The 57,135-nt window shown below is 69.3% G+C and carries 52 protein-coding genes (1 of these 52 cut by a window edge); 36 read left to right on the plus strand and 16 right to left on the minus strand.

The window, feature by feature from the left end:
- The 8 genes from B840_RS04435 to B840_RS04470 form a co-directional block, all read left to right on the plus strand.
- On the plus strand, window positions 1-825 hold the 3' portion of the coding sequence (locus B840_RS04435) for an MFS transporter (RefSeq protein ID WP_042621134.1). It extends 366 nt beyond the left edge of the window; the window shows 825 of its 1,191 coding nt (coding positions 367-1,191); the start codon falls outside the window, past its left edge; it ends in the stop codon at window positions 823-825.
- 7 nt (window positions 826-832) lie between these two features.
- On the plus strand, window positions 833-2,437 hold the full coding sequence (locus B840_RS04440) for an ABC transporter family substrate-binding protein (RefSeq protein WP_042621135.1): 1,605 nt from the start codon (window positions 833-835) through the stop codon (window positions 2,435-2,437).
- On the plus strand, window positions 2,434-3,351 hold the full coding sequence (mshB, locus tag B840_RS04445; RefSeq protein WP_042621136.1) for an N-acetyl-1-D-myo-inositol-2-amino-2-deoxy-alpha-D-glucopyranoside deacetylase: 918 nt from the start codon (window positions 2,434-2,436) through the stop codon (window positions 3,349-3,351). Before B840_RS04440 ends, mshB begins: the two co-directional genes overlap by 4 nt.
- Window positions 3,348-3,743 carry a hypothetical protein gene (locus tag B840_RS04450; RefSeq protein WP_042621137.1) on the plus strand — a complete coding sequence of 132 codons (396 nt, stop codon included), beginning with the start codon at window positions 3,348-3,350 and terminating at the stop codon, window positions 3,741-3,743. Before mshB ends, B840_RS04450 begins: the two co-directional genes overlap by 4 nt.
- A 45-nt stretch (window positions 3,744-3,788) precedes the next feature.
- Window positions 3,789-4,112: a ferredoxin gene (fdxA, locus tag B840_RS04455; RefSeq protein WP_042621138.1), complete on the plus strand. Its 324-nt coding sequence runs from the start codon at window positions 3,789-3,791 to the stop codon at window positions 4,110-4,112.
- A 3-nt stretch (window positions 4,113-4,115) separates the two neighbouring features.
- Complete coding sequence (gene dapC, locus B840_RS04460; RefSeq protein WP_042621139.1) at window positions 4,116-5,228, plus strand: succinyldiaminopimelate transaminase; 1,113 nt, start codon at window positions 4,116-4,118, stop codon at window positions 5,226-5,228.
- Window positions 5,221-6,060, plus strand: a complete 840-nt coding sequence (locus B840_RS04465) for a pseudouridine synthase (RefSeq protein ID WP_156971839.1) — start codon at window positions 5,221-5,223, stop codon at window positions 6,058-6,060. Before dapC ends, B840_RS04465 begins: the two co-directional genes overlap by 8 nt.
- Before the next feature lie 111 nt (window positions 6,061-6,171).
- A complete protein-coding gene (locus B840_RS04470) occupies window positions 6,172-6,678 on the plus strand; it encodes a GtrA family protein (protein WP_042622520.1) in 507 nt (168 codons plus the stop codon).
- Window positions 6,679-6,838: 160 nt separating this feature from the next.
- Here B840_RS04470 and dapD read toward each other — a convergent pair whose 3' ends face one another.
- The 3 genes from dapD to B840_RS04485 are packed head-to-tail and all read right to left on the minus strand — an operon-like array spanning window position 6,839 to window position 10,169.
- Window positions 6,839-7,810, minus strand: coding sequence for a 2,3,4,5-tetrahydropyridine-2,6-dicarboxylate N-succinyltransferase (gene dapD / locus B840_RS04475; protein WP_042621140.1), 972 nt, complete (start codon window positions 7,808-7,810; stop codon window positions 6,839-6,841).
- Window positions 7,807-9,195 (minus strand): amino acid permease, encoded by a 1,389-nt coding sequence (locus tag B840_RS04480; RefSeq protein ID WP_042621141.1) that lies wholly within the window; start codon window positions 9,193-9,195, stop codon window positions 7,807-7,809. Before B840_RS04480 ends, dapD begins: the two co-directional genes overlap by 4 nt.
- A gap of 11 nt (window positions 9,196-9,206) precedes the next feature.
- Window positions 9,207-10,169, minus strand: coding sequence for a DapH/DapD/GlmU-related protein (locus B840_RS04485; RefSeq protein ID WP_042621142.1), 963 nt, complete (start codon window positions 10,167-10,169; stop codon window positions 9,207-9,209).
- A 66-nt stretch (window positions 10,170-10,235) separates the two neighbouring features.
- Between B840_RS04485 and dapE the strand changes: the two genes are divergently transcribed.
- Genes dapE through B840_RS04515 form a run of 7 tightly spaced genes read left to right on the plus strand, consistent with a single transcriptional unit; the run spans window position 10,236 to window position 15,196 of the window.
- Window positions 10,236-11,330, plus strand: a complete 1,095-nt coding sequence (gene dapE / locus B840_RS04490) for a succinyl-diaminopimelate desuccinylase (protein WP_042621143.1) — start codon at window positions 10,236-10,238, stop codon at window positions 11,328-11,330.
- 39 nt (window positions 11,331-11,369) lie between these two features.
- Complete coding sequence (locus B840_RS04495; protein WP_084602786.1) at window positions 11,370-12,212, plus strand: LOG family protein; 843 nt, start codon at window positions 11,370-11,372, stop codon at window positions 12,210-12,212.
- A gap of 31 nt (window positions 12,213-12,243) precedes the next feature.
- Window positions 12,244-13,056 carry a dihydropteroate synthase gene (gene folP / locus B840_RS13780; protein WP_042621144.1) on the plus strand — a complete coding sequence of 271 codons (813 nt, stop codon included), beginning with the start codon at window positions 12,244-12,246 and terminating at the stop codon, window positions 13,054-13,056.
- Window positions 13,053-13,790 (plus strand): glucosyl-3-phosphoglycerate synthase, encoded by a 738-nt coding sequence (locus tag B840_RS04505; protein WP_042621145.1) that lies wholly within the window; start codon window positions 13,053-13,055, stop codon window positions 13,788-13,790. Before folP ends, B840_RS04505 begins: the two co-directional genes overlap by 4 nt.
- A gap of 2 nt (window positions 13,791-13,792) precedes the next feature.
- On the plus strand, window positions 13,793-14,086 hold the full coding sequence (locus tag B840_RS04510) for a DivIVA domain-containing protein (RefSeq protein WP_042621146.1): 294 nt from the start codon (window positions 13,793-13,795) through the stop codon (window positions 14,084-14,086).
- 43 nt (window positions 14,087-14,129) lie between these two features.
- A complete protein-coding gene (locus B840_RS13045; RefSeq protein ID WP_084602788.1) occupies window positions 14,130-14,297 on the plus strand; it encodes a DUF3117 domain-containing protein in 168 nt (55 codons plus the stop codon).
- A 32-nt stretch (window positions 14,298-14,329) separates the two neighbouring features.
- Window positions 14,330-15,196 carry a methyltransferase domain-containing protein gene (locus B840_RS04515; RefSeq protein ID WP_042622522.1) on the plus strand — a complete coding sequence of 289 codons (867 nt, stop codon included), beginning with the start codon at window positions 14,330-14,332 and terminating at the stop codon, window positions 15,194-15,196.
- 3 nt (window positions 15,197-15,199) lie between these two features.
- On the opposite strand, the gene B840_RS04520 is transcribed toward B840_RS04515, so the two are convergent.
- Together B840_RS04520 and glgA are read right to left on the minus strand one after the other, a co-directional pair.
- Window positions 15,200-16,645 (minus strand): GH32 C-terminal domain-containing protein, encoded by a 1,446-nt coding sequence (locus tag B840_RS04520; RefSeq protein WP_042622523.1) that lies wholly within the window; start codon window positions 16,643-16,645, stop codon window positions 15,200-15,202.
- An 11-nt stretch (window positions 16,646-16,656) separates the two neighbouring features.
- Window positions 16,657-17,829 (minus strand): glycogen synthase, encoded by a 1,173-nt coding sequence (glgA, locus tag B840_RS04525; RefSeq protein WP_042621147.1) that lies wholly within the window; start codon window positions 17,827-17,829, stop codon window positions 16,657-16,659.
- A gap of 136 nt (window positions 17,830-17,965) precedes the next feature.
- On the opposite strand from glgA, the gene glgC reads away from it, so the two are divergent.
- Complete coding sequence (gene glgC, locus B840_RS04530) at window positions 17,966-19,183, plus strand: glucose-1-phosphate adenylyltransferase (protein ID WP_042621148.1); 1,218 nt, start codon at window positions 17,966-17,968, stop codon at window positions 19,181-19,183.
- 86 nt (window positions 19,184-19,269) lie between these two features.
- Here glgC and B840_RS04535 read toward each other — a convergent pair whose 3' ends face one another.
- Window positions 19,270-19,914: an O-methyltransferase gene (locus B840_RS04535; protein ID WP_042621149.1), complete on the minus strand. Its 645-nt coding sequence runs from the start codon at window positions 19,912-19,914 to the stop codon at window positions 19,270-19,272.
- Window positions 19,915-20,056: 142 nt separating this feature from the next.
- On the opposite strand from B840_RS04535, the gene sigE reads away from it, so the two are divergent.
- From sigE to tatB, 3 genes are read left to right on the plus strand one after another with little or no spacing between them, the layout of a single operon-like run.
- Window positions 20,057-20,683 carry an RNA polymerase sigma factor SigE gene (gene sigE, locus B840_RS04540; protein ID WP_042621150.1) on the plus strand — a complete coding sequence of 209 codons (627 nt, stop codon included), beginning with the start codon at window positions 20,057-20,059 and terminating at the stop codon, window positions 20,681-20,683.
- Window positions 20,684-20,735: 52 nt separating this feature from the next.
- Complete coding sequence (locus B840_RS04545) at window positions 20,736-21,128, plus strand: anti-sigma factor family protein (protein ID WP_052491094.1); 393 nt, start codon at window positions 20,736-20,738, stop codon at window positions 21,126-21,128.
- 36 nt (window positions 21,129-21,164) lie between these two features.
- Entirely contained in the window at window positions 21,165-21,608 is a 444-nt protein-coding gene (gene tatB, locus B840_RS04550) for a Sec-independent protein translocase protein TatB (protein WP_042621151.1), read from the plus strand.
- Window positions 21,609-21,617: 9 nt separating this feature from the next.
- Here tatB and B840_RS04555 read toward each other — a convergent pair whose 3' ends face one another.
- From B840_RS04555 to B840_RS04565, 3 genes are read right to left on the minus strand one after another with little or no spacing between them, the layout of a single operon-like run.
- Window positions 21,618-22,748, minus strand: a complete 1,131-nt coding sequence (locus B840_RS04555) for an Mrp/NBP35 family ATP-binding protein (protein WP_042621152.1) — start codon at window positions 22,746-22,748, stop codon at window positions 21,618-21,620.
- 25 nt (window positions 22,749-22,773) lie between these two features.
- Window positions 22,774-23,343, minus strand: a complete 570-nt coding sequence (locus B840_RS04560) for a DUF1003 domain-containing protein (RefSeq protein WP_042621153.1) — start codon at window positions 23,341-23,343, stop codon at window positions 22,774-22,776.
- Window positions 23,336-24,643 (minus strand): magnesium transporter MgtE N-terminal domain-containing protein, encoded by a 1,308-nt coding sequence (locus B840_RS04565; RefSeq protein ID WP_042621154.1) that lies wholly within the window; start codon window positions 24,641-24,643, stop codon window positions 23,336-23,338. The genes B840_RS04560 and B840_RS04565 overlap by 8 nt, the downstream gene beginning before the upstream one ends.
- 51 nt (window positions 24,644-24,694) lie before the next feature.
- Between B840_RS04565 and B840_RS04570 the strand changes: the two genes are divergently transcribed.
- On the plus strand, window positions 24,695-25,177 hold the full coding sequence (locus tag B840_RS04570) for a YflT domain-containing protein (RefSeq protein WP_042621155.1): 483 nt from the start codon (window positions 24,695-24,697) through the stop codon (window positions 25,175-25,177).
- Window positions 25,178-25,187: 10 nt separating this feature from the next.
- On the plus strand, window positions 25,188-25,832 hold the full coding sequence (locus tag B840_RS04575; protein WP_042621156.1) for a type 2 periplasmic-binding domain-containing protein: 645 nt from the start codon (window positions 25,188-25,190) through the stop codon (window positions 25,830-25,832).
- 87 nt (window positions 25,833-25,919) lie between these two features.
- On the opposite strand, the gene B840_RS04580 is transcribed toward B840_RS04575, so the two are convergent.
- The 4 genes from B840_RS04580 to B840_RS04595 form a co-directional block, all read right to left on the minus strand.
- On the minus strand, window positions 25,920-29,642 hold the full coding sequence (locus tag B840_RS04580) for a multifunctional oxoglutarate decarboxylase/oxoglutarate dehydrogenase thiamine pyrophosphate-binding subunit/dihydrolipoyllysine-residue succinyltransferase subunit (protein WP_042621157.1): 3,723 nt from the start codon (window positions 29,640-29,642) through the stop codon (window positions 25,920-25,922).
- 123 nt (window positions 29,643-29,765) lie between these two features.
- Entirely contained in the window at window positions 29,766-33,512 is a 3,747-nt protein-coding gene (locus tag B840_RS04585; RefSeq protein WP_042621158.1) for an ABC transporter ATP-binding protein, read from the minus strand.
- Window positions 33,513-34,271 carry a hypothetical protein gene (locus B840_RS04590; protein WP_042622525.1) on the minus strand — a complete coding sequence of 253 codons (759 nt, stop codon included), beginning with the start codon at window positions 34,269-34,271 and terminating at the stop codon, window positions 33,513-33,515.
- Window positions 34,272-34,371: 100 nt separating this feature from the next.
- Window positions 34,372-35,184 carry a shikimate 5-dehydrogenase gene (locus B840_RS04595; RefSeq protein ID WP_042621159.1) on the minus strand — a complete coding sequence of 271 codons (813 nt, stop codon included), beginning with the start codon at window positions 35,182-35,184 and terminating at the stop codon, window positions 34,372-34,374.
- A 19-nt stretch (window positions 35,185-35,203) separates the two neighbouring features.
- Between B840_RS04595 and B840_RS04600 the strand changes: the two genes are divergently transcribed.
- The 3 genes from B840_RS04600 (at window position 35,204) to B840_RS04610 (ending at window position 38,878) form a co-directional block, all read left to right on the plus strand.
- Window positions 35,204-36,781: a carboxylesterase/lipase family protein gene (locus B840_RS04600; RefSeq protein ID WP_042621160.1), complete on the plus strand. Its 1,578-nt coding sequence runs from the start codon at window positions 35,204-35,206 to the stop codon at window positions 36,779-36,781.
- A 120-nt stretch (window positions 36,782-36,901) separates the two neighbouring features.
- Complete coding sequence (locus tag B840_RS04605) at window positions 36,902-37,780, plus strand: hypothetical protein (protein ID WP_042621161.1); 879 nt, start codon at window positions 36,902-36,904, stop codon at window positions 37,778-37,780.
- 57 nt (window positions 37,781-37,837) lie between these two features.
- Window positions 37,838-38,878 carry a serine hydrolase domain-containing protein gene (locus tag B840_RS04610; RefSeq protein WP_169745260.1) on the plus strand — a complete coding sequence of 347 codons (1,041 nt, stop codon included), beginning with the start codon at window positions 37,838-37,840 and terminating at the stop codon, window positions 38,876-38,878.
- Between the two features lie 28 nt (window positions 38,879-38,906).
- Here the strand turns inward: B840_RS04610 and B840_RS04615 are convergent, their stop codons facing one another.
- Entirely contained in the window at window positions 38,907-39,371 is a 465-nt protein-coding gene (locus tag B840_RS04615) for a hypothetical protein (protein WP_042621163.1), read from the minus strand.
- A 102-nt stretch (window positions 39,372-39,473) separates the two neighbouring features.
- Between B840_RS04615 and B840_RS04620 the strand changes: the two genes are divergently transcribed.
- From B840_RS04620 to B840_RS04650, 7 genes are all read left to right on the plus strand, one after another.
- Window positions 39,474-40,694 (plus strand): MFS transporter, encoded by a 1,221-nt coding sequence (locus B840_RS04620; protein WP_042621164.1) that lies wholly within the window; start codon window positions 39,474-39,476, stop codon window positions 40,692-40,694.
- Between the two features lie 88 nt (window positions 40,695-40,782).
- Window positions 40,783-42,324, plus strand: coding sequence for a hypothetical protein (locus tag B840_RS04625; RefSeq protein ID WP_042621165.1), 1,542 nt, complete (start codon window positions 40,783-40,785; stop codon window positions 42,322-42,324).
- 141 nt (window positions 42,325-42,465) lie between these two features.
- Window positions 42,466-44,841 carry a phosphoenolpyruvate synthase gene (ppsA, locus tag B840_RS04630; RefSeq protein ID WP_042621166.1) on the plus strand — a complete coding sequence of 792 codons (2,376 nt, stop codon included), beginning with the start codon at window positions 42,466-42,468 and terminating at the stop codon, window positions 44,839-44,841.
- A gap of 149 nt (window positions 44,842-44,990) precedes the next feature.
- Window positions 44,991-45,749 (plus strand): LamB/YcsF family protein, encoded by a 759-nt coding sequence (locus B840_RS04635; RefSeq protein WP_042621167.1) that lies wholly within the window; start codon window positions 44,991-44,993, stop codon window positions 45,747-45,749.
- A complete protein-coding gene (locus B840_RS04640; RefSeq protein WP_042621168.1) occupies window positions 45,746-47,314 on the plus strand; it encodes a 5-oxoprolinase subunit B/C family protein in 1,569 nt (522 codons plus the stop codon). Before B840_RS04635 ends, B840_RS04640 begins: the two co-directional genes overlap by 4 nt.
- A gap of 12 nt (window positions 47,315-47,326) precedes the next feature.
- On the plus strand, window positions 47,327-49,072 hold the full coding sequence (locus B840_RS04645; RefSeq protein WP_229676579.1) for an acetyl/propionyl/methylcrotonyl-CoA carboxylase subunit alpha: 1,746 nt from the start codon (window positions 47,327-47,329) through the stop codon (window positions 49,070-49,072).
- A 10-nt stretch (window positions 49,073-49,082) separates the two neighbouring features.
- A complete protein-coding gene (locus B840_RS04650; RefSeq protein ID WP_042621169.1) occupies window positions 49,083-49,703 on the plus strand; it encodes a GntR family transcriptional regulator in 621 nt (206 codons plus the stop codon).
- Window positions 49,704-49,810: 107 nt separating this feature from the next.
- On the opposite strand, the gene B840_RS04655 is transcribed toward B840_RS04650, so the two are convergent.
- Complete coding sequence (locus tag B840_RS04655; RefSeq protein ID WP_042621170.1) at window positions 49,811-50,602, minus strand: putative hydro-lyase; 792 nt, start codon at window positions 50,600-50,602, stop codon at window positions 49,811-49,813.
- Entirely contained in the window at window positions 50,590-51,846 is a 1,257-nt protein-coding gene (locus B840_RS04660; protein ID WP_042621171.1) for an NRAMP family divalent metal transporter, read from the minus strand. The genes B840_RS04655 and B840_RS04660 overlap by 13 nt, the downstream gene beginning before the upstream one ends.
- A gap of 113 nt (window positions 51,847-51,959) precedes the next feature.
- Here B840_RS04660 and B840_RS04665 point away from each other — a divergent pair, with 113 nt between their 5' ends.
- The 5 genes from B840_RS04665 to B840_RS04685 all read left to right on the plus strand — a co-directional run bounded on the left by B840_RS04665 (window position 51,960) and on the right by B840_RS04685 (window position 56,815).
- The gene (locus B840_RS04665; protein WP_042621172.1) at window positions 51,960-52,922 is read left to right on the plus strand and encodes a nucleoside hydrolase; all 963 of its coding nucleotides are present in this window, start codon (window positions 51,960-51,962) and stop codon (window positions 52,920-52,922) included.
- An 80-nt stretch (window positions 52,923-53,002) separates the two neighbouring features.
- Complete coding sequence (locus B840_RS04670) at window positions 53,003-53,803, plus strand: glycosyl transferase family 9 (protein WP_042621173.1); 801 nt, start codon at window positions 53,003-53,005, stop codon at window positions 53,801-53,803.
- Window positions 53,803-54,498: an energy-coupling factor transporter transmembrane component T family protein gene (locus tag B840_RS13670; RefSeq protein WP_042621174.1), complete on the plus strand. Its 696-nt coding sequence runs from the start codon at window positions 53,803-53,805 to the stop codon at window positions 54,496-54,498. The genes B840_RS04670 and B840_RS13670 overlap by 1 nt, the downstream gene beginning before the upstream one ends.
- 2 nt (window positions 54,499-54,500) lie before the next feature.
- The gene (locus B840_RS13675; protein WP_042622527.1) at window positions 54,501-55,619 is read left to right on the plus strand and encodes an ATP-binding cassette domain-containing protein; all 1,119 of its coding nucleotides are present in this window, start codon (window positions 54,501-54,503) and stop codon (window positions 55,617-55,619) included.
- Window positions 55,616-56,815, plus strand: a complete 1,200-nt coding sequence (locus B840_RS04685; RefSeq protein ID WP_042621175.1) for an acyltransferase family protein — start codon at window positions 55,616-55,618, stop codon at window positions 56,813-56,815. The genes B840_RS13675 and B840_RS04685 overlap by 4 nt, the downstream gene beginning before the upstream one ends.
- The last annotated feature ends 320 nt before the right edge of the window (window positions 56,816-57,135 follow it).

A 57,135-nucleotide genomic window follows, 5' to 3' on the forward strand; every position in this document is an offset into this window, starting at 1 on the left:
CGGGTGGAGAGCCGGGGCAGACGGTCGATCCTGTCCTCCATGCACGCCTTCTGGTCCCTGGGGGCGGTGGCCGGAGGTGCCGTCGGCACCGCGGCGGCCAGCGCGGGGTGGGACATCCGTGCCCACCTGGCGGCTGTGGCGGTCTCGGTGATCGGCCTGGTCGCCCTCGCCGTGCTGCTGACAGGGCCGGTGCCTGCGGTTCCGGCCGCGGCGGACGGGCCCGGCGGCGTCGAGAAGCGGCCGTGCCCCGGATTCGGGCGGATCATGCTGGTCACGCTGCCGGTCGCGCTCCTGGCGACCTCGGGCACCATGGTGGAGGACATCGCCAACAACTGGGCCGGGTTGTCCTCGGTGGAGTTGGCCGGCGTCGCGGTCGGCGACGCGGGCGTGGCCTTCACCGTGGTGCTGGCGGCGCAGATGGTGGGGCGTTTCACCGGCGACCGGTTCATCGACCGCTTCGGCCGCGTCGCCGTCGCCCGGGCGGGCGGCGTGCTCATCGCCCTCGGTGGACTCGCTGTGGTGGCGGCATCAGATCCCGGGCTGTTGTATGCGGGATATGCTCTGGCCGGCTTCGGGTGCGCCACGCTCGTGCCCAGCGCCTTCGCCGCGGCGGCCCGGTTGCCCGGCGTCAGCGAAGGGGCGGGTGTCACTGCGGTGAGTTGGCTGATGCGCATCGGTTTCCTGGCCACCAGCCCGGTGCTGGGCGCATTGTCCGCCGCGACCAGCCTGCGCCGCGCGCTGCTGCTGCTCGTGGCGGCCGGAGTGGTGGTGGCGGTGCTCGCCCCGGCGCTGCGGAGCGGGCCCGCGCGTGCGCCTGGTACATAATGATCCTGTGAAAGCCCGCTTCCTTCCCGCTGTCCTCCTCGCGGCGGCATTGTCCTCCTGCGCCGCCAACCCTGGCCCGCCGCCGGTGGAGGAAGCCGCCCCCAGCCCGGAGCCCACCTCCTCCAGCGCCGTCCCCACGACCACGTCCTCGCGGGCCGACGAGGTGATCAACGTGGGGGTCGATCCGCTGCCGGCCGGGTTCAACCCGCACCTGCAGTCCGACGATTCCACCCTCACCCGTTCCCTGGCCGCGTTGACTCTGCCCAGCGCCTTCCGCGACGGTGCGGTGGACGGGGACCTGCTGGTCTCCGCCGAACTGGTCGAACCGGAGCCCATGGCGGGGGAGACGGTCGCCCAGACCGTCCGGTACGTCATCGCCCCGGAGGCGCAGTGGTCGGACGGCACGCCCATCACCGGAGCCGACTTCCGCTATCTGTGGCAGGGCATGATCAACACTCCCGGCACCATCGGTTCGGCCCCCTACCGGGAGATCACCGCGATCCGCACCAGCCCCGACGGCCGCACGGTGGACGTGGACTTCGTCACCGTCGTCGCGAACTGGCAGCAGCTGTTCCGCCACTTGCTGCCCGGCCACCTCCTGCAGGTGGACGCCGGCGATTTCGACACGGCGTTCGTCGATGATCTGCCCGCCTCCGGGGGCCGCTACATGATCAGCGCGGTCGACCGTTCCCGCGGCGTCGTCACCGTCAACCGCAACGACCGTTTCTGGGGTCAGGACCCCGCAGCGACGGACCGCGTCACCTTCCGGGAGATCCGCTCCGTCACGCAGGGGGTGGAACAGCTGCGCACGGGACAGGTCAGCTTCCTCGACGTCGTCCCGGCGGAGACCTCCTTCGACGCCTATTCACTCATGCTCGACACCCAGGTGCGCACCCTGGACCAGCCCCGCGAGCTCACGTTGTCGATGTCCACCACCTCGCCGCTGCTCCAGGACCAGGCGGTGCGCGCGGAACTGCATTCGCTTCTCGACGTCCCCCTCATCGCCCGGCTCGCCGCCGGCCGCTCCGCCGACCTTCGGGTCCCCCCGCACACGCAGGCGCGTAATCCGGAGGAGGGCCCGCCCGCGTTGCTGCCCGGCCTGACCGGGGAGGAGGGGCGTCCCCTGCGGCTGGGAGTGAACCCCGCCGACGACTCCGCAGTCGCCGCCGGGCGGAGCATCGTCGACCTGCTCTCCCGGTTCGGCGTCGCAGCGGAGGTGACCACCACCGACCTCGGCGACCTCGCCGGCAACCTCCTCCCCGCGGGGAGGGTGGACGCAGTCATCGCCTGGGAAGGCAGCTCCGGCGGTCCGCTGGAGATGGCCGACCAGTGGCTTTGCCCGCCGGACCCGGACACCCCGCGGGCGGGCAACCTGTCCGGCTACTGCACCCCGGAGACCGACGCCATGGCGCGTTCCCTGCTCAGCGGGGAAACGCCGGCACCGGAGGGGCAGGCGTTCTTCGCCGGGCAGAACGCCCGGGAGCACGTGCGCGTCCCCTTGCTGGGGGAGCGGCGGGTGCTGGTGCTGGGCGAAGGTATCGTGGGTCCGGACCCGGATCTTGACAACTGGACCGCCGGCATATCGACGGTCGCGAGCTGGAGGAAGCAATGACCCCCCGTGATCTCGTCGGCTACCGCGTGGTCGCCGTCCACGCACATCCCGACGATGAGGCCATCACCACCGGTGGCTCCCTGTTCGACCTGGCCCGGCGCGGCGCCGACGTGCTGGTCGTGACCTGCACCCTGGGGGAGGAGGGCGAGGTCATCGGCGCACCCTTCGCCCACCTCACCAACGACTACGCCGACCAGCTCGGCGGATTCCGCGTCGCGGAACTCACCCGCGCCCTGTCGATCCTCGGGGTCCGCGGCCGCTTCCTCGGCGGCGCGGGCCGCTTCCGGGATTCCGGCATGGCGGGCAGCCCGGCGCACGAGAACCCGCGGGCCTTCGTCAACTCCGGCGCGGAGGCCGTCGACCTGCTCGCCGGCATTCTCAAGGTCGAGCGACCCCACCTGGTGATCACGTACGGGCCCGACGGCGGTTACGGGCACCCCGACCACATCCGCGCGCACGAGATCACCCACGCCGCGGCGCGGCGGGTCGACGTCCCCCGCATCCTGTGGACCGTCAATGACCTCGCCGAGACCGCCGCCGGCGTCCGGGACATCACGCTGGTGCCGGGGGGCTGGAGTCTGCCGGACGAGGACTACCTGGCGAATCAGGGCGTCGGGAAGCATGATCTGGCGATCGACCTGGACGATGCCGCCCTGGCCGCCAAGCGTGAGGCCATGCGCGCGCACGCCACCCAGATCTGGTTCGCGGACGGCTCGGTGTCGGCCACGAACCCGCAGGCGGCCTGGGGGCAGGGACGCCATCCGGTGTGGGCTCTGTCGAACCTCCTGGCCCAGCCGCTGCTCTCCTGCGAGCACTACCAGCTGGCGGCCGGCGAGCTGCCGGAGGCGGATCTGCTCGGCGGGCCGGGACTTCTCGACGGGATCCCCCGCGACCCGGCCGAGGGGAAGGCATGAGCGGGGAGCGGATCGTGCGCACCGACTTCAGCCGCGGCGAAGCCGTCGGCGGCCTGGTGTGGCTGTCCGTCGCGGCGCTGATCTCGGTGCTGCTGGAGGTGGTCTACCTGGGCACCTGGGTGACCCTGCCCGGCGGGGCGCAACTGGCGGTGCCCTACACCATCGTCATCGCGTTCCTGTTCAACATGGTGCTCACGCGGACCGCCCAGTTGTGGAGTCCGAACCCGACCGTCGCTGGGGTGCCGCTGTATGTGTGGATCGTCGGTTACCTGGCGCTCATGTTCGGCGTTGAAGTGACGGGGGATCAGCTGGTGGGGAGTAATATTCGTAGTGTGCTGCTTCTTTTCGCAGGTCTGGCCGGGGGCGTCTGGCCCCTCGTGCGGGGAAAGTGACATACTGGACTGCGACATTCGATCACCCCAGGAGTACCCGACACCATGACATACATCATTGCCCAGCCCTGCGTCGATGTCCTCGACCGCTCGTGCGTGGAGGAATGCCCGGTCGACTGCATCTACGAGGGCAAGCGGATGCTCTACATCCACCCCGACGAGTGCGTCGACTGTGGAGCCTGCGAGCCGGCCTGCCCGGTGGAGGCGATCTTCTACGAGGACGACGTCCCCGAGGAGTGGGACAAATACTACGACGCCAACGTCGGTTTCTTCGACGACCTGGGCTCCCCGGGCGGCGCCGCCAAGACCGGCGTCCAGACCTTCGACCACCCCTTCGTGGCCGCGCTGCCGCCGCAGAACCAGGAATAGCCGATGGCACGTACGCCGTTGGGGAACCGCCTGCCCGATTTCCCGTGGGACACCCTGGCCACGGCGAAGGAACGCGCCCAGGCTCATCCCGGCGGGATCGTCGACCTGTCGGTGGGTACCCCTGTCGACCCCGTTGCCCCGGGAATCCAGCTGGCGCTGGCCGAGGCTGCCGCGGAATCCGGGTACCCGCAGACAGCAGGCACCCCGGAACTCCGGGTGGTGATCGCCGCGGCGCTGGGGCGCCGCTACGGCATGGCCGGCCTGACCCCCGACGCCGTGCTGCCGGTGATCGGCACCAAAGAGGCCATCGCGCTGCTGCCGACTCTGCTCGGCATCCGCGGCGGGTTCGTGGTCATCCCCGAGGTCGCCTACCCCACCTACGAGGTGGCGTCGCTGCTCGGCGGGAACCGTGTCCTGCGGGCTGACTCGCTGCTGCAGATTGGCCCGGAGAAGCCGGACCTGCTCTTCCTCAACTCGCCCGGCAACCCGACCGGGAAGGTGCTGGGCGTCGACCACCTGCGCAAGGTTGTCGCATGGGCCCGCGAACGCGGCGTCATCGTCGCCTCCGACGAGTGCTACCTCGGACTGGGCTGGGACGACGACCACGAGCCGGTGTCGATCCTCGACCCCCGCGTCTGCGACGGCGACCACACCGGCCTCATCGCCATCCACTCCCTGTCGAAGTCCTCGAACCTCGCCAGCTACCGCGGCGGGTACCTCGCCGGCGACCCCCCCCTCATCGCCGAGCTGCTCGGGGTGCGCAAGCACGCCGGCCTCATGGTTCCCGGTCCCATCCAGGCGGCCATGGTGGCGGCGCTGACGGACGACGACCAGGAGCAGGCCCAGAAGCTGCGTTACGCACACCGTCGCGCCGCGTTGCTGCGGGCCCTGATCGGCGCCGGCTTCACCGTGGACGACTCGGAGGCCGGCCTCTACCTCTGGGCCACCCGCGGCGAGAACTGCCGCGCGACAGTGGACGCCCTGGCCGAACTGGGAATTCTCGTCGCTCCCGGCGACTTCTACGGCCCCCGTGGCGAGAAGCACATCCGCATGGCGCTCACCGGCACCGACGAGCGTATCGACGCCGCCGTCGAACGCCTCGCCAGCCTTGCCTGACGCCCCGATACCCGCCCGGGAAGGCATCTCCCCGCAGCGGGTCGTCCTCCGCGGCACCGTCCCCGCCGACCGTCCCTACTGGGCGGGCGCGGCGGGGGACTCACCCTTCCCGTTCGGTCAGCCGCTGATACCGGGCACGGTGCTGGACCGGCCGGTGCCCGCCTGGTTCCACCCCCCGGTCCCCGAGGAATCCGCGATTCCGTTCAGGCATTCCGTGGTGTTCGAGGACCGGGACCTGATCGTGGTGGACAAGCCGGGGTTTGTGCCGTCGACAAGCAACGGCCGCATCGTGCGGGAGACGATCCAGACCCGGCTGCGTCTTTCCTACGGCGAGGATGAGATCGTCCCCCTGCACCGCCTGGACCGGCTGACCTCCGGGATCCTCGTATGCTCCCGGCGGCGCGAAACCCGCGGCGCTTACCAGCGGCTCTTCCAGGACCGTCTGGTGGACAAGTGGTACGTGGCCCGGGTCAGTGGCCGGGTGACGGTGGGGGAGGACTGGGAGCTCGTCGAGCTGCCGCTGCTCAAGGAGCGGGGGCATCGGCAGGTCCGGGTGGCGGACGGCGGGGTTGAGACGCGGACCTGGCTGCGCCGCACCGGCGACGACGAGGTGGAGGTGCGGCCCGTCACGGGGTACACCCATCAGATCCGGGTGGTCCTCAGCTATCTGGGGATGCCGATCCTCGGCGATGACACCTACCCCGTGGACCGCGGGCTGGACCTCCGTGACTTCTCCTCTCCGCTGCAGCTCCGCGCGGTGTCGATCAGTTTCCCCGACCCTTTCAGCGGAGTACGACGCGCCTTCCACGTTCCCGCCGGGGGCGGACGCTAAAGTAAAAGGTCAACCATCAGCCGAAGTGAAAGAGGTTCCGTGAGTTCCGAAGGCACACGGGGCAGAAGCCGGGCCTACGCCAGACTCCGGGGCACCGCCCGCCAGTTCCTCATGTTCGGCATCGTCGGCGGGTCCGGCACCCTGGTCAACCTGGCGGTCAGTGTCCTGGCGAAGAAGTTCGCCGGCTGGAGCGCCGGTATCTCCGAATACGACGTCTTCCTGAACCTGCTCGGCACGGAATACAACATCCGCTGGTTCAACGTCTTCATGGCCGTGGCCTTTCTGGTGGCCAACACCTGGAACTACCAGCTCAACCGCAGCTGGACCTTCCGCGGCTACTCCCAGCGCAGCTGGTGGCGCGGTTTCTTCCCGTTTTTGTTCACCGGTATCGGTGCCTTCCTGGTCAGCCAGGTCGTGGCGACGCTGCTGATGAACCCGAGCTCGCCGATCGCCCTGTCTCCCGAGCTTTTCGACGACTCCACCGGCCTGCGCACCAAGTTCTACTGGGCGACCGCCATTTCGATCATCGTGGCCATGCCCGTCAACTTCCTGGTGAACAAGTTCTGGGCGTTCCGGAAACCCAAGGTCCGGATCGTGGCGGCGGAGGGACCCGAGTAGAAAAAATGTTCTCAATCGGGGAGCTTCATCCCGGGGGGGGGATAGGTGGAACTGGTCCCAGCGGACCGTCGACCTGTCCGCCGCCACCTGCTACGGGGCGGGCCTGCGGCAGTAAGAATGAGGAACAGACCGGACCAGGAGCCAGCACCGGCATGACCGCCTAGTTGTCGTGCAGCTGGGAGTTCAATTCCACGAGCCGCGACTCGATCGGGGTGGCCTCCACGGCGCCGTTGAGGGAGTTGCGGCGGTAGAGGATGCCGTCCGCGCCGGAGAGCTCGGCCGCCTTGATTCGGGTTCCGTTGGCGACATCCGCGTGGCGCGCGACGTCACCGAACACGGACACCTTGGTGCCGGCCGTGACGTAGAGGCCGGCCTCGACGATGCAGTTGTCGCCGAGGGAGATACCGATACCTGAGTTTGCGCCCAGGAGGCAGCGCTCGCCGATGGAGATGACCTCCTTGCCGCCGCCGGAGAGGGTGCCCATGATGGAGGCGCCGCCGCCGATGTCGGTCCCGTCGCCGATGACGACACCCGAGGAGATGCGCCCCTCCACCATGGAGACGCCGAGGGTGCCGGCGTTGTAGTTGACGAAGCCTTCGTGCATGACGGTGGTTCCCTCCGCCAGGTAGGCGCCCAGGCGGACACGGTCAGCGTCGGCGATACGCACCCCGGATGGGACCACGTAGTCCACCATGCGGGGGAACTTGTCCACCGAGTAGACGGTGACCGGCCCGCGTGCGGTGAGCCGGCCGCGGACCATCTGGAAGTCGGCGACCGCGCACGGACCGTAGTTGGTCCACACCACGTTGGCCAGCAGGTCGAACACCCCGTCGAGGTTCACGGCGTGGGGGAGGACCAGCCGGTGGGAGAGGAGGTGGAGCCGCAGATACGCGTCGTAGGTGTCGACGGGCGCATCCGAGAGGGAGGCGATGGAGGTGGTCACCGCGATGCGGGCGACGCCGCGGTCATTGTCGGGGCCGACGAGCGCGGCGAACTGCTGCGGGGACTGCGCCAGGCGTTCCGTGCCGGAGGACAAGGGGTCGTCCGACAGTTTCGGCGCGGGGAACCAGACGTCGAGAACGGTTCCCTCGTGCGTGATGGTGGCCAGTCCGCGTGCGCTAGCTGAAGTCATGGACGAGAGGATACCCGACGTCCTGCCCTACGGCTGACATTGGCAAGCAGCACCAGCACACCGGTCACCACGGCGACGGAGATGACCTGGGACCGGGCGGCGTCGTCGAAAAGCATGAGGAGCACCAGGCCCCACAGGGAGGCCATGGTCGCCCAACCGAGCCAGGGCCAGCCCCACATCCGGACCGTCGAGACCTCGCCGAGCCGTTCCAGCTCGGGGTGGAGGCGCAGGTAGGAGGCGGTGATCATGATCCAGATGACGATGAGGCAGCCGCCGACGGCGTTGAGCAGGAACGTCAGCAGACCCTCTGGATTCCAGAACTGCAGACCCACGGACGCGAAGGCGAAGAACATGGAGAGCACGACGGAGTTGATCGGCACGGACTCCCGGTTCGTCACCGAGAAGATGCGGGGGGCGTCGTCGTCGAGCGCGAGGGAGTGGACGAGCCGGGACGTGCCGTAGATCTGGGCGTTGAAGGCGGAGAGGAGCGCCAGGACGATGACGGCCTCCATGAAGCCGACCACGCCGGGCAGGTTGGCCATGGACAGGACAGCGGTGAACGGGGACTCCGCGGCGGTGTCCGCGCCGCCGAGCTGCTCGTAGGGCAGCAGGAGGGTGATCACCAGGACCGAGCCGAGGTAGAAGACCGAGATTCGCCAAATGACGGACCGCACCGCGACGGCGATCGCCGACTGCGGGTTCTCCGACTCCGCCGCGGCGATGGTGACCAGCTCGATGCCGCCGAAGGCGAAGGCCACCGCCAGCATGCCCGCGGCGAGACCGGGCCAGCCGTTGGGCATGAAGCCCTGGTCGCCGACGAAATTGTCCAGCCCGATGTAGGTGGAACCAGGCAGCAGGCCGAAGACCAGCCCCACGCCGACGATGAGGAAGCCGATGATCACCGCCACCTTGATGAAGGCGAACCAGAACTCGAACTCGCCGAATCCGCGGACCTTGGCGAAGTTGACCACCGCGAAGAACACCACCGCCACCAGCGCGGGAATCCAGGGGTCGATCCCGAACCAGGAGCCCATGATGGCGGCGGCGCCGGTCATCTCGGCGCCCATCACCATGACGAGCATGAACCAGTACAGCCAGCCGAGGGTGAAGCCCGCCCATTGGCCGAAAGCCTGCCGGCTGTAGGTGGAGAAGGAACCCGACGAGGGCCTGGCGGCGGCCATCTCGCCGAGCATCTGCATGACCATGACGACGATCGCGCCGGCCGCCATGTAGGCCAGCAGGATGGCGGGGCCCGCTGTGCGGATGCCCACGCCCGTGCCGAGGAAGAGCCCGGCGCCGATCGCGGAGCCGAGGCCCATCATGGTCAGGTGCCGGGTTTTCAGTCCCGATCCGAGTTGAGTCTGTTGCGCTGATCCAGTGGTCATACCTGTAGACGTTAACCCCGGCTGCGGGGGTCCCCGAAACCGGGTGACTGCCAGGTGCGGCGCAGCACGGGCTCCGAGTGTCCGACCTCGCGGCGCACTGACCAGTTGGACTGGCCGTTGAGGGAGGCCGCCGGGATGTGATGGCCGACGTCGGCGTCCCAGATCTGGGAGTCGATCTCGAGGACGATGTTCGCGCCGATGGAGCAGTTGTCGCCGATGCTCAGCCCCAGGACGCCCGAGGACACGCCGAAGCGGCAGTTCATTCCGACGGTCATGGGGTCGCGCAGTCCGTCGGAGCGGCGGCGGGACATGATGGCGGAGGAGAGGCCGACGTCGGTGTCCTCGCCGATGACAGTGGAGGAGGACAGGCGGCCCTCGATGCGGGCGGCGCCGAGGGAGCCGGAGTTGAAGGAGACGTAACCCTCCCGCAGCACGCGTGTGCCCGGGGCGAGGTAGGCGCCCAGGCGGACCCGCTCCGCCTCGGCGATGTTGACGCCGGAGGGCACGACGTAGTCGACCATGCGGGGCAGCTTCTCTATCCCGTAGACGTGGATCAGCCCGCGGGAACGCAGGGCGGTGCGGACGAACTCGAAATTGTCCGGGGTGCACGGACCCTTGTTGGTCCACACGACCGTGGACAAGCGGCGCAGGGAACCGTCCATGTTGAGCTCGAGGGGGCGGACGAGCCGGTGGGAGAGGAGGTGCAGCCGCAGGTAGACGTCGTGCGCGTCGATGGGGGAGGCCTGCAGGTCGGCGATGGTGGTCCGCACGGCGACCTGCTCCACCATCCGGTCCTCGTCGAGGAGGACGAGTTTGAGCATGCTGGCGGGGAGGTCGCGGGCGCCGAGGCGCTCCGTGCCGGGCACGAGACCGGTGCCGTCGATCAACTCCGGCTCCGGGTACCAGGTGTCCAGGATCGTGCCGTCCATGGAGATGTTGGCGATTCCGACCGCGGTGGCTCCCTGAGTTGTCATATCTACAGAGTCTACGGTGCTCAGATGTGCCCCACACATCGAGGTGAGGACGCTATCCTCGGAAAGATGACTCCGCTTGACCTGACCTCCGACCCGGTGTCGCTGACTGCCGCTCTGGTCGACGTCCCCAGCCCCTCGCACGAGGAGAAGAACCTGGCAGATCTCATCGAGGCGGCCCTACGGACCGTCCCCGGGATCCCCGACTCGCAGATCATCCGCCGGGGCAACACCGTCGCGGCCGCCACCCGCCGGGGCCTGGGGAGAAGGGTGATTCTGGCGGGCCACCTGGACACGGTGCCGGTCGCCGGCAACGTGCCGCACCGGCTGGCGGACGGGATCATGCACGGTTGCGGCACCGTCGACATGAAGTCCGGACTGGCGGCGTACCTGCACCTGTTCGCCACCCTGGCCACGGACCCCGCACTGGCCTTCGACCTCACCGTCATCGCCTACGAATGCGAGGAGGTGGAGAGCCGGTTCAACGGTCTCGGCCACCTGGCGGCCAGCGACCCGGAGTGGCTGGCCGGGGATCTGGCGCTGCTGGGGGAGCCCACCGGTGGGGCTGTTGAAGCCGGGTGCCAGGGCACGCTCCGTGTGCGGGTCACCGCACACGGCGCCCGGGCGCATTCGGCGCGCAGCTGGCTGGGGGACAACGCGGCGCACAAGCTCGCCCCGGTGGTCTCCCGTGTCGCCGGCTACCGGGCCCGCACCATCGACATCGACGGCTGCGTCTACCGGGAGGGGCTCAATGTGGTGCGGCTCGAGTCTTTCGTCGCCAACAACACCATCCCCGACGAGGCTTACGCGATGGTCAACTACCGTTTCGCGCCCGACCGTTCGGAGGAGGAGGCGTTCGCCCACGTCGTGGAGTTCCTGGCGTTGGGGGAGGATTTCACCCTGACGCTGGAGGACTCTTCCCCCGGGGCGCTTCCCGGTCTGAATCAGCCGGCGGCCGTCCCGCTCATCGCGGCGGTGGGCGAGGTCCGGGCCAAGCTGGGCTGGACCGACGTCGCGCGTTTCACTCCGCTGGGTGTGCCGGCGGTGAACTTCGGCCCCGGCGACCCGGTGTTCGCGCACCGGATGGACGAGCAGGTGCCGGTGGCCCAGATCACCCAGGTCGCGGCGCAGCTGCGCACATTCCTGACCACACGCCCCGCCTGACACGGCGGGCACATCTGCGAACGGATAAGTTCTTTCACTATGGCACCGAACATCACTCCCGATCCCGATAAGGCGCGCATGCTGCGTGGCCCCATTCTGCTGCGCACCGAGGGCGATAAAGAGAGCACCTACGACCGGAGGCTGCTGGAACTGGGGGCCGACCACGACTGGATGCACGCCGACCCGTGGCGGATCCTGCGCATCCAGGGCGAGTTTGTCGCCGGTTTCGATGCGTTGGCGTCCATGCCCAAGGCGGTCACCGTCTTCGGCTCGGCGCGCATCCAGGAGGGGCACCCCTGGTACGAGCAGGGCTGCGACCTGGGCAAGGCGCTCGCCGACGCCGACTACGCCGTCATCACCGGCGGCGGACCGGGCCTCATGGAGGCCCCGAACCGGGGTGCGCACGGGGCGGACGGGCTGTCGGTGGGGCTGGGCATCGAGCTTCCCCACGAGCAGGCCCTCAACGCCTGGGTCGATCTTGGCCTGAACTTCCGTTACTTCTTCGCGCGTAAGACGATGTTCCTCAAGTACTCGCAGGCGTTCGTGTGTCTGCCGGGCGGTTTCGGCACCCTCGACGAGCTTTTCGAGGTCCTGTGCATGGTCCAGACCAAGAAGGTGACCAACTACCCGATCGTGCTCATCGGGACCGAGTTCTGGGGCGGCCTGGTGGACTGGATCAAGGAACGGCTGGTGACGGACGGGATGATCTCCCCGGAGGATCTGGACCTCTTCCTGGTCACGGACTCGGTGGACGAGGCCGTGGCGCACATCGTGGAGGCCCACCGGGTGCTCACCGACGGCCGCCTCATCGGTTCCCCCGACGACGAGTTCACCCCGGTCCACGAGGTCCTCGAAACGGCGCACCATCACCACCAGATTTAGCGCCTTGGACAGTCATGCTCTGCCGGTGGTGATGGCGATCGTCAACCGCACCCCCGATTCTTTCTACGACCGGGGCGCCACCTTCACCGACGAGGCTGCGCTTCGCCGCTGCGACGAGGTTGTCGCGGCGGGCGCTGCCATCGTCGACATCGGCGGCGTGAAGGCGGGCCCCGGTTCGCTTGTCGACGCCGCCGAGGAGATCAACCGCGTCGTCCCCCTCATTGCGGCCGTCGCGGCGCGCCACCCGGGCGTGCTCATCTCCGTGGACACCTGGCGCGCGGAGGTCGCCGAGGAGGCGATCCGGGCCGGTGCCGGCCTGATCAACGACACCTGGGCGGGTCACGACCCGGAGCTCGCGGAGGTCGCGGGCCACCACCGCGTCGGTTACGTGTGTTCGCACACCGGGGGATCAGAGCCCCGCACCAGGCCGCACAGGGTGCATTTCGACGACGTCGTCGCCGACGTCATCGCCGAGACCACCCGGTTGGCGGAACGCGCCGTCGCCGCCGGGGTGCCGGAGGGGCGGATCTTCATCGACCCGACCCACGACTTCGGCAAGAACACCTTCCACGGACTCGAGCTCCTGCGCCGCGTCGATGAACTCGTGGCGACCGGGTGGCCGGTGCTCATGGCGCTGTCCAACAAGGATTTCGTGGGTGAGACGGTCAATCGCGACGTGGGCGGCCGGGTCGCGGGCACCCTCGCCGCGACCGCATGGGCCGCCGCCCGCGGCGTTTCCGCGTTCCGCGCCCACGAGGTCGCCGAGACGGTCGACGTCATCCGCATGACGGCGGCGATCGCGGGCACGGCGCCGCCGCTCAACACCATCCGGGGGCTGGCGTGAAGGTGTCGGTGGTCATCCCCGCCCTCAACGAGGAGGCCACCGTCGCCGGCGTCGTGCGGGCCGTCCTGGGCGACGGGCCCGACGAGGTCCTGGTCATTGACGCCGACTCGACCGACCGCACCGTCGAGCAGGCCGCGGCCGCGGGGGCCACGGTGCTCAACTGGCGGGAGATCCTGCCGGACATCCCACCGCGCCCGGGCAAGGGCGAATCTCTGTGGCGGGGTGTGGCCGCGGCCGCGGGCGACGTGGTGGTCTTCATCGACGCCGATCTGCGGCAGCCGGGCAGCGGCATGGTCGGGAAACTGGCCGCGCCTTTCGCCGACCCGGCGGTCCATCTGGTCAAGGCCGACTACCAGCGCACCATCAACGGCCGGCCGACCGGCGGCGGGCGGGTCACGGAGCTGACGGCCAAGCCCCTGCTGCGCGCCCTGTTCCCGGCCCTGGCACACATCAACCAGCCGCTGGCCGGCGAGTACGCCATCCGCCGCGCCACCGCCCTCGAACTGCCCTTCACCGACGGCTACGGGGTGGAGGCCGGACTGCTTGTCGACGTCGCCGCGCGCCACGGCGCATCCTCCGTCCGCCAGGTCGACCTGGGGGTCCGCCGTCACCGCAACCGCCCGCTCGAGGAGCTTGGCCACATGGCCGATGTGGTGGCCGCGACGCTGCTGGAGAAGGCGGGTGCGGGTGCGGGCGGCGTCGGGAAGCGGCCGGCGCTGTCCGGTATCCTCTAGCCATGTTCTCCTGGGTGCTGCTCATCATCGTCTTGGCCGCTTTCGTCGTGCTCGGCGTCTGGTTCTGGGGCAGCGTCTTCGGCCGCGGCGAGGTGCTGCCCCCGCTCGACCCCGACGAGACCCGCCGGCTCAACCAGGAGGCCGTCGGGGCGGGGGATCTTGACTCGGTGCAGTTCGAACTCGTGTACCGCGGCTACCGCCCGGAACAGGTCGACGACGTCATCGGGCGCCTGTCGGAGCAGCTGAAAGAGGCGGAGGTAACCATCGCCCGCCTCTCTTCTCCGAAAAGTGACTAAACTGGTCAGGGTAAACCATCCGAGAAGAAGGAGCCAACTCAATATGGCAGCAATGAAGCCGCGTACCGGTAACGGTCCCATGGAAGCGGTTGAGGAAAGCCGGAAGATCGTGATGCGTATCCCGTCCGACGGCGGCGGCCGTCTGGTTGTGGAGATGAGCAAGGAAGAGGCCGCCGAACTCGGCGCCCTGCTCACTGCCGCGGCCGAATAGGCTCACCAATCTGTGGGGGTATGCTCTACGGCATGCTCTCCGACATCATCGACGTGCTCGCTGATCCCGCCGACGGCACTGCGCTGTCCGGCGTGGACGACTTCACCCGGCTGGTCTCCGAGTCGGGCCATTCCTTCGACGTGGCCCGGCAGGGGTTCGTGACCCTCGCCCCCGGCGCGGGTCTACGCCACCGGGGCGACAGCATGGAGATGGTGCGCGCCCGCGAGACATTTCTGTCTCGCGGGCATTTTGCCCCCTTCGTCGAGGCGGTGACCTCCGGCGTGCACGACGCACTCGACGACGCCGCGGTGCCCGACACCGCCCGCCCCGTCATCGCCGATATCGGTGCCGGCACGGGCTACTACCTCTCCCACACGCTCGACGACGTGGAGGGTTCCCGCGGCGTCGGCCTGGACATCTCCGTCCACGCGGCCCGCCAGCTGACGCGTTGCCACAAGCGGGTGGGTTCCGTCGTGGCCGACGTGTGGGCGGGGCTTCCCATGCGGGACCGTTCCATCGACGTGGTCACCGTCGTCTTCGCCCCCCGCAACGCCGCCGAGTTCGCGCGCGTGCTCAAAGAGGACGGGCAGGTGGTGTTCCTCACCGCCGACCGCGGCCACCTGGCTGAACTGCGTGAACCGCTGGGGATCCTCGACGTGGAGGACGGCAAGATCGAGCGGCTCGTCGAGCAGGCCCGGGGACACCTCACCCCGGTGACCGAACCTGAGCTGATCGAGTTCCCCATGGTCCTGGACCGCGAGTCGATCGCCGCGCAGATCGGCATGAGCCCCTCCGCGCGCCATATCGGGCCCGGGGAACTGGACAGGCGTATTCAGGCCCTGCCGGAGACGATGACCGTCACCGCCCGGGCCCACCTCCTGCGGATGGGCCGGGCCTGACAGCTACCGGTCGTACTCCGGTAGGTTTCCTGAGGTGACGGGGCTGCGTTCCCAATGGCGTTCCAACACCGCGCCGCCGGAGACCTCCACGCGGATGGCGGAGCAGCCGCCGTCGATATAGACGCGGCTGGCCATCGTGACGGCGCCGCCGTTGGCGAAGACCTCCACCGTGGAACCGTCGACGAAGATCGACAGGGAGCCGGTGACGTCCCCCTCGAGCTCGGCCCGCGCCACCTGATCACCGGAGTGGTGGGGGTTGACCGACCGGTCGAGGAGGAGCTGTCTGCCGGAGTGGACGACGGTGGCGGCGGGTTCACCGGCGGCGTCGAGAAGCGTCGCCGTCAGACTGCCGCCCGGGGGGATCTCACACAGGCCGGTCCATGAGCGGGCGTCTGCGGTGCGGCTGATCGCGTCGGGCAGCCCGGCGGGCGGGGTCTGGAAGAGCCGCCCGCCCTGGAGGGTGACCACCCGGGGCAGCGAGAGGGCGTTGGCCCAGCCCCCGGACGCCAGGGAGGGGTGGCGGGCCGGATCGTCCCGGCGGCCGACGCCGTTGAGCAGCCCGAAGATGACGGAGCGCTGGTAACGCTCCTCCTCGGGGACCGTGCCCGCCGTGACGTTGGTGTTGCGGGGGCGGGTGAAGTCGTGCCCGTGGTCGATCCGGGTGAAGGGGGTCACCACGTCGAAGGTCGCCCCGCGCAGCGTGCCCACCAGGTAACCGGAGATGTCGATCCCACCGGACTCCAGGGTGATCAGCAGGATGTCGTAGATGTTGCCGTCGATTTCATCGCGGAGCCGGAAGATGCGCGGTCCGACGGCGATGGAGGCGGCGTCGAAGCCGGGGTCCCCCTCGAAGCCCAGGGATCCGACGAAGTCCCAGGAACGGCCGTCGGGGCTGCCCAGGACGACCGGTGCGGGCGCGTCGCCGCTGCCGGTGACGGCGAGCATGAGCCAGCCGTCGTGGCCGGCGTGGCGGTCGTCGTTGGATTCCCAACCGGGGACGACGCAGGGGGAACGGAAGCGGGCGTAGCCGTCGCGGTCGCCGACCACGTCGCCGATCCGCTGGACACGGGTGTCCACGGCGAATTCGTCGTCGGAGACCGGGCACGCCCCGTCCAGGTCGGCCATGTGCGCGACCTGGATCGAGGTGCCGGCGGCGGTCACCGAGGTGAAGTAGAGGTCCAGGCCCGTGCCGTTGGGCACCACCGCGCCGGCGCGCAGGGCGGTCTCCCCGCCGACGGGGGCGAGGGCGTCGTCGCAGATCTCCCAGTCGAAGGGGCCCTCCTCCGAGACGACGTGCGCCCAGCGGGCGGGGGCGTCGGGGGTGGGGCGGTACTGGTGGAAGAGGTGCCAGGTGTCGCCGTCGAGCAGCACCCCCGCGGGAGCGTCCAGGACCCCCGACTCGGCGGTGACGTGAAGTTCGGGGCGGTAATAGTCCTTGTGTGCGGAAATGATGTCGGCCCCTAACGCAGCGACTGGTAGATGTCGACGGTCTGCTGGGCGATCGCGGCCCAGGAGAAGGCGTCCACGGCGCGCTCCCGGCCGGCCGCGCCGAAGGTCCGGGCCCGGGCGGCGTCGGAGACCATGGCGTTGACCTGGGCGGCGATGTCGCGCTCGAAGCCCTCGACGTCGTCCTCGTCGTAGTGGACCAGGGTGCCGGTCTCCCCGTCGACGACGACCTCGGGGATGCCGCCGACGTCGGAGGCGACGACCGCGGTGCCGCAGGCCATGGCCTCGAGGTTGACGATGCCCAGGGGTTCGTAGATCGACGGGCACACGAAGGTGTCGGCGGCGGTGAGGATCTCCTGGATCTTGTCGCGGTCCAGCATGTTCTGGACCCAGAAGATGCCGTCGCGCCTCGCCTGCAGCTCCTCCACGAGGGCGGTGGTGCGGGCGGCGATCTCCGGGGTGTCCGGGGCGCCGGCGCAGAGGACCAGCTGCACGCCCTCGTCGAAGTGGGCGGCCGCCTTGATCAGGTGCTCCACCCCCTTCTGGCGGGTGATGCGGCCGACGAAGGCCACGATGGGGCGCTGCGGATCGACGCCGAGCTCGGACAGAACCGAATCCTCGGCTTCGTCGAAGGTGGGGCGGGGCTGCCACAGCTGGGTATCGATGCCGTTGAGGACGACGTGGACCCGGTCGGCGTCGATACGCGGGTAGGCCTCGAGGATGGAGTCCTTCATGCGGGCGGAGACCGCGATGACGGCGTCGGCGTACTCCATGGCGTTCTTCTCCGACCAGGAGGAGACCTCGTAGCCGCCGCCGAGCTGCTCGCGCTTCCACGGGCGGTGCGGCTCCAGCGAGTGCGCGGTGGCGACGTGCGGGATCCCGTGCAGGCGGGCGGCGAGGTGCCCACCCAGGCCCGCGTACCAGGTGTGGGAGTGGACGACGTCGACGCCGCCGGCGGCCTCCGCCATCCGCAGACCGGTGGACAGAGTCCGGATGGCGGGGTTCGCGTCTGCGAGCGCCGGGTCGACGCCGTGGACGTGCACCCCCTCCATGTCGCGGGGCGCGCCCATGCAGTGGACGTCCACCTCCGCGATCTCGCGCATGAACCGGGTCAGTTCAGTGACGTGGACTCCGGCACCCCCGTAGACCTCCGGCGGATATTCTCTGGTCAACATTCCGACTCTCATAACAGTCAAGGGTAGTCACGGCGCCGGACACCTGCAGGGGGTATCGGGGGTAGTGGGTGACGCAAGGTCGCATCTTCGGAGGAAGGAAAGTCATCTTCCCCGGCGAAAACGCTCCGGAAGCCCTAGATTGGGTGACGTGAAGACTCAGCCGAATGTTCTTGCCATTGTTCTCGCCGGCGGCGAGGGAAAACGTCTGTTTCCGCTGACGGAGGACCGGGCCAAGCCCGCAGTCCCGTTCGGTGGAAGCTACCGCCTCATTGACTTCGTTCTCTCGAACCTGGTCAACGCGGGCTACCTCAAGATTGCGGTGCTGACGCAGTACAAGTCGCACTCGCTCGACCGCCACATCTCGCAGGCCTGGTCCCTGCACGGGCCTGTCAGCCAGTACATCGCCTCGGTGCCTGCCCAGCAGCGCCGCGGCAAGCGCTGGTTCACCGGTTCCGCGGACGCCATCGTCCAGTCCCTCAACCTCATCTACGACGAGGAACCGGACTACGTCATCGTCTTCGGCGCGGACCACGTGTACCGCATGGACCCCTCCCAGATGGTCGATGAGCACATCGCCTCCGGCAAGGCCTGCTCGGTCGCCGGCATCCGCGTCCCGCGCTCCGAGGCCAGCGCCTTCGGCGTCATCGAGGCCGACGACGAGGGCAACATCACCGAGTTCCTGGAGAAGCCGGCCGATCCGCCGGGCACCCCGGACGACCCGAACTCCACCTTCGCCTCCATGGGCAACTACGTGTTCACCACCAGCGCCCTGATCCAGGCGCTGCTGGAGGACGAGAAGAACGAGGACTCCAACCACGACATGGGCGGGGACATCATCCCTTACTTCGTCGACCGCGGCGAGGCCCACGTCTACGATTTCTCCGCCAACGAGGTCCCCGGCGCCACGGAGCGCGACAAGGGCTACTGGCGCGACGTCGGCACCATCGACGCCTTCTACGAGGCGCACATGGACCTCATCTCCGTCCACCCGGTGTTCAACCTGTACAACCACATGTGGCCGATCCACTCCACCGAGGACCAGAACTTCCCGCCCGCGAAGTTCACCCAGGGCGGCATCGCCCAGTCGTCGATGGTGGCCCCGGGTTCGATCGTCTCGGGCGGCACGGTCCGTAACTCGGTGCTCGCCGGCGACGTGCACATCGCCGAGGGCGCGACCGTCGAAGGCTCGGTGCTCATGCCGGGCGTGCGCGTCGGCCGGGGCGCCGTGGTCCGCCACGCGATCCTGGACAAGAACGTCTACGTCCGCGAGGGCGAGATCGTCGGCGTCGACCGCGCCCGCGACGAGGCGCGCTTCAAGATCTCGCCCGGCGGCGTGGTCGCCGTCGGCAAGAACGAAGTGGTCTAGCGAGGCGTTTCCAGGCTGCGTCGAGCACGTCCCGGAGGCCGGCACCCGATCAGGGGTGCCGGCCTCCGGCGATTCATTCAGCTCCTTCAGCGGCGCGTGATCAGCGTCATTCCCGCGCCCAGCGGCAGGCGGGTGACCAGGGCGCCCTCGAGGTTGCGGGCGATGTCGTCGGCTTCCCGGGCGGCCAGGGTGGCGCGGTCGCGGCGGGAGTCGTCGGCCAGGGTGGCGTCGAGGAGCGAATCCGCCAGGACCAGCGTTCCGCCGGGGGTGAGCAGCGGCCAGGCGGCGTCGAGGATCGCGGGCAGTTCGACGGGCGGGACCTCTGCGTAGACGAGCTGGTAGGAACCGGCCGCGAGGCGGCTCATCACGTCAAGGGGGCGGGACGGCAGGAAACGCACCCGGGAGGGGGCGAAGCCGGCCTCGCGGAATGCGGAGCGGGCCTGCGTCTGGTGCTCCACTTCGGGGTCGATGCAGGTCAGTGTCCCGCGCTTGCCCAGGCCGCGGAGGATGTACATTCCGACTACCCCTGCGGCGGGGGTGACGGCGACCGCGCCCGTGGATTTTTCGGAGGCCGTGGAGGCAGCGAGGGTGGCCAGGAGCTGGCCGGTCATCTCGTCGGGGACGGAGAGTCCGAACTCCTCGGCGTCGCGGCGGGCGCCGGCGAGGGCGTCCGGGATCTCCGAGGTGGATTCGATGTAGGAGCGGAGAGCGTCATATGCCGTGTCAGTCACGGTTCCCCAGTCTAGGTCGATGCGCTGGGGTTTTTCTGGAACCCCCGGGATTGTGGCTGGAGTGGCAGGTGGGAAAGGATCACAAAGCTTCACAGAAGTTTGCCAGTACTCTGTGTAGTGTTCTGCAGTCCGATGTAGCACTATGAACAACATGACGCCCAGTACTGGACACGACGACCATTCCCCGGCCGACGACCTCGCCGGGACCGCCGCGTTCGATGCCGGGCAGGGGGACATGCCGGGTTGGGGGGAACTGGTCGCGGAACACGCCGACAGCGTCTACCGCCTGGCGTTCCGCCTCTCGGGTAACCCGCACGACGCGGATGATCTCACCCAGGAGACCTTCATGCGCGTGTTCCGTTCCCTCAAGCACTACCAGCCGGGCACCTTCGAGGGGTGGCTGCACCGCATCACCACCAACCTGTTCCTGGACATGGTGCGCCACCGCAACAAGATCCGCATGGAGGCCCTGCCGGAGGACTACGAGCGACTCCCCGGTACGGACATGACGCCGGAGCAGGCCTACAACGTCGCCAACCTGGATCCGGCGCTGCAGGCCGCGTTGGACCAGCTCAGCCCCGATTTCCGCGTTGCAGTGGTCCTTTGTGACGTCGTCGGCATGTCCTACGACGAGATCGCGGACACCCTCGGCGTGAAGATGGGAACTGTGCGGTCCCGGATCCACCGGGGCAGGACCCAGCTCCGGGCGAGCCTGGAGGCCGCCGCCCAACAGGATGAGGGCGCGAAGCTCCTGCTGCGGACCCGCTAGACCGTTCACCAGTATTCTTGGAGAGGAGAACGTGAGGAGGTCAGCCACCGCGATGATTCGCCCCAACCTGTCGCGCTCGCGCCGGACCCGCGGGCGCCGTGAGTTCGCGTCCGTAGAGCACCTGAGCCTGGAGGCTGTCGCCGCCTTCGTGGACGGGGAGCTGTCCGACGCCGCGTCGCACCGCGCACGCGTCCATCTCGTCCACTGCGCCGAATGCCGCGGCGAGATCGAGCGGCAGCGCGGCGCGTCGGAGTGGCTGCGCGGCTCGAACATCACCGAGGAGGTCCGCGCGCCGCACGACCTGCTCGCCCGGCTCGCAGGTATCCCGGCCGCGCCGGTGAAGGCGGGACCGGACGCGGAGTCGACCCCGACTCCGGGGCCCGAATGCCTGCTGGACAAGGTGGAGATGATTCTGCGGGCGGTCAAGCGTAACCAGGGCCACTAACCGGTGCTTTTTCCGCAGTGGGGCTAAGGTGGACCTGTGTTTCAGAGTATCGGTTGGCTGGAGATCTTCACCCTGGTGATCGTGGCACTCATCGTCGTGGGCCCGGAGCGTCTGCCCGGCCTCATCGAGGATGTGCGTGCCGCGATCTTTGCTGCCCGCCGGGCAATCAACAACGCGAAGAAAGAGCTCAACGGAGAGCTGGGCGAGGAGTTCGACCAGTTCCGTAAGCCGATGGAGCAGGTCGCGGAGTACACGCGCCTGGGCCCGCGCGGGGCGATCACCAAGGCACTCTTCGACGGGGATGAATCCGCGCTCGACGACTTCGACCCGCAGAAGTTGATGCGGGAGGACCCCCGTTCCTCCCGGCAGCCCCAGCCCCAGCCCTCGCAGCAGGAGGCCCGCGGCCAGCAGCCGCCCCCGGAGCGCCCGAAAGGCGACTACGGCGCGGGCGGCGGCTTCTCCTGGGCCGACATCACCTGAGTCTGGCGGCTACGGGCGGGTGACGCCCAGCCCGAGCGGCCGGCCGGCGATCGACTCGCGGCGCCTGACGATCTTGTCCGCGATCTCACCGATGGCACTGCCGGCGGGGGAGTCCGGCTCGGAGACGGCGATGGGGCTGCCGTCGTCGCCGTGGACGCGCAGCTGCGGGTCGAGGGGGATCTGGCCGAGCAGCGGGACCTCGGCGCCCGTGAGGACGGAGAGGCGGTCCGCGACCTGCTGGCCACCGCCGGCGCCGAAGACGTCGAGGGTCGAGCCGTCGGGAAGGACCATGGCGGACATGTTCTCGATGACGCCGGCGACGCGCTGACGGGTCTGCTGCGTGATGGAACCGGCCCGCTCGGCGACCTCGGCGGCGGCGTTCTGCGGGGTGGTGACGATGAGCAGCTCGGCGCTGGGCACCAGCTGGGCCACGGAGATGGCCACGTCGCCGGTGCCCGGAGGCAGATCCATGAACAGGAAATCCAGGTCGCCCCAGAAGACGTCCGCCAGGAACTGCTGGATCGCGCGGTGGAGCATGGGGCCGCGCCACACGACCGGCGCGTTACCGTCGACGAAGTGGCCGATGGAGATGAGCTTCACGCCGTGGGCGATCGGCGGCATGATCATGTCGTCGACGGCGGTGGGGCGCTGTTCGGAGCCGAGGAGGCCGGGGACGGAGTGTCCGTAGATGTCGGCGTCGAGGACGCCGACCTTGAAGCCGCGGGCGGCGAGCGACACGGCGAGGTTGACGGTCATGGAGGACTTGCCCACGCCGCCCTTGCCGGAGGCAACCGCGTACACGCGGGTGGTGGAGTCGGGGTCGGCGAAGGGGATCGTCGGCTCCTCGACTCCGCCGCGCAGCGACATACGCAGCTCGCGGCGCTGCTCGTCGCTCATGACGTCGGTGCTGATGTTGACCGCACCGACCCCTTCGAGCTCTTCCACGGCGGCCTTGGCGTTGCCGGTGATGGTGGATTTCATCGGGCAGCCGGCGATGGTGAGATAGAGCTCGACATCGACGTCGGGGCCGTTGACGTTGATCGACTTGACCATCCCCAGCTCGGTGAGGGGCTTGCCGATTTCTGGATCCTCTACGCGGGACAGCGCGCTGCGGACAGCGGATTCGGTGATAGCAGACATGACGCCGTCCACCTTAGTAGAGGTGTCAACGATCAGGTTCTTCGGCCAGGTCACCCTGGATCGGTTCGGAGAGGTCGCCGGCGGAGTCGTTGACGTCCGCGGAAACGTCGTCGAGTTTGGCTTCGAGACGTTCCAGCAGCCCGCGCAGGTCCTCCAGCTCGTGCCTGAGGTAGTCGCGGGAGACCATGTCGCCGACGGCCAGGCGCACGCCGGCGAGTTCCCGGGCGAGGAACTCGGTGTCGGCCTTCGTCTCCTCGGACCGCCGCCGGTCTGCGCTGAGGGTCACCTTGTCGCGGTCCTCCTGCCTGTTCTGCGCCAGCAGGATCAGCGGCGCCGCGTAGGCGGCCTGCGTGGAGAACGCGAGGTTGAGCAGGATGAACGGATAGGGGTCCCACTTCCAGATGAACCAGCCGCCGGCGTTGAGGGCGATCCACACGATGACGAGCACCGTCTGCCACATGAGGTACTGGCCGGTGCCGAAGAACCGGGCGACGCGTTCGGCGCCGGCGCCGACCGTGTCGTCGTCGAAACGCATGAACGTGCGCCGCCGGGTGTAGAGGGGCGTGTCCAGGTCGGGGCGGAGGAACTCAGCCACGGTTCACCTGCTTATCGACGCCGTGCCGTTGCGTCGGCCGCACGCCGTCCAGGCGCCAGTCCTCCGGCAGGAGATGGTCGAGCAGGTCGTCGACGGCGACCGCCCCGAGGAGGTGGTGGTTCTCGTCGAGGACGGGACCGCACACCAGGTTGTACGTGGCGAAGTAGCGGGCGGCGGTCTCCTGGTCGTCGTCGGCGTACAACGGCGGCAGGTCGGGGTCGAGAATTCCACCGACCAGGGTGGACGGGGGCTCCCGCAGGAGCTTCTGCAGGTGGACGCAGCCCAGGTACTTGCCCGTGGGGGTGGCGGTGGGCGGGCGGACGATGAAGATGAGGGAAGCCAGGGAGGTGGGCAGATCGGGGTCGCGGGCGAGGGCGAGCGCCTCGGCGACGGTGGTCTGCGGGGTCAGCACCAGCGGCTCGGGTGTCATGAGGGCGCCGACGGTGTCGGGGGAGAAGCTCATGAGCCGGCGCACAGGCCCGGACTCCTCCGGGTCCATTAGCTCGAGCAGCACCTCGGCCTTGTTGTCGGGCAGTTCCTGCAGGATGTCGGCGGCGTCGTCGGGATCCATCTCCTCCAGGACGTCGGCGGCGCGTTCGATGTCGAGGGTCTCCAGAAGTTCCGCCTGGTGGTCCTCGGGAAGTTCCTGCAGGATGTCGGCGAGACGTTCGTCGTTGAGCTCGCTGGCGAGCTGGTGGCGTTGGCTGCTGGGCAGCTCATGGAGGTAGTTGGCCACGTCCGCGGGACGCATCCGGTCGAAGGCGGAGATCATCTCCGCGATGCTGTCGCTCTGGCCGACTCCGGCGGCGCTCACGCCGTGGACGAGCGACCACGGGATGGTGTACAGCCGCCGGGAACGCCCGAACTTCGGCCGGGGCCCGAAGGCCGCCACACGGGTGATCACCCAGTCCCGGGTCCGGGTCCGTTCCAGCTCGATGTCGGCGATCTCGATGGCGCGGCCGTGCAGCTCCTGCAGCTCCGGGTCGTCGGTGTGCACCCGGGAACCCACCAGGTCGCCCATGACGGTGAGCTCGCCGGAGCGGACCTGGAAGGCCCGCATCGACACGGAACCGGTGGCCAGGGTGATGTCGCCGGGCTCGATCGCCGCTATGCGCAGCATGGGAACGAAGATGCGGCGGTTGTTGACCAGCTCCACGACGACCCCCAGGGCCCGGGACTGCTGGGGGTACGGGCGGATGTTCACCACGACATCACGGACTCGGCCGATCGGGTCAAGCTCCGGGTCCCGGACCTGCAGACCGACCATCCGGCCTGCGTACACGCGGTTGACAGCACTCATACGACCAAGTCTAGACCGGAACCAACCGGAGCCCCGGAACGTTGTAGGGGTATGAGCACTCCGTTACGTCCCCGTCCGACCGGTTGGCCGGTCGGCAGTTTTGATTCCTACGAGGATGCGCAGGCGGCCGTCGACAAACTCGCGGACCTGCAGTTCCCCGTGAAGGACCTCACCATCGTGGGAGTCGACCTCATGGAGGTCGAACGCGTCACCGGCCGCCTGACGTGGGGGCGGGTCATCGGCGGAGGCGCACTGTCGGGCGCGTGGATCGGCGTCTTCTTCGGGCTGCTTTTCGGGCTCCTCGGCGGGGGATTTTTCATCCCCCTGCTCACCGGCGTGGCCATCGGCGTCGTGTTCGGCCTCATCACCGCCGCGGTGCCCTACGCCATGTCGGCGGGGCGCCGGGACTTCACGTCCCGCACCGAGATCGTCGCCGGCCGTTACGACGTGCTGGCGGACCCTGCCCGCGCCGCCGAGGCGCGCGACATCATCGCCCGTTCCGGACTGACGCGGAAGGCCAACCCCGCGGGGTAAGTTCGGAGGCATGAATCGCCTCGTCTCCCGCACCGCGCTGCCTGTTCTCGGACTCGTAGGGGCGCTGTCCCTGACGGCGTGCTCCAACGCGGAGCCGGGGCGGGGCACCAACGAGGACCACACCCGCGCGGTCCGGATCTCCGTGTCCGCGAACTCGCCGGAGCAGCAGGTCCTCGGGGAGTTGTACTCCCAGGTCCTGCAGGAGACCGGGCGGTCCACCAGCCTCATCATCGAGGACACCCCCCGCGAGGGCAACCGTCTGGAGCTGCTGTACGCCGCGGAGACGGACCTGATCATCAGCTGCACCGGACTGATGCTGCATGAGCTGGACCCGGAGCGGGCGGAAGAGCTCTCGGGGACGATCGATCCGCACGAGACCCATCGGGAGTTCATGGGGGCGCTGCCCGCCCACCTGACCGCCCCGGACCCGTCCCCGGCGCAGGGATGCTCCGTCGATCTCCTCGAGCAGCAGGTGCCGGACCTGCCGCAGTCCATCATCCCGGTGTACCGCCGGGACCTCTTCGACCGGGCGGAGCTGAAGGCGATCTCCTCGGTCACGTACACCATCACCGACGAAGAACTCGAGGGGCTCATCGAAACGGCGGGGAACAGGTCCTCGGTGTCCGCGGCCGTAGAGGAGTGGCTGGGCTACTGACCGGCCGCCGGATTCGGCTCCGGCGGTGGAACGGGGACCGCCCCGCACCGCGGTGGGACCGGGGCGGGGCGGCGTAGTTGAGCTGGTTCAGGCGAACGCCTCGTCGAGCAGCTGCGCCTGCTCGAGCTGGTGCACCTTGGCCACGCCGGTCGCGGTCGAAGACTGCGCGCGGCGGGAGATGCGGCGCATCTCCGGCATGTCCGGGATCAGGTTGCGCAGATGCTCGTTGTAGAACGGCCACGGACCCTGGTTGGCGGGCTCGTCCTGCACGAAGCGGATCTCGGTCGCGTTCGGGTAGTGCTCGAAAGCCTCACGCAGACGGTTGAACGGGATCGGGTGCAGCATTTCGATGCGCACTATCGCGACGTCCTCGCGCTTGTCCTTGACGCGGCGCTTCTCCAGTTCGTAGTAGACCTTGCCGGAGCACAGCAGGATGGTGGTCACCTTGTCGGTGTCGCCGATCTTGTTGTTGTCCAGATCCACCAGACGCGGGTCGTTGTAGACCGACTGGAAGCTGGTCACCTCGGTGAAGTCCTCCACGGAGGAGGCGGCGTCCTTGAGTCGCAGCATTGACTTCGGGGTGAAGACGACCAGCGGGCGCTTCATGGAACCCAGCGCGTGACGGCGCAGGAGGTGGAAATGGTTGGCCGGGGTAGTCGGCTGGGCCACCGTCATGGAACCCTCGGCGCACAGCTGCAGGAAGCGCTCGATGCGGGCGGAGGAGTGGTCCGGTCCCTGTCCCTCGTAGCCGTGCGGCAGGAGGAGGATGAGGCCGGAGGTCTCGCCCCACTTGGCCTCGCCGGAGGACACGTACTCGTCGATGATGGTCTGCGCGCCGTTGGCGAAGTCGCCGAACTGCGCCTCCCACGCGACGACCGCGTCCTGGTTGCCCACGGTGTAGCCGTACTCGAAGCCCATGCCGGCGTACTCGGTCAGCGCGGAGTTGTACACCATGAACTTGCCCTCGCCCTTGGACTGGGCGAGCTGGTGGAGCGGGTTGTACTCCTGGCCGGTGCGCGGGTCGACCGGGACAGCGTGGCGCTGGGTGAAGGTGCCGCGACGGGAATCCTCGCCGGCCAGGCGGACGAGCCGCCCGGAGTTGGCCAGGGAACCGAAGGCGATGAGCTCGCCCCAACCCCAGTCGATGCCGCCCTCGCGGACAGCGGCGCCGCGCTTCTTGGCCACCGGTGCGACACGCGGGTGGAACTCGAAGCCCTCCGGCGGGGTCGCGTAGGCCTGGCCGATCTCGACGAGCTCGGCGCGGGTGATGGAGGTGTCCAGACCGCGGGTCAGCTCCTGGGAGCCGGTGATACCGGTCTGCTCCTGCGGGGCGCCCTTGTCGGCTTCCTTGACCTCGTTGAAGACGGACTCCATCTGGTCGTGGAAGTCGCGTGCGGCTGCCTCGGCGTCCTCTGCGGAGAGATCGCCGCGGCCGACGAGGTCGTCGGTGTAGCGGGCACGGACGGACTTGCGGTCGCCGATGATCTCGTACATCTGCGGCTGGGTCATCGACGGGTCGTCGGCCTCGTTGTGTCCGCGGCGGCGGTAACAGATGAGGTCGATGAAGACGTCCTTGCCGAAGCGGCGGCGGTACTCGGTGGCCAGCTGGCCGACCCACACGACCGCTTCCGGGTCGTCGCCGTTGACGTGGAAGACCGGGGTGTCGAAGCCCTTGGCCAGGTCGGTGGCGTAGTGGGTGGAGCGGGAAGAGTCCGGAGTGGTGGTGAATCCGATCTGGTTGTTCACCACGATGTGGATGGTGCCGCCGACGGTGTAGCCGCGCAGGCCGGCGAGGTTGATGGTCTCCTGGACGATGCCCAGGCCGGCGAAGGAGGCGTCGCCGTGGAGCATGAGCGGCATGACGGTGAATCCGTCGTCGCCCTTGTCCAGCAGGTCCTGCTTGGCGCGGGAGATGCCCACCATGACCGGGTCGACGGCCTCGAGGTGGGAGGGGTTGGCGGTCAGGGAGACCGTGATCTCGCCGTCGCCGAACATCTGGAGATGGCGGCCCTGCGAGCCGAGGTGGTACTTCACGTCGCCGGAGCCGCCGATCTGGCCCTGGGTCATGTTGCCCTCGAACTCGTGGAAGATCTGGGCCAGCGGCTTGCCGACGATGTTGAACAGCACGTTCAGGCGGCCGCGGTGCGGCATGCCGATGACGACCTCGTCGAGGCCCTGGCCCGCGGCGGTGTCGATGGCGGCGTCCATGAGCGGGATGAGCGCCTCGGCGCCCTCGAGGGAGAAGCGCTTCTGTCCGACGTACTTGGTCTGTAGGAAGTTCTCGAACGCCTCGGCGGCGTTGAGCTTCTGCAGGATGTACTTCTGCTCGGCGTTGGTCGGCTTGGGCATGCCGGCCTCGAGTCGGTCCTGCAGCCACTCGCGCTCGTCGCGGTCGAGGATGTGGGTGTACTCGGTGCCGACCTTGAGGGTGTACGCGGCGCGCAGGCGGGAGAGCACCTCGCGCAGGGTCATGACCTCCTTGCCGCCGAAACCGCCGACATGGAAGGTGCGGTCGAGGTCCCAGATGGTCAGGCCGTGGGTGGCGATGTCGAGGTCGCGGTGGTCCGGGATCGGCATGCCCGGCTGGTGCCACTGCAGCGGGTTGGTGTCGGCGATGAGGTGGCCGCGCGCGCGGTAGGCCTCGATGAGCTGCATGACGCGGGTGTTCTTGTCCAGGCCGCGGTTCGGCAGGTCCTGTGCCCACCGCATCGGAACGTACGGGACGTTCATGCGGTCGAAGATGTGGTCCCAGAACTTGTCGTCGGTGAGCAGCTGCGACATGGTGCGCAGGAACTCGCCGGACTCGGCGCCCTGGATGACGCGGTGGTCGTAGGTGGAGGTGATGGTGACGAGCTTGCCCACGCCCAGCTCCGCGAGGCGGTCCTCGGAGGCGCCGGCGAACTCCGCCGGGTAGTCCATGGAGCCGACACCGATGATGGTGCCCTGACCCTTGGTCAGCCGCGGGACGGAGTGGCGGGTGCCGATGCCGCCCGGGTTGGTCAGGGAGACGGTGACGCCCTGGTAGTCGTCGAGGGTCAGCTTGCCCACGCGGGAGCGGGCGACGATGTCCTCGTAGGCCTCGACGAACTCGTCGAAGGACATCTTCTCGGTCTCCTTGATGGCGGCGACCACGAGAGCGCGGGAGCCGTCCTTCTGCGGGAGGTCGATGGCCAGGCCGATGTTGATGTGCTCCGGGGTGACCACGGAGGGCTTGCCGTCGACGACGTCGTAGGAGACGTTCATGTCCGGGTGGGCCTGGATCGCCTTCGCCATGGCGTAGCCGATGATGTGCGTGAAGGAGATCTTGCCGCCGCGGGTGCGCGCCAGGTGGTCGTTGACCATGGAGCGGTTCTCGAACATGAGCTTGACCGGCATGTCGCGGACCGAGGTTGCGGTGGGCACCTCAAGCGACTCGTCCATGTTCTTGGCGATGGCCTTGAACAGGCCGCGCAGGGCCTTGGCGCCCGGCTCCGGCTTCGCGGTGGCGGCGGCGCGGTCGATCGGGGACGCCGGCTTCTTCCGCTTCGCGGCCGGTGCGGCCTTCTCTATGGTCTTGACCTGTTCCGTCACGACGGTCTCACGCTTCTTCGGCTTGTCGGATCCGATGGGGCCGGCTGGGGGGACGGAGACGGGCTCCGCAGTCGTCTTCGCCTGCTCTGCCTTGGGTGCAGTTTCAGTGGACGCCGGGGTGCCGTTCTTCTCGAACAACTCCCGCCATTCCTTGTCCACGGACTGGGGGTCCTTCTGGAACTGCTGGAACATCTCGTCTACCAGCCACTCGTTCGGGCCGAAAGTACTTGCGCTGCTCACGGCAGAAGCTCGCCTCATTTCGTTGCTTTTCTTGCAGTCGTCTTGCTAACAGTAATCGTCCACTACAGGGTAGCGTGTCGTTCCCCCGCACCATTCACTGCTGGGGGCGTTTCTTCACCCCCGTCAACGGTGCGCGCTCCACAATCCGGCGTACACACCCTTCCGGTTCAGCAGCTCGGGGTGGGAACCGTCCTCGATGATACGTCCCCTGTCGATGACGAGGATCCGGTCGGCCCTCGCCGCGGTGGCCAGGCGGTGCGCGACGACCACCGAGGTGCGTCCCCGGGTGATCCGGTCGGAGGCGTCCAGGACGGCCGCCTCAGTGGCGGGGTCGAGGGTGGCGGTGGCTTCGTCGAGAAGCATCACGTCGGGCCGGAGGAGTTCCGCCCGGGCGAGCGCAATGAGCTGGCGCTGGCCCGAGGACAGGCCCCGGCCGCGTTCTCCCACGCTGTGGCGGAAACCGCCCGGGATGCCCGCGATGATGTCGAGCGCGCCGATCCGCCGGACCGCCTCCTCGATGTCGTGTTCGGTGGCGCCGGGAAGCCCGTAGGAGATGTTCTCGGCGACGGTGCCGATGAACAGGTGCGCCTCCTGCGGCACCTGCGCGATCGACCGGCGCCAGGGGGTGAGCGGGAACTCGCGGATGTCCGTGCCGCCGGCGGTGACGCGCCCCTCGACCGGGTCGTAGAACCGCGCCAGCAGTTTCACCACGGTCGACTTGCCGGCACCCGTCGTGCCGACCAACGCGACGGTGCTGCCCGGGGCGATGGCCACGTCGAGGCCGGCGGCCACGAGCTGGCCCCCGGGGCTGTAGGCGAAGGAGACGTTCTCCAGGGCGAGCGTGCCGCGGGCGGCGTCGGCCGTGTCGGCGGGGGAGAGCCGGCCGGTGTCGGTGACGGTGGGGCGTTCGGCCAGCAGGTCGGTGATGCGCCGGAATCCGACGGTCGCCTGCTGCCAGGAGTCGAAGATCTGGCCGAGCTGCTGGATAGGCCCGTAGAGCTGGGCCAGGTACATGACGAACGCGACGAGCACGCCGGCGGTGAGCTCCCCGTCGGCGACGCGGGTCGCGCCGACGCCGAGGACCAGCGCCGTGGTGATCTGGGAGACGGCGTTGACGCCGGGGAAGTAGACCGCGACGGCGGCCTGCGCGCGGACCCGGAGGCGCCGGTACTGCTCCGACTCGGCCCGGAATTCCTCGAGGGCGATGGGCGTGCGGCCGTGCATCTGGGCGGTGCGCAGGCCGTTGATGTTCTCCTGGAACGCGGCGTTGACGGAGCTGACTTGCTCGCGTGCCCGGGTGTACAGGCGCGAGGAGATGCGGCGGAAGATGAGCGTGGCCGCCACGATCAGCGGAATCGCGGCCACCGCGACGAGGGAGAGCCCGGCGTCGGTCCAGGCGAGCATCCCGATGACGCCCACCAGCGTGCCGACCGAGACGATCGACTGCGCCAGGCCGGTCTGGAGGAAGGAGCTGAGGGTGTCGATGTCGGTGGTCATACGCGTCATGATCCGGCCGGAGAGGTTCGTTTCGTAGTAGCTCATGGACAGCCGCTGCAGGTGCGCGTAGCTGCGCAGGCGGAGCCCGTAGAGCAGCCTTTCGCCGGTGCGCGAGGTGAGGACGATCAGGGCGGTGGCCGCCGCCCAGCTCACCGTGACGACGAGGAGGCCACCGCCGGCGATCCACCACAGCGTCTCCATCGAACCGGCGCCGACGCCGTCGTCCACCGCCCAGCGCATGAGGGTGGGGAAGGCCAGGTCGGTGAGCACTCCGACGAGCAGCAGGCCGATCACCGCGAGGATGAGCCAGCGCACGGCGAGGAAGAGGTCGCGCACCCGGAACGAGGTGCGGTCGGACCGCAGTGCCGTGGTGTCCAGGCGGGGTTGCTCGTCGGCGGGTGGCAGCTTCTCGACCCGCGCCAGCAGCTCCGGGGTGGCCGTGATCGCGCCCATGCCGCGGCCCCCGCCCATGCCTCCTCCTCCGCCGCCCATGCCGCGGCCCCCGCCGATGGTGCCGGAGGTGTCGGTGATGTGCTCGGTGTGCTCGGCCCGGACGGCCTCCGGCCACAGCTGTCCGCGCGGGGGCTCCGGGATGGCGGAGCGGTCCGGCAGCGGGGTGGGGGAGGGATCCATGATGGCGGTGAAGCGGGGGTCGTCGGCGAGCAGGCGCGGATCCCCGGTGGCGGTGATGCGGCCGGCATCGATGATGGCGACCCGCTCGGCCAGGTCCAGGGTGGATTGGCGGTGGGCGACGGCGAGGACGGTGACGTCGGCGAGCTCCCCGCGCAGCCCGGCGAGGATGCGGGCCTCGGTGGCGGCGTCGATGGCGGAGGTGGCGTCGTCGAGGATGAGCACGCGCGGGCGCGACAGCAGCGCCCGGGCCAGCGCGATGCGCTGGCGCTGGCCGCCGGACAGGGTCAGTCCTCGTTCGCCCACGACGGTGTCGAATCCCTCGGGGAGACGGTCGATGAACTCGGTCGCCTGGGCCAGATCGGCGGCGTGCCGGATGTCCTCCTCCGTGGTGGCCGAGCCCATGGCGATGTTGTCGCGGATGGAGGAGGAGTAGAGGAAGGCCTCGTCGAAGACGCACGTGACGGCGCTGCGCAGGTCCGCCCGGGCGAGGTCGCGGTAGTCCAGTTCGCGGCCGTCGGGGGTGGTCAGGGCGAGGGAACCGGAGTCGGGGCGGTAGAAACCGCCGGCCAGCTGCACCGCCATTGACTTGCCGGAACCGGCCGGGCCGATGAGGGCGAGGGTTTCTCCCGGGGCGATGTCGAGGGTGGTGCCGTCGAGGACGCGGTTGCCCTGGGTGGAGAACTCCACGCCGGTCAACCGGAGGCCGAGCGGACCCTCGGGCAGGGGGACAGGGTCGGCGGGGTCCGGGTCCTGCGGCGTGAGGTCGAGAATGTCGGCGATGCGGTCGAGGGAGGCCAGGCCCATCTGGAAGGTGACGATCATCCCGGAGAGCATGCCGACAATCTGAGTCAGGGACGTCAGGTAGACGGAGAAGGCGAAGAAGATGCCCACGGTGATGTCGCCGCGCAGCACCAGCCAGCCGCCCAGCACGATGTTGACCACCAGCGCCAGCTGCGGCAGGTTGCGCAGCAGCGGCTGGAACCGGGCCTGCAGTTTCGCGGCCCGCATCTTCGCGGCGTAGAGAGTGCGGCCCAGGGTGTTCAGCCGGTCGACCTCGCGGTCCTCCTGGGCGAAGGCCTTGACCACGCGCACGCCGGTGACGGTCTGCTCCACGTGGGTGGCCAGGTCGGCGGTGGCCTGCTGGGACACCCAGGTCGCGGCGTAGACGGAGCGACGGGAGAACACCGCCACACCCACGATCAGTGGCATGAAGGCCAGAGCGAAGACCGTGAGCAGGGGCGAGACCCAGAGCATGACGCCCACGGTGATCAGCAGCTGCACCACCATGCCCAGGGCCCAGGGTCCCATGGCCACGAGCCCCTGGGTGGCGTTGAGGTCCGAGATCGAGCGGGACACCACCTGGCCGGTGACGATCTGGTCCTGGCCGGGGCCGTCGAGGCGCTGCAGCCGGTCGAGGATCTTCACCCGCAGCGTGTGCTGGGTGTCGATGGACAAGCGGCCGGCGGTGTACCTGCGCAGGAACTGGCTGAGATAGCGGGCCAGCGCCACCGCGATGAGCACCGCGATGATGGCGTGCAGCGGTTCGAGCTGCGGGAGGGTCCGGGTGGCTGCAGATTCCGTCGCCGCGCCGGTCGCCACGTCCACCGCCGAACCGGTCAGCAGCGGGATGAGGACCTCGAACACCGTGGCGGCGATGGTGGCCACCACGGTGACGGCGGTGATGCCGCGGCGGTCCCTCAGCGCGGCGGCGAGCTCGCGGGTGCCGGAGTGGCGCGCCACCTAGTTCACCGGGGCGGGGAACTGCGCGGGGAGCATCCCGAGGGATTCGCGGACGTTCGCGATGACGGCCTTGGACAGCTTGCGGTTGGCGATGGTGCCGACGACCGCACCGATGCCCAACGGCATCATCTTGCCCAGCCAGGCCTTCCGGAAGCGTTTGGTCAGCTGCTTGACCGCGGTGCGGATGAGGCGGTTGTTCACCTCGGCGAGCTTCGGCGCGGAGAATCGCGCCACCGTGGAGATCGACGGCGCGCCCTTCGTCTTGCCGATGTCCCCGACGAACGTGTCGACGACCGCCGTCCCCTTCGCCCCCAGCACGGCCACCAGGATGAGCGTCTTGCGCCGCTCCTTCTCGGAGATGTCGATGCCCCGCAGGTGGGCGCTGGCCATGGTGTACCAGGCGGCTGCGTCGAGGAAGACGATGGATTCCGCGCCGATGGCGGCGGCGCCCATGAAGAAGCCGATGCCGGGGATCGCGGCGGCGGCTCCCGCGCCGGCGCCTGAACCGGTGGCGATGCGCAGGAAGTGCTTGTCCACGAGATCCTGGATCTCCGACGGCGACGCCTCCGGATTCCTCTTCCGCAGGAAGTCGACGTACCCGGTGATGGCCGAGGACTGGATGGACACCGCCTTGTCCAGGGCGGAGATGAGCATCCGTCCGGCGGGGCCGGCGTTCTGCTCCAGGGTCGCGGGATCGGACCCCTGGCCGTCGATGAGGACCTGATGGGGCGACTCAGCCTTCGGGGATGAGAACTTCATGGTGGCCAATGCTGCTCCTCGAGAGTTGACTGACGTCCGATTCTAATCAATTTCACAGACGCCAACCCGCGGGGAGTTCGGATTGTTCCCCCGCCCCTGGTCAGTCGCGGTTGGCGAAGTCCTCCGCAGCCTCCACCTGCTCCGGGGTGGGGCGCACGCCCGTGTACAGGGCGAACTGCTCGGCCGCCTGGAGGGCGACGACCTCGCCGCCGTTGATGGTGGGCGTGCCCAGACGCTCGGCGGCCCGGATCAGCGGCGTGCGGACCGGGTAGGCCACGACGTCGAAAACCATCGCCGCCGCCGCGACCGCCTCGTCGGAGAAGGCCTGGATGTCCTCCCCGCCGCCGTGCATGCCCAGCGGGGTCACGTTGACCAGCAGGCCGGCCCCGGCGGGCACCTCGGCGGAGTAGTCCCAGCCGTAGCGGGACGCCAGGGAGGAACCGGTCGCATGGTTGCGGGCCACGACGGTGCCCTGCATCCCGTGGTCGGCCAGCGCGGCGACGACCGCGTTGGCCATGCCGCCGGAACCGCGCACCGCGACGGGCAGGGCGGGGTCCACCCCGTGCGACTTCAGCAGGGCGGCGACGGCGACGTAGTCGGTGTTGTAACCGACCAGCTCGCCGTCGGTGTTGACGATCGTGTTGACGGCGCCGATGCGGGAGGCGGAGGGGTCGAGGGAATCGATGAGCGGGATGACGTCCTGCTTGTAGGGCATGGACACGCCTGCCCCGCGGATGTCCAGCCCGCGGATTCCGGCGACGGCCGCGGTGATGTCGGTGGGGGAGACCGCCTTGTAGAGGTAGTTGAGGCCGAGCCTGTCGTAGAGCCAGTTGTGGAACCTGACCCCGTGGTTGCTCGGCCGGGCGGCCAGTGAGATACACAGTATGGTTTCGCGGTCGACGTAGTTCACCATGCTCACTACCGTAGTGGGTATGACCTTGCCCGCCACCACCCGACCACAGGTCCGCACCACCGCCGGCATGGTGAGGGGGCTGGTGGATGAGCAGCTGGGTGTCCGGACCTGGCGCGGCGTACCCTTCGGTGCGAGCACCGGCGGCGACAACCGCTTCCGCGCCCCCCGGCGCCCCCGGCACTGGCGCGGCGTGCGCGACGCCGCCAGTTTCGGCCCGCCCGCCCCGCAGCCGACATACTCCTGGACCGACCGGGTCGTCGGTTCGGAGAACTGCCTCCACCTGGACATCGTCCGCCCCGACACCGACGAGCAGCTGCCGGTGGTCGTCTACCTGCACGGCGGTTCCTTCATCATGGGTTCCTCCCACGAGCCGCTGTTGCGCGGCTACCAGTTCGCCAGGACGATCAACTGCGTCTACGTGTCGGTGAACTTCCGGCTCGGCGCGCTGGGGTATCTGGATCTGCGCAGTCTCGGCGACGACTGCGTGGCCAACCCGGCGCTGCGCGACCAGCTGCTGGCGCTGCAGTGGGTCCAGTCCAACATCGCCCAGTTCGGCGGCGACCCCGACCGCGTCACGCTGATGGGGGAGTCCGCGGGCGGGGCGGCGGCGGCCACGCTCATGGCTGTCCAGGCGGCCGAGGGGCTCTTCCACCGGGCGATCGTCCAGTCCCCGCCGATGACCATGATCCATTCGCGCGCGCAGGCCACCCTCTGGGCGCGCGAGCTGGTCTACCAGATGGCGCTGCCGCGGCAGACCACGCTGGCGGACCTGCGCGCCGAGCACCCCTACGATCTGGTGCGCGCCGGGCAGTCGATGATGTGGCGGGGCCGTGAGCTCCAGCACCTGAACACCACCTACGCGCCGACGGTGGACGGCACGCTCCTGCTGGATCATCCACTCTCCGTCTTCGATAACGGCGACCAGGTCAAGGTGCCCCTGCTGGTGGGGACGAACTCGGATGAGACGAGCTTCTCCAAGTTCTTCTACATGCGCACCTCCGCGCGCTCCCGAGCCGCGCTCCGGCTGCTCAGCGCTTTCGACCCGGAGGAGGCGTCGTACGTGCTCGGCGCCTACGACGGTGCCCGGGACCGCGCGCAGTTCGCCGACCTGCTTGCCGACGCCCTCTTCTGGGCCCCGTCCGTCCGCCTCGCCACCGACCACAACCCCCTGGCGCCGACCTGGATGTACCGCTTCGACTACGCGCCGGCCGCCCTGCGGTGGCTGGGACTGGGGGCGATGCACTCCCTGGAGCTGACGGCGATCTTCGGGGACCCGGGGGCGTCGAGAACCTCCGGGCTGGCGCGTTTCGGCGGCATGGAGGGGATGGCGGAGTTGACCGACGTCATGCAGTACCACTGGGGCCAGTTCATCCACCACGGCCGGCCGGGGGAGGAATGGCCCGCCTACCAGCCCCCGACCGACGACGCCCCGGCCCGGGCGACGATGGTCTTCGACGCGCCCGCGCGGGTGGAGTACGACCCGAAGGCCGGGAAGCGCCGCGCCTGGGCGGACTACGACATGACCGAGTGGGGCCACGGCCGTCCGGAACTGCTGGAGGAGCTGGGGCTGCTCATCAGTACGGAGCTGGGGCGCTAGCGATTCCCCCGCGCGAGTCGGTGGGCAGGACTTCTGGCGCACGGCTAGGCTGGTTCCGGATTGCCGTAGGCGGTCGTCGAGTTAGAGAACCGGGTTCACATGGAAGGACACCTAACACTCATGAGCTTCTTCGAGGACATTGCCGCAGCACTGGACACCGAGGGCATCGAGTCGCGCGTGCATGACGACACCATGTTCGTGCCCATCACCTCTGATCTGGAGATCCAGTTCCAGGAGATCGACCCGCACATGCCGGCAGCCAACGTCTACATCGCCGCCGCCGACGTCGACGAGGACGACGAGAACTTCGAGGCCGTCCTGGTTTCCGTCGTCTTCTCCGTCGATGACGCCGTGGCCACCGTCGCCCGCCACGTCGCCACCGACCAGGTGGTCACCGTCCTGCGTGACCTGCTGGAGGGCACTGACGAGCGCATCGGCGACCTGGAGTTCTACCAGGACGCCCTCAACGCGAACCTGGTGCGGGCCGAGGTCGGCCAGAATTCCGAGCTGCAGGTCCTCGTCGAGGTCATCGACGGTCTGCCCAGCGCCGTCGTCCAGTTCGTCGCCGTCGGCGAGTCCTTCGAGGACCTCATCGACCAGGCCATTGACGAGCTCTGGGAGTCCGACGGGGAGGCGCAGCTCTCTGAAGAGGACCGCGCGCGGATGTTCGCCGACCTCTCCGCCGAGGTGGAGATCGCCACCGACGAGGTGCTCGATCTCGGTGTCTTCACCGACTTCGACCGGCTTTTCGACGTCATCTCCCTCGCCGCCGATCAGGCGGAGGACTGGGAGGAGCAGCTCGTGCCCTTCGACGAGTCCGAATTCGAGGAGCCCGACGTCTACGACATCTACGGCGCCGACGCGGACGACGACGCGGACCTCGACGAAGAGGACGATGACGAGGACGACGCTGATTTCGAGGACCTCGACAGTGAAGAGGACCTCGATCCGGACGACGACGCCGACGAGAACTTCGGCACCGTCCGCGACGAAGAATAGGAAAGGTCCCTGCCTGTGGCACCGTCGGCACCGTCGGCATTTTCCGCTCTGTCCCGTTTGCGTGACAGGAAGCCACTGAAGGACCGCCTCGCGGCGGTTGACGCCAGAGTCGCCGAGCTGCCGAAGCTCGGCGACGTGGCGGTGGTCCTCGAGAGTGTCGACGGCTCCCTGCGCCACACTCATTCCACCGGGGGGCTGGACCCGGATTCGCGCTTCGCCGCAGGCTCGGTGACTAAACTGTTCACCCACGCCATCATCTTCCATCTCATCGACGACGGCCTTCTCAGCTACGACACCCCCGTGGAGTCCCGCGTCGCGGCGCACTCGCTCGACGGGCTGCACGTCATCCGGGGCGAGGATTACGGCTCGGAGCTGACAGTCCGGCACCTCATCGACCACACCTCCGGTCTGGCCAGCTGGGAGGACACCCGGGATCCGGGCGGCCGCAGCGTGCTGGATCAGATCGTGGACTGGGACCGGGTCGTCAGCGTGGACGAGCAGATGGAGACGGCCGCCCGGGCGGGCGCGAAGTTCCCTCCCGGGCACGGCAACCGGGCACACTACTCGGACCTCAACGCGGAGCTGCTGTCGCAGGTCGCCCAGCACACGACGGGCCGGACGTTCCAGGAGCTGGCCAACCGCTACATCATCACCCCGCTGGGCCTGGAGCACACCACGTTCGTGGTGCCGGGGCGCCATGACTACGCGGAGGTGCACACCCTCAAGCATCCCGTCTGGTCCTCGCGCTACCTGTCGAGTTCACCGGCTTCCGGTGGGGTCGTCTCGACCGCCGGTGATCTCATGACCTTCATCCGGGCCTTCCACACAGGCGTCATCTTCGACCACGCCCACATCCAGAACCCGGTCCTGCGCCGTATCCAGCACCGGCCGTTGCGTTACGGCTCCGGCATGATGGCGATGGGCCTGCCCCGCGCGCTGACTCCGCTGGTTCCGGCGCCGCTGATTCTGGGGCACACGGGGGTCCACGGGGCCTTCGCGTTCTACTGCCCCTCACGTTCGGCGTTCCTCGCGGGGTCCGTCAATACGGTTGTCACCACGCCCTTCGACCTGATCTACCGGTACCTGGCTGCGCTCTAGCCCGGCTGGTGGCGGGGAACTGCACTGCTCAGGCAGCCTGCGCGAAGCCGGCGAACAGGGAGGCGGGGGAGTGGAGGGGGACAAAGCGGGCGTCGACAAGCCAGACGAAGGTCGCGGCGTTTCCGCTGGGGACCTCGTGGACGGCGTCGATGAGGGCCTCGTCCACGAGCGCGCGTACCCAGCCCTCCGCTGCGACCGGGTCGACGGGGCCTCGCTGGTCGGTGATCCGGACGGTGATCAGGTAGGCGGGTTCGCGGGGCTCCCCGAAACCCAGGACCCGGGCCTTGGCGCGTTCTCCGACGCGGTGGCGCGTGAGCGCCATGGTCAGGGAACCTCCGGGCAGCGCCTTGCTCGGTGGCCGCCAGTTGGCGGTGGGGCGGGCCAGCGAGCGGGGATGGTGGATGATCGAGTGGAGGTCCCGGATGGTGGCGGCCTCGCGGGTGCGCAGGGCGGCGGCAATGGAGGGCGGGGTGTTGATGTGGTTGATGTTCATGCTTCGAAGTGTAGAAATCCTGACCAACACACCTGTTCGACGACTCGAACAGGTGTGCGGGAATGGCCGATTCTGGCCCGAGGGGATAGTCTGTGACGTGATATGACAGATCAACAAAAGGTGCAGCCTAAGATCCCGACGGAGATCTGGGTGCTGGTCGCCGCTGCTTTCATCATCGCGCTGGGCTACGGGCTCGTCGCGCCGATCATTCCGCAGTTCGCCGTCAGCTTCGATGTCTCCATGGCCGCCGCCAGCGCGGTCATCTCCATTTTCGCCGCCTCAAGGCTGCTCTTCGCCCCGGTGTCGGGCCGGCTCATCGACCGGCTCGGTTCCCGCAAGGTGTACCTCACCGGCCTGTTGACGGTCGCGGTGGCTACCGCGCTCGTGGCGGGAGCGCAGGAGTACTGGCACATCCTGCTCCTGCGCGGAATCGCCGGCATCGGTTCGACCATGTTCACGGTCTCCGCGATGGGGCTGATCGTCCGGATGGCCCCGCCCGCGATCCGCGGCCGGGCCTCGGCGGTCTACGGCACCGCGTTCCTGGTGGGCAATATCATCGGCCCCCTCGTGGGCGCGGCGCTGTCCATGATCGGTATGCGCGCCCCGTTCGTCATCTACGGTGTCTCCGTCGCTCTGGCGGCGTTCGTGGTGTGGTGGAAGATGCCGCGCATCGACGAAGCGGCGCGCAACAAGAACGATGAGCCGCCGATGGGATTCTCCGAGGCGATCCGGGACAGCGCCTACCGCTCGGCGCTCGTGTCCGGCTTCGCCTTCGGCTGGATCAACTTCGGCGTCCGCGTGGCCACCCTGCCGTTGTTCGCGGCGGTCGTCTTCGAGCACGGCGGCGCCATCGCGGGCCTGGCCATGGCCGCGTTCGCCGCCGGAAACGCCGTGGTGCTGCAGTTCTCCGGCCGGCTCGCCGATTCCGTGGGGCGTAAACCCCTGGTCATCAGCGGCCTGGTAGTCAACGCGATCTTCACCGGCTCGATGGGGTTCGCGGACAGTTTCTGGCCGCTGCTCATCGTCTCCGCCCTGGCCGGCGCGGGAGCGGGCATGGTCAACCCGGCGCAGCAGGCGGTGCTGGCGGACGTCATCGGCAATCACCGTTCCGGCGGCAAGGTGCTCGCCAACTTCCAGATGGCCCAGGACTTCGGCGCCATCACCGGCCCCATCCTCATCGGCGCGGTCGCGGAGACCTACGGCTTCACCGTCGGCTTCCTCATCTGCGGCTTCATCGGCCTGGCTGCGGCCGTGGTGTGGGCCTTCGGACGCGAGACGCTTCCCGACGCCCGCGGGGTATCCGTGGAGGTTGTCGCCAAGTAGCGGCGAGAGGAGCCGGGCTTTCGCCCTCCTGTGCGATTCGGATCGATCTCCCCGCCCGGCGTCGGGTCGCTCTGATATACATCACCTCATGACATCGCACATCACCGCACCCGGTCTGCTGGTTCTCTCCCACGGGCCGGTGACCCTCGCCGTCGGTTCGGAAGCGGAGGTCACGCACTGGGAATTTCTCGGCCACCTCTCGGCGGAGCGGCTGGCTGTCGGAGAACTGGAGGCCGGTCTCCGGCGGTTGGGCGCACATCGGGTCGCGCCGGAGGAAGGCGTCGCCTCGGTGCACATCGATGACGCGGCGAACATGGGGACAGCTGAGGAAACGAGCCCGGCGAACACCGCTGTTCCTGGACTCCTGCTGGAGGCCCTCGCCGTGACCTGGCGGGCCCGGATGCAGGATATTTCCGACGCATCCGGCATGTTGAACCAGGCTGCTGTGAATGACCTGGGCAGGCTCAGCATCAGCGGCGAGCCACTGCTCAATGAACTCCTGGCATTGCGCAGGACGGAAGGAAGCGGCAGCGAGGACGAGATCCGCGAGCTCGCAGCATTGATCCAGCGGCTGCGGGACCGTATTCGCTTCGGGGTCGCGGGGTTGCACGCCGCCGGTCCCGCTGATGAATCCGAACTGCTCAAGAAAGCTCTGGGGCGCGACGGTTGGGCATACCGGGTGCACCTCCTCGTAGCCGCTGAGGAATGTCTGGCGGCGGATCTTCTCGCGGAAGTCCGTGAGCTTTCCCTGACGGAAAATGCTGCTCTCGAGCAGGACCTCACGGATCGGCTGAAACTTATCCTGGACCATCGTCGAGAGGATCTTCGTCTGGCAGAGGTTCTGGGCGCCCTTCTGCAGAAGCTCGTGGAAAGGGAGAAGCCGGTCGCGGAGAAACTGCGTCACCCCGCAACATCGAGGCGCATCAGACACATCGTTGAACTCGCCGGGCCTTTCACGAGCATGCGCGTGGGCACGGGCGTGGGGCCGGACGGGCCGGGGGAGGTTGATGGGGAAGCGGCGCCCGTGGCGGCCGCTCCAGCTGACCTCGACTACGACCAGTTGGCCGGAATATTCGGGGAGAAATTCGAGGATATGCTCCCCGCCGCCAGACAACGGGTGGAGGAGTGGAAGCGCACCTATCCGGATCAGCCGCTCAAGAGCTCCGAGAACCGGTTTCATCGACGGTTTCTGGATGAAGCCTCGGGCCGGGTGCTCGATGAGGAGACCGCCAACTTCGACCTGTTCGATCATGCAGCCTTGTACGCCATGTCTCTCGCTGTCCTGCGGGAGGTACCGGTCAGCGACGTGGAGAAGCGCAATGCGCAGGCCGCCAGGCTCACCAGGATGATAAAGATGGCGGACCGGGCGAACACCCTGGTCACCGATGAAGCATTTGACCGTGCCCTTCGCACGGCGCAGCGTTATGTCGCCGACGCGATTGTCGCACTGGTGGTGGCGCAGCAGGCGAACCTCAACAGAGTCGGTGTCAACAGGACGGCAGTGAAGAAGATCCGCCGCGTCATCTGGTGGGCAGGTGAATCGACCAGAGTGAATGAGTTCGTGGTCGGCACGGTCCAGGGTGGGGCGCTGCGCATGCTCGCCGGAGCCGTCTCCCAGGCGATCCGCTGAAGTCCCGTCCTCCCCGCCCCCGCAGGCCGTGACGTCCCCTTGAGCCAACGGTGACCCAACTGATTCCCCTGATCGTCTGACCGCGAGCGGTTCCGGGCGTAGCGTCAAGGCCAAGTCAACCCGTGGCCAGTGGAGGCTCAGATGGAACAGCCGTACGTTCTGTGGTTCGAGGACATCAGTCTTGCCGATCTTCCCCGGGTGGGCGGCAAGAACGCCTCCCTCGGGGAGATGATCGGCCAGTTGTCGGAGAAGGGGGTGCGCGTGCCCGGCGGGTTCGCGCTCACGGCGCAGGCCTACCGGCGCTTCGTGGCCGACAACGGGCTGGAGGAGGATATCCGTGAGCTCCTCGGCCTGGTCCATGCCGGGAGCCTGCCGCTGGGTGAGGCCGGCACCACGCTGCGGCAGAAGTTCCTCGACGCGCCCATCCCGGACGAGGTGGCGCAGGCCGTCACCGACGCCTACCGGGACCTGGCGCGGCGCAGCGGCGGGGAGGATCCGGCGGTGGCCGTGCGCAGCAGCGCCACGGCGGAGGACCTGCCGGAGGCGAGTTTCGCGGGTCAGCAGGAGACCTTCCTCAACGTCGTCGGCGAGGAGGCGCTGCTGGAGTCCTGCCGGCGGTGTTTCGCGTCGTTGTTCACCGACCGGGCGATCAACTACCGCTCGCTCAAGGGTTTCGACGACCTGAAGGTGGCGTTGTCCGTCGGCGTGCAGCTGATGGTGCGGGCCGATTCGGGGGCCTCCGGCGTGATGTTCACGCTGGACACCGAGAGCGGTTTCCCGGACGCGGTGGTCGTCAGCGCCACGTGGGGGCTGGGGGAGACGGTGGTGCAGGGCACCGTGGATCCGGACAAGTACCTGGTGTACAAGCCTTTCCTCGAGGATGAGCAGCTGGTCCCGATCATCGAACGCACCGTCGGGGCGAAGGCGATCAAGCTCGTCTACGCGGGCGGGGAATCGGGTGGCACGGAGCTGGTGGACACCTCCGAGGACGAGCGTCGGGCGCTGGTGCTCTCCGACGAGGAGATCCTCCGGCTCGCCCGCTGGGCCGTGATCCTGGAGAAGCATTACGGCCGGCCCCTGGACATCGAGTGGGCGCGGGACGGGGTGAGCGGGAAGCTGTACATCGTGCAGGCGCGTCCGGAGACGGTGCAGTCCCAGCGCAGCGCCACCGAGTTCACCATGTACCACCTGGAGGAGAAGGGCCGAAGCCTGGCCTCGGGCGCGGCGATCGGCGACGGCATCGCGGCCGGCGAGGTGTGCGTCATCCGCAGTACCGCGGACATCGGGAAGTTCCGGGACGGGGCGATCCTCGTGGCGGAGATGACGGACCCGGACTGGGGCCCGGTGATGAAGCGGGCCGCGGGCATCATCACCGACCACGGCGGGCCGACCAGCCACGCGGCGATCATCAGCCGCGAGCTCGGGGTGCCCGCCATCGTGGGCACCGGTACCGCGACCAGCGACCTGGTGGACGGCCAGGTGGTCACCCTGTCGTGCGCGGAGGGGGAGAAGGGGCACGTCTACGGGGGCCGTCTGCGGTGGAGCACCGAGAAGGTTGATCTGCAGGCGCTGCCGGAGACGCGGACGAAGGTCATGGTCAACGTGGCCAGCCCGGCGGCGGCGTTCCGCTGGTGGCGCCTGCCGGTGGCGGGCGTGGGCCTGGCGCGGCTGGAGTTCCTCATCGCCGAGGCGATCAGGGTCCACCCGATGGCGCTGGCGCACCCCGACCGCATCGACGACCCGGGGGAGGCGGCGCAGATCCGGGAGCTCACCGCGGATTACGAGGATCCGCGGGAGTACTTCGTCGACCGCCTGGCCACCGGCCTGGGCAAGTTGTGCGCGCCGTACTACCCGCGGCCGGTGATCGTCCGGCTCAGTGACTTCAAGACCAACGAGTACGCCCATCTGCTGGGTGGGCACGCCTTCGAACCGGTGGAGGAGAACCCGATGCTCGGGTTCCGCGGCGCCTCCCGCTATGACGATGACCGCTACCGGGACGGCTTCGAGCTCGAGTGCAGGGCGCTCAAGCGGGTCCGGGAGACCCTGGGCTTCACCAACCTGGCGGTGATGGTGCCGTTCGTGCGTTCGGTCCCTGAGGCGGACCGGGTCATCGCGGCGATGGCCGCCAATGGCCTCGTCCGAGGTGAGAACGGCCTGGAGTTCTACATGATGTGCGAGGTCCCCTCCAACGTGGTTCTGGCGGAGGAGTTCGCGGAGCGCTTCGACGGCTTCTCCATCGGTTCCAATGACCTCACACAGCTCACCCTCGGCGCGGACCGGGACTCCGAGATCATGGCGCGCAGCTTCGACGAGCGGGACCCGGCGGTGAAGAAGATGGTCGCCGACGTCATCGTCCGGGCCCATTCCCGCGGCATCACCGTGGGCATCTGCGGCCAGGGCCCCAGCAACTACCCGGACTACGCGCAGTTCCTGGTGGAGCAGCGCATCGACTCGATCTCGCTCAACCCGGACTCCGTGCTGCGGACGGTGCCCGTCATCGCGGCCGCCGAGGGCTGACCTCCCACCTGCCGACGCCGCGCCGCACCTGGCGCGGCGTCTTCTTCTGTGTCGCCCCACCCAACCGGATTAGTTTTATGATCCACTTCACTTTTCACCGAGAGGGCGCTACACTCAAGATTGTTCAACAATCCTTGAAGGAGCGTGAGATGGCCACCATCGACCTCAATGCCGATCTCGGCGAGACCACCGCCGGTAACCCCGTCGCGGACGACGCCTCGATGATCAAGCTCGTGTCGAGCGCGAACATCGCCTGCGGTTTCCACGCCGGGGACCCCCACGACATCGCCCGCACGGTGGAGTCGGCGGCCGAGCGCGGCGTGACCGTCGGCGCCCACGTGGGCTACCGCGACGCGGCCGGTTTCGGCCGCCGCTTCATGGAGTACGCCCCCAACGAACTCGCCGACGAGGTCCTGTATCAGATCGGCGCCCTCGAGGCGCTGGCCCGCAAGCACGGCACCACCATCCGCTACGTCAAGCCGCACGGCGCCCTCTACAACGCCATCGTCCACCACGAGGAGCAGGCGCAGGCCGTCATCGACGGCATCCGTGCCTTCGGCGGCGACCTGGCGGTGATGCTGCTGCCCGGCGGCGTCGCGGTGCACCACGCGGAGAAGGCCGGGATGATGGTCATCGCGGAGGCCTTCGCCGACCGCAACTACAACCCCGACGGCACGCTGGTCTCGCGCCGGGACCCGGCGGCCGTGATCACCGACCCCGACCTCGTCGCGGGGCGCGTCCTGCAGCTGGCGGAGCAGGGCACCATCACGGCGGTCGACGGCACGGAGCTCAAGGTGGACGCCATGTCGGTGTGCGTGCACGGTGATTCGCCGGGGTCGGTGGCCATGACGCAGTCGATCGTCGACCGGCTCCGCGACCGGGGCATCGAGATCCGGAGCTCCCTGTGACCACGGCTCCCCGCATCCACCGCATCGGATCCCGGTCCGTCCTGGTCGACCTCCCCGACCTGACCACGGTGATGGCGTGGCACGCCGAGCTCACTCGCGCTCCGCTGCCGGGGCAGATCGACGTCATCGCCGCGGCGTGCACCCTGCTGGTGAACACCGGGTCGCCGCGCGCCGCGCGCCGGGCGGCCGAGGCCCTCCGCACCTTCGCGCCCGCCCCGTTCCAGGCCGGGCAGGCGACCGAGGTGACGGTCGACGTGGTCTACGACGGCGAGGACCTCAGCGAGGCCGCCCGCCTGGTCGGCATGTCCCCGGAGGCGCTCGTCGCCTGGCACACCGGGACGAGCTGGGTGGGGGCCTTCGGCGGCTTCGCCCCGGGCTTCACCTACTGCGTCCCCGGGGACCCGGCGGATGCCCTCGACATGCCGCGCCGCCCCTCGCCGCGCACGGCCGTGCCCGCCGGTGCGGTGGGCCTGGCCGGCGGTTTCTCCGCGGTCTATCCACGGCAGTCGCCGGGCGGCTGGCAGCTCCTCGGCACCACCACCACGCCCATGTGGGACCCCTCCGCCACCCCGCCCGCGCTCATCGCGCCGGGTGACCGGGTGGCCTACCGGGCGGTCCGCGAGCACGTCGAGGTCACCGGCTCTGTGCGGCGGTCCGTGGAGTCGGCCCCGCCCTCCCGGCCGGTCATGCGGGTCGAGGACCCCGGCCTGCTCACCCTTCTGCAGGACCTGGGACGACCGGGCAACGGCGACCTCGGGGTGACCGAGTCCGGGGCGGCGGACGGGGCGTCGGCACGCGCGGCCAACGCGGCCGTGGGCAACGAATCCTCCCTGGCCGTCCTGGAGAACATCGGGGGCCTCGAGCTCCGTGCGCTGGTGGACACGGTCGTCGCCGTCACCGGGGCGCAGGCGCCGGCCACGGTCGGCGGACGCCCGGTGGCCCTGGGTGCGCCCGCGCTCATCAGCGCCGGGGAGACCGTCATCGTCGGGCCCGCGACACTGGGCCTGCGTTCCTACCTGGCGGTGCGCGGCGGCTTCACCGCCGGGCAGGTCCTCGGGTCGGCAGCCACGGACATGCTCTCCGGGCTGGGCCCCGAACCGGTCACCGGTGGCACCCTCAGCGGGGCCTTCCGCGCACGGGGAACCACGGGCACCACGGTGGCCAACCCGCTGCGCGTCGGCCTCCGCGACGGAGTGACCCACGCCGAGCTGCGCTGCGTGCCCGGCCCGCGGGACGACTGGTTCGCCGGGGGCGTCGAAAACCTCGCCTCCCGGACGTGGGAGGTCAGCGGCCGATCCAACCGGGTGGGCCTGCGCCTCGACGGCGATCCGCTCACCCGCTCCCGCGGGGGCGAGCTGGCCAGCGAGGGCATCATCGCCGGCGCCGTCCAGGTGCCCGCGGACGGCCTGCCCGTTGTCTTCCTGCGTGACCACGCGGTCACCGGCGGCTACCCGGTGGTGGCCGCCGTCATCGCCGAGGACCTCGACGTCGCGGGGCAGCTCCCGCCCGGCGGCACCGTCCGTTTCATCCCCGTCGACCCCGACACCCTCACCCCGATCATCTAAGGAGAAGGACACGTGACCTCCCTGCATGCAGTCCTCATCGCCAACCGCGGCGAAATCGCCGTGCGCATCGCCCGGGTCGCCCGTGACCTGGGCATCCGCTCCATCGCCGTCTACTCCGAGCCGGACGCCGGCGCCCTGCACACGCTCATCGCCGATGAGGCGTACGCGCTGCCCGGCTCCACTTCCGCCGAGACCTACCTCAACATGGCGGCGCTTCTCGACGTCGCCGCCCGCGCCGGCGCCGACTGCGTCCATCCCGGCTACGGCTTCCTCTCCGAGAACTCCGGTTTCGCCCGCGCGGTCGGGGAGGCGGGTCTGACGTGGATCGGCCCCACCCCGGAGAACATCGACACCCTGGGGGACAAGGTGGCCGCGCGACGCATCGCCATGGAGGCCGGCGCCCCGTTGGCTCCGGGCACCCCCGACCCGATCGAGAATTGGCAGGAGGCGCGGGACTTCGCCGAGGAATTCGGCCTGCCCATCGCCATCAAGGCGGCCTTCGGCGGCGGTGGCCGCGGGTTGAAGGTCGTCCACCGGGCCGAGGATATCGAGGACGCCTTCGCCTCCGCCGGACGCGAGGCCCGGGAGGCCTTCGGCCGGGGAGAATGCTACGTGGAGAAGTTCCTCACCCGGCCCCGCCACGTCGAGGCGCAGGTGCTCGCCGACACCCACGGAAATGTCCGTGTGCTGGGCACGCGCGACTGCTCGACCCAGCGCCGCTACCAGAAGCTCATCGAGGAGGCCCCCGCCCCCTTCCTCAGCGAGGCCCAGAACGAGGCCATCATCGAGGGCGCCCGCGGCATCTGCGCCCGCGCCGGGTACGTCGGCGCCGGCACGGTCGAATTCATCGTCTCCGAGGACGGCACCGTCTCCTTCCTCGAGGTGAACACCCGCGTCCAGGTGGAGCACCCGGTCACCGAGGCCGTCACCGGCATCGACATCATCGCCGAGCAGTTCCGCATCGCCGACGGTCAACGCTTGAGCTTCGACGTGGACCCGGCGCCCCACGGCCACGCCTTCGAGTTCCGCCTCAACGCCGAGGACGTCGCCCACGGTTTCGTGCCCAGCCCGGGCACCGTCAGCGTCTTCGAGGCACCTACCGGGCCGGGCATCCGTGTCGACGCCGGTGTGCGTTCCGGCTCGGAGGTCCCCGGCTTCTACGACTCCCTGCTGGGCAAACTCATCGTCTGGGGGCCCGACCGGGCCGTCGCCCTGCGACGCGCCGCCCGCGCCCTGGCAGAGCTGAAGATCTCCGGCGTGCGCACCGTCGTGCCCTTCCACCGCGACATGGTCGAGCACCCCGCCTTCGCGGGCGATCACCTCGGGGTCTACACCAACTGGGTGGACACCGAGTACACCCCCGCACGCACCACCGGCGTGGAGGACATCGAGCATTCCTACACGGAGCGGGAGACCCTGGTCATCGAGATCGACGGGAGGCTCCACCAGGTGGGCATCCCCGTCGGCTTCCTGGGGCGCGGGGCAGGGGCTCCGGCTCCGGCTCCGGCTCCGGCCTCGGCCGACGCGGAGGCGCCGGCACCCGCCACGGAGGGCGCGGTGCTCTCACCTTTCGCCGGTTCGCTGGTGGCCTGGAAGGTCGCCGAGGGTGACACCGTGGCCGAGGGGCAGCCGGTGGCCAGCGTCGAGGCGATGAAGATGGAGTCCGTCGTTGTCGCACCTCGCGCGGGGACCATCTCCCTGGCCGTGCAGCCGGGAGAGAAGCTCACCCGGGGGACCGTGCTGGCCACCATCTCCTAAGATCTAGGCCATGCGTGCCGACTCTGCTGCCAGTGCCATCCGGAAGGCGATCTCCGCCGGTGACTTCGAGCCGGGGGAGCAGCTCATCGAGTCGGAGATGGCCGAGCGCCTGGACGTCTCCCGCAACACCCTGCGGGAGGCTTTCGCCATGCTCATCGCCGACGGGGTGGTGGTCCGGATCAGGAACCGCGGGGTGTTCATCGCCTCCCTCGGCGAGGACGACGTCCGTGACCTCTACCTCGCCCGCGCCGCAATCGAGCCGGCGGCGATCGCCTGGGGGCAGCTCCACGACGTCGCCGGGCTCGCCGATGTGGTCGGCCGCGCGGAGACTGCGCTGGCCGCCGGCCGGGCGGGGGAGGTCGCGCTGGCGAACCAGCAGTTCCACCGGCAGCTCGTGGCGGGAATGGGGTCGGCCACCCTGGACGAGACCATGGACCGGCTGCTGGCCCAGATGCGGTTGGTGTTCCTGCAGGTGCTGCGGAAGGACCCCGGTTTCCACGGTGACTACGTGCCGGTCAACCGGCACGTGGTGGAGCTGATGTCGGCGGGCTGTTACGACGAGGCCGCCACGGTGCTGCACGATTCGCTCGTGCGCACCGGGCGGCGGGTGCAGGAGATCCTGGGGGAGTAACCGGCTGTCAGGCCCGCGGCCCTCCTCGGACCCCTTGGACCCTGCAAAGCTGGTTGTCCCCGGCGCAGATGCACCGGGGACAACCAGCTTCGCCGGGCCCAGCCAGCCTACGGAACCTGGTACTCCAGGTCGCGGGCGTCGGTGACCAGCATGTGACCGGGGCTGTGGCTGATGGCCAGGGCGGGACGGGAGGACATGACCACCGCCTGGGGGGTGACGCCGCACGCCCAGAAGACGGGGATCTCACCCTCGGCCACCGCCACGGACTCGCCGAAGTCGGGGGTGGAGAGGTCGTGGATGCCGATGGCGGCCGGATTCCCCACATGCACCGGGGCGCCGTGGACGGCCGGGTAGCGGGAGGTGATGCGGACGGCGTCGGCCACCCGGTCGGCGGGCACCGGGCGCATGGAGACGACCAGCGGACCGGCGAAACGTCCGGCCGGGACGGTGTCGATGGTGGTCCGGTACATGGGCACGTTGCGTCCCTGGGTGATGTGGGCGACCGGGACGCCGTTGTCCAGCAGAGCTGATTCGAAGGTGAAGGAACAGCCGATGAGGAAGGAGACCATGTCCCCGCGCCACCAGGCGGTGGCGTCGGGGGCCTCGTCGACCAGCTCGCCGTCGCGGAAGAGCCGGTAGGAGGGGATGTCGGTGCGGATGTCACCGCCTTCGAGCAGCGGCGAGGTGACCTGGCCGGGTTCGAGCACGCCGAGCAGCGGGCAGGGCTTGGGGTTGCGCTGGGCGAACAGCAGGAAGTCGAAGGCGTCCTCCTTCGGCAGGGAGAGCAGGTTCGCCTGCGCGTAGCCGCGGGAGTAGCCGGAGGTGGGGGTGATCGTGCCCGTCCGGAAGAGGGCGCGGGCCTGGGCCGGAGTCAGTCCGGCGGCGTCTACATCGCCCACAGCGCGGCGATTCCGGAGAATGACTTGTAGCCGAGGAAGATCGTGAGGACCCAGGCCAGGCCGCCGATGACCAGCAGCCACTTGGGGTAGCGGTAACCCTGCAGCAGGTCGGTGCGGCGCCAGGCGACCCAGAGGACGACGGCGAAACCGATGGGCAGGATCAGGCCGTTGAAGGCGCCGGCGAAGATGAGCAGAGCCTGCGGGGCGGCGTTGAGCAGCAGGAAGGCTACCGCGCACACCGCGATGAAGGCGACGGTGAGGATGGTGCGTAGGCGCGGGGCGGTGTTCTGCGTGGTGACGAACGTGATGGAGGTGTAGGAGGCACCGATGACGGAGGTCAGGCCCGCGGCCCACAGGACGACGCCGAAGAGACGCAGCCCGATCTCGCCGGCGGCGTTGTAGAAGGCGTCGGCGGCGGTGTTGTCCTGGGAGAGGGTGACGCCGGCGGCGACGACGCCGAGGACCGCGAGGAACAGCAGCGCGCGCATGATGCCGGTGACGATGATGCCCAGCACCGAGCCCTGGGTGATCTCCTTGAGGTGTTCCGGGCCGGTGAGTCGGCTGTCGATCATGCGGTGCGCGCCGGCGAAGGTGATGTAACCGCCGACGGTGCCGCCGATGAGGGTGGTGATGACCAGGAAGTCGACCTCCTCGGGCATGACGGTGTTCTTCAGCGCCTCGCCGACCGGCGGGGAGGAGACCACGGCGACGTAGAGCATGAGCAGGATCATGACGGCGCCCAGGCCCACCACGATGCGGTCCAGTGCCAGGCCGGCCTTCTTCGATATGAACACGAAGATGGCGATGAGCGCGGAGATCGTACCGCCGATGCGCGGGTCCAGTCCGAGCATGGCGTTGAGGCCCAGGCCCGTGCCGGCGATGTTGCCGATGTTGAAGACTGCGCCGCCGACGAAGACGAAGGCCGCCATGACCCAGCCGAGGTAGGGGACGACGGTGTTGCCCAGTTCGTTGGCCCGCATGCCGGAGATGCCCAGCACCCGCCAGACGTTGAGCTGGATGGCGATGTCCACGAGGATCGACACCAGGATGGCGAACGCGAAGGCCGCGCCCATCCGGGCGGTGAACACGCTGGTCTGGGTGAGGAAGCCGGGGCCGATGGCGCTGGTGGCCATGAGGAACATGGCGCCGAGGATCGCGGTGCGCCGGGTGGCGGACTTCGCGGCGACGGTGGTGGTGCTGCCGGAGGCAGTGTCGGGGGCCGTGCCGGAGGATGAGTGGCTCATCACATGTGCCCTACCTTTCGTGACGTACGTCATTGACGGATGTGATGTGGAGCATTGTATGCGATTGTTCAACAATCAGTAAAGGGGGCGGTGGGAATATATCCTCGACACCCATGACCCCCGTCCTCATCGACTGCGACCCCGGCATCGACGACACCCTCGCGCTCATCTACCTCGCCGCCCTCCACCACCTAGGCGAGATCGAGATCGTCGGGGTGACCACCACCGCCGGCAACACAACCGCCACGCAGGCCGCGGGCAACGCCCGGTGGGTGCTCGACCTGCTGCTTATCGACGCCCCCGTGCTCCCCGGCCGGCCCGGCCCCCGCCACGTGGAGCTGACCACCACACCCGAGACCCACGGGCCGACCGGCCTGGGGTACCTCGAGGTACCGGCGGCACCGGAAGGGCCGGAAGGGGAGTGGGCGGCGGTGTGGGAGGGGGGCGTCGACAAGCACCCGGACCTGAAGCTCATCGTCACCGGACCGCTGACCAACCTCGCGGCCTTCCGGCACAGCCACCCGGAGCACTACGCCCGCCTGCGGCGGGTGACGGTGATGGGCGGGGCCGTGAACTACCGCGGCAACACCACACCCACGGCGGAGTGGAACTTCTGGGTGGACCCGCACGCCGCGGCCGAGGTCTTCGGGGATCCGCCCGCGGCCGGCATCCGGCTGTGCTCGCTGGAGGTGACCGAGCAGTTCCTCATCGACCCGGCGCGGCTGACCCGGCTGGTCCAGGACCTGGGGGGCACGCCGATCGCGGGGGAGCTGGCGGACGTCCTGCGCTTCTACTTCGAGTTCCACCACGCGCAGGGCGAGGGCTACCAGGCGCAGATCCATGACCTGCTCACCTGCATGATCGCCCTGGGGACGGTCCCGTACGAGGACCTGTCCACCACCATCGCCGTGGAGGCCGACAGCCCGCTGATGCGCGGGACCTCGGTGGCGGATCTGCGGGGGCACTGGCACCGCTCCCACAACGCCCGGCTGGTCACTGCTGCCGACATCGACGCCGCCCACGCCGAACTCACCCGGGCCACCCGCACGTTGGCCGCCCGGTGGCCCGTCCGTTAGACTCTGCGGAGTGTGAGAGCCCGTCCGAGGTGACATAGGGCGGGGCCCCGTACCCACGCCGTACCCTCCCGAGGACACCCATGTCACAGATTCACCTCACCCCCGCCCGCCGCGGCCTGGCTGTCGCCGGCGCCGCCCTGGTCGCCGCCACCTGGCTCTACCTGGTCATCGCCCGCCCCAGCGACTGGGATTCGGTTGGCGGCTCCACCCAGGCCCTGATCACGCTCGCCGGTTATGTCGGCGGCGCGGCACTGCTGCTCGCCGCAACCCTGCCCGCGCTGCCGGCCCGCACCATTGCGGTGATCCCGGTGGCGCTGGTGCTCAACATCGTCATCGGCCAGGTCGTCGGCGCGGTGGGGCTTCCGCTGTACCTGGACTCGGTGGGAACGGTGCTGGTTGCCGCTCTGGCCGGCCCCGTCGCGGGCCTGGCCACCGGCACGCTGAGCTCCGTGGTGTGGGGCCTGCTCAACCCCGCCGCGCTGCCGTTCGCGGCGGTGGCGGGCGCGACCGGGTGGCTGGCCGGCTGGTTCATCCGGGCCGGTGCGTTCCGGACGATCTGGAGGCTCGTCGTCTCCGGTCTGCTGCTGGGCCTGATCTGCGGCGCACTCGCCGCCCCGGTGGCGGCGTTCGTCTACGGCGGCACCGCGGGCGTGGGCACCGGCGCGATCGTGTCGCTGTTCCGCGAGCTGGGAAACTCGTTCATCGGCTCGGTGACCATGCAGTCCTTCATCTCTGACCCGCTGGACAAGCTGGCGGTTCTGGCCATCGTGTTCGCCGCGGTCAAGGCGCTGCCGAAGCGCACGCTGAGGTCCCTGCGTCCCGGCGGGGAGGAGCAGGCGGCTGGGGCACCGGAGGAGCGTGCCGTCGGGGTGCGGCCCTGATGCCTGGACCCCGGGCCCCGCTCAACCCCCTGACCGCCCTGGTCACGGGGTTGAGCTCGTGGATCCTGGTGCTGGGGGTCAACACCTGGCAGTTCTCGGTGGCGGTCACCGTGGTGGCGCTGGCGGTGGGGACATGGCGCACCCGGAACCTCGCGGTCATCGCCACGACCGTGCTGCTCGCCGCACCCACCGCAGTGTCGATGCTGCTCATTCACGCCCCCTACGGCACACACCGTATCGCGCCGCTGCTCACTATCGAGGGCCTCGTCACCGCCGGGGAGCTCGCCGCCCGCTTCACGGCGCTCATGGCCTCCCTCCTCGCGGCGGCCGCCTTCCTCCGGGTGCCGGATCTGGCGAAGGCCCTGCAGGTCAGCCCGCTGGGCCCGCGTGTGGCCTATATCGTCGCCGCGTCCCTGCAACTCCTGCCGCAGGGCCGGCGCACGGTGGAGGTGGTCCGGGACGCCAACCGCCTGGCCGGCCGCCGGGTCCACGCCGGCAACGTCATCCCCCGGATGGTGGTCCCGGTGATGACGCAGCTGCTCACCGCCAACGCCCAGAAATCCACCGCCCTGGAGACCGCCGGGCTGGATCTGCCGGGTCGGTGCACCGTCCTGCGCGCCGTGCCGGACAGCCCCGCGCAGAAAGCGGCCCGGGTGCTCATCCCCGTGGCCGCGGTCGTGGCGGTGCTGCTGTGATCATGGAACTTTCCGCCGGGTCGATCGTGCAGGTCATCGGCGGGTCCGGCCAGGGCCTGTCTCGCCTGGCGGAGCAGCTGCGTCGGGAGCACCGGCACGTCGGCGTGGTCAGCCAGGACGCCCTCGCCCACATCACCTTCCTGCGCGAGACGGTTGCGGAGGAGGTTGCCTTCGGGCTGGAGCAGCGGGGGGTGGACAGGCAGGAGATGGAACGCCGCGTCGACCGGATCCTGCAGCTGGTGGGCCTGAGTGAGCTCGCGGAGGCCGACCCGGCCGCGCTGTCCGGCGGGCAGACCCGCCGCCTGGCGGTGGCCGCGGTCGCGGTGCTTGAGCCGGAGATCCTCGTGCTGGATGATCCCTTCGCCGGCCTCGACGACACCTCCGCGGAGCAGCTCCTCGCGCTGTGCCGGCAGCTTCCTCACACCGCCGTTATCGTCCTGGGCAACCGCCCCCACCCGTTGTTGCCGGGCGAGGTCCTCCCGCTTGCCGACGCCCCCCTCACCCCGCCGGACCTGCAGCTCCCCGAACCCGTCGGACAGGGCGGGGCAGTGCTCGACCTGGGGTCGGTGACCGGCCGGCGGGGTGCGGGCCGACGCCGCTGGTGGCAGTTCCCGCGCCCCGATGCCCGCGAGTTCAACGTCGGTCCGGTGGGCGTGAGGGTGGCGCCCGGCGAGGTGCTGTGGCTGCGCGGGGCGAACGGCTCGGGCAAGACGACGCTGCTACGCGCCATCGCGGGGCTGGACGGCGCGCCGGGTACGCACATCCCGGTGGCCCTGATGCTGCAGCGGGCCGGTGACCAGGTGGTGGACACGACGGTGCGCGGTTTCGTCGGCCGGGCCGGCGAGCCGCTGGGCCTGGACCCGGACGCACACCCCCTGGACCTGGGGGCCACCGACCTGCGGCTGGCGCAGTTTCTCGCCGTGGCCGGGCTCGGGCGACCGGTCCTGCTCGCCGACGAACCGGACGTGGGCCTCGACCACCGCGGACGCGGGGTCATGCACGGGCTCATCGCCGAGCAGCTGCGCGCCGGGACCGCGCTGGTGATCACGTGCCACGATGCGGACTTCATGGGGGAGGTCGCCCGGTACGCGCGGGTGAGTTGTCTTAACCTGGATCAATGACCCGCATCCATGGCCTGGACCTGGCCCGCGCCCTGGCGATCATCGGCATGATGGCAGCCCACATCGGCCCGAAGAATCCGGTGACCGACGGCTATCCCTCGGTGCTCTTCGCGGTCCTGGCGGGCGTGTCCATGGGGATCATCTCCCGCGGGGTGGCTGATGGCGCGGGGGACCTGCTGCGCACCCGCTTCCGGCTGATCCTCCGGGGCGTGATCCTGGCCGGGCTGGGGGTGGTGCTGGCGGCGCTGCAGTCCGGGATCCTGGTCGTGCTCACGGCAATCGGCGTGAGTTACCTGCTGCTCACCCCGGTGGTCACATGGTCGACCCGGCGGCTCGGGGTGCTGCTGGGCGTGCTGGTGGTCGCCGGCCCCCTGCTCGTGGCGGCGGAGAACGTCTTCACCCTCACCTGGAGTGATGAACTCCTGCCGGACCTGCTCGTCGGGGCCTATCCGCTCCTGGCCTGGCTGGCGTACACGCTGGTGGGGCTGCTGATCCACCGCGTGGTGGTGCGCCCCGCCACATCTCCCGCCGAACCTTCGGGGGTAGTCCGGCCCGTCTGGCTCGCCGCCCTCGGCCTGGCCCTGCTGGGGGCAACCCAACTGATCATCGAGCTCACCGGGTTCCGCGTCGGTCCCAACGACATCCTCAACGAGTTCGGCGCCTACCTCCAGGGGGAACCGCACACGGGCGGGCTGCTGGACGTCACCGGTTCCGCGGGCGCCGCCATGGCCGTGATCGGGCTCTGCCTCCTGGTCTGCCGCGCGGGGGCCGTGGTGTGGGCCAGCTACCCGCTGCGGGCGATGGGATCGATGTCGTTGACCATGTACATCACCCACGTCATCATCACCACCCTGGTCGACGGGACGTTCGTCTCCCTGCACAACATCTACAGCGGTCAGCCGCAGCCCTATCTGCCCAAGGGTGACTTCGGCTGGAGCATGTACACGCCGTTGTCGGATTCGCCCGGCTTCCCCGGCCTGGGGAACCCTGACGCCCCCGTCTTCGACGACCCGGGCATGGGCGACCCCGACTGGCTGTGGGTGTTCGCCGCGCAGCTCATCGGCCTGCTCATCTTCGCCTCCCTGTGGCGCTGGCGCTTCCGCCGCGGGCCGCTGGAATGGGGCGTGCACCGGGTGATCGAGGGGGCGGTGGGCCCGGCCCCGGATGCGCCGATCCAGCCCGCCGGGCGCGGTTAAAGTCCGCCTAAATGTGCATTAAATCGGAAAATGTGTTAGCCTCAACGCCTGGGTGTGGCCCGGTTCAGAGCTTTCAGTTATGAATAGCGGCCGCCGTGCACTTCAGATTTGGCGGGTAAGCGGCGGCCCCTCTGGTCCTTGTCCCGGTAGGGCGCGCAAGGTTGGTGCGCCCCGAAGGCCACGATATGTCCATGGACGAAAACACAATTGAAGAAGGTCGCGTATGGCGCGGCTCGGCGCCCCCGGCATGCCCGCCGGCTGGGCCCCTGCCCCGGAACGTCGACCTTCAGGGCCCGGGTAGCCGGGCCGGAAAGGCATGC

The organism is Corynebacterium marinum DSM 44953, from assembly GCF_000835165.1.
GTDB classification, from domain to species: domain Bacteria; phylum Actinomycetota; class Actinomycetes; order Mycobacteriales; family Mycobacteriaceae; genus Corynebacterium; species Corynebacterium marinum.

What these genes read in the sequence shown, in the direction of transcription:
- B840_RS04565 (WP_042621154.1), bottom strand. Translation starts at nt 24,643, where the DNA reads ATGAGTGCTGTCAACCGCGTGTACGCAGGCCGGATGGTCGGTCTGCAG.
- B840_RS04685 (WP_042621175.1), top strand. Translation starts at nt 55,616, where the DNA reads ATGACCCGCATCCATGGCCTGGACCTGGCCCGCGCCCTGGCGATCATC.
- B840_RS04555 (WP_042621152.1), bottom strand. Translation starts at nt 22,748, where the DNA reads ATGTCTGCTATCACCGAATCCGCTGTCCGCAGCGCGCTGTCCCGCGTA.
- sigE (WP_042621150.1), top strand. Translation starts at nt 20,057, where the DNA reads ATGAACAACATGACGCCCAGTACTGGACACGACGACCATTCCCCGGCC.
- B840_RS04470 (WP_042622520.1), top strand. Translation starts at nt 6,172, where the DNA reads ATGTTCGGCATCGTCGGCGGGTCCGGCACCCTGGTCAACCTGGCGGTC.
- B840_RS04605 (WP_042621161.1), top strand. Translation starts at nt 36,902, where the DNA reads ATGAGCTTCTTCGAGGACATTGCCGCAGCACTGGACACCGAGGGCATC.
- B840_RS04480 (WP_042621141.1), bottom strand. Translation starts at nt 9,195, where the DNA reads ATGACCACTGGATCAGCGCAACAGACTCAACTCGGATCGGGACTGAAA.
- B840_RS04660 (WP_042621171.1), bottom strand. Translation starts at nt 51,846, where the DNA reads ATGAGCCACTCATCCTCCGGCACGGCCCCCGACACTGCCTCCGGCAGC.
- B840_RS04495 (WP_084602786.1), top strand. Translation starts at nt 11,370, where the DNA reads ATGGCACCGAACATCACTCCCGATCCCGATAAGGCGCGCATGCTGCGT.
- B840_RS04665 (WP_042621172.1), top strand. Translation starts at nt 51,960, where the DNA reads ATGACCCCCGTCCTCATCGACTGCGACCCCGGCATCGACGACACCCTC.
- B840_RS04590 (WP_042622525.1), bottom strand. Translation starts at nt 34,271, where the DNA reads ATGAAGTTCTCATCCCCGAAGGCTGAGTCGCCCCATCAGGTCCTCATC.
- B840_RS04595 (WP_042621159.1), bottom strand. Translation starts at nt 35,184, where the DNA reads ATGGTGAACTACGTCGACCGCGAAACCATACTGTGTATCTCACTGGCC.
- B840_RS04625 (WP_042621165.1), top strand. Translation starts at nt 40,783, where the DNA reads ATGACATCGCACATCACCGCACCCGGTCTGCTGGTTCTCTCCCACGGG.
- B840_RS04620 (WP_042621164.1), top strand. Translation starts at nt 39,474, where the DNA reads ATGACAGATCAACAAAAGGTGCAGCCTAAGATCCCGACGGAGATCTGG.
- dapE (WP_042621143.1), top strand. Translation starts at nt 10,236, where the DNA reads ATGACTCCGCTTGACCTGACCTCCGACCCGGTGTCGCTGACTGCCGCT.
- dapD (WP_042621140.1), bottom strand. Translation starts at nt 7,810, where the DNA reads ATGACTTCAGCTAGCGCACGCGGACTGGCCACCATCACGCACGAGGGA.
- B840_RS04545 (WP_052491094.1), top strand. Translation starts at nt 20,736, where the DNA reads ATGATTCGCCCCAACCTGTCGCGCTCGCGCCGGACCCGCGGGCGCCGT.
- B840_RS04515 (WP_042622522.1), top strand. Translation starts at nt 14,330, where the DNA reads ATGCTCTCCGACATCATCGACGTGCTCGCTGATCCCGCCGACGGCACT.
- ppsA (WP_042621166.1), top strand. Translation starts at nt 42,466, where the DNA reads ATGGAACAGCCGTACGTTCTGTGGTTCGAGGACATCAGTCTTGCCGAT.
- B840_RS04450 (WP_042621137.1), top strand. Translation starts at nt 3,348, where the DNA reads ATGAGCGGGGAGCGGATCGTGCGCACCGACTTCAGCCGCGGCGAAGCC.
- dapC (WP_042621139.1), top strand. Translation starts at nt 4,116, where the DNA reads ATGGCACGTACGCCGTTGGGGAACCGCCTGCCCGATTTCCCGTGGGAC.
- B840_RS04510 (WP_042621146.1), top strand. Translation starts at nt 13,793, where the DNA reads ATGTTCTCCTGGGTGCTGCTCATCATCGTCTTGGCCGCTTTCGTCGTG.
- B840_RS13675 (WP_042622527.1), top strand. Translation starts at nt 54,501, where the DNA reads ATGGAACTTTCCGCCGGGTCGATCGTGCAGGTCATCGGCGGGTCCGGC.
- glgA (WP_042621147.1), bottom strand. Translation starts at nt 17,829, where the DNA reads ATGAGAGTCGGAATGTTGACCAGAGAATATCCGCCGGAGGTCTACGGG.
- B840_RS13045 (WP_084602788.1), top strand. Translation starts at nt 14,130, where the DNA reads ATGGCAGCAATGAAGCCGCGTACCGGTAACGGTCCCATGGAAGCGGTT.
- folP (WP_042621144.1), top strand. Translation starts at nt 12,244, where the DNA reads ATGGCGATCGTCAACCGCACCCCCGATTCTTTCTACGACCGGGGCGCC.
- B840_RS04670 (WP_042621173.1), top strand. Translation starts at nt 53,003, where the DNA reads ATGTCACAGATTCACCTCACCCCCGCCCGCCGCGGCCTGGCTGTCGCC.
- B840_RS04570 (WP_042621155.1), top strand. Translation starts at nt 24,695, where the DNA reads ATGAGCACTCCGTTACGTCCCCGTCCGACCGGTTGGCCGGTCGGCAGT.
- B840_RS04615 (WP_042621163.1), bottom strand. Translation starts at nt 39,371, where the DNA reads ATGAACATCAACCACATCAACACCCCGCCCTCCATTGCCGCCGCCCTG.
- fdxA (WP_042621138.1), top strand. Translation starts at nt 3,789, where the DNA reads ATGACATACATCATTGCCCAGCCCTGCGTCGATGTCCTCGACCGCTCG.
- B840_RS04600 (WP_042621160.1), top strand. Translation starts at nt 35,204, where the DNA reads ATGACCTTGCCCGCCACCACCCGACCACAGGTCCGCACCACCGCCGGC.
- B840_RS13670 (WP_042621174.1), top strand. Translation starts at nt 53,803, where the DNA reads ATGCCTGGACCCCGGGCCCCGCTCAACCCCCTGACCGCCCTGGTCACG.
- B840_RS04575 (WP_042621156.1), top strand. Translation starts at nt 25,188, where the DNA reads ATGAATCGCCTCGTCTCCCGCACCGCGCTGCCTGTTCTCGGACTCGTA.
- B840_RS04485 (WP_042621142.1), bottom strand. Translation starts at nt 10,169, where the DNA reads ATGACAACTCAGGGAGCCACCGCGGTCGGAATCGCCAACATCTCCATG.
- B840_RS04650 (WP_042621169.1), top strand. Translation starts at nt 49,083, where the DNA reads ATGCGTGCCGACTCTGCTGCCAGTGCCATCCGGAAGGCGATCTCCGCC.
- B840_RS04635 (WP_042621167.1), top strand. Translation starts at nt 44,991, where the DNA reads ATGGCCACCATCGACCTCAATGCCGATCTCGGCGAGACCACCGCCGGT.
- mshB (WP_042621136.1), top strand. Translation starts at nt 2,434, where the DNA reads ATGACCCCCCGTGATCTCGTCGGCTACCGCGTGGTCGCCGTCCACGCA.